This is a genomic window from Pseudarthrobacter niigatensis, assembly GCF_030812615.1.
Lineage (GTDB): Bacteria > Actinomycetota > Actinomycetes > Actinomycetales > Micrococcaceae > Arthrobacter > Arthrobacter niigatensis.
Map to the genome: position 1 here is coordinate 57,136 of NZ_JAUSTB010000014.1, position 41,104 is coordinate 98,239.

Annotated in this window: 37 protein-coding genes and 1 pseudogene; 29 read left to right on the plus strand and 9 right to left on the minus strand. The window is 66.4% G+C overall.

Going from position 1 to position 41,104, the window contains the following annotated elements; translation table 11 throughout:
* Positions 1-94 precede the first annotated feature (94 nt).
* The 21 genes from mraZ (at position 95) to dnaE (ending at position 24,781) form a co-directional block, all read left to right on the plus strand.
* On the plus strand, positions 95-523 hold the full coding sequence (gene mraZ, locus J2T23_RS17200) for a division/cell wall cluster transcriptional repressor MraZ (protein ID WP_141160859.1): 429 nt from the start codon (positions 95-97) through the stop codon (positions 521-523).
* A gap of 167 nt (positions 524-690) precedes the next feature.
* Complete coding sequence (gene rsmH / locus J2T23_RS17205) at positions 691-1,683, plus strand: 16S rRNA (cytosine(1402)-N(4))-methyltransferase RsmH (protein ID WP_307361966.1); 993 nt, start codon at positions 691-693, stop codon at positions 1,681-1,683.
* Positions 1,680-2,372 (plus strand): cell division protein FtsL, encoded by a 693-nt coding sequence (gene ftsL / locus J2T23_RS17210; RefSeq protein ID WP_141160857.1) that lies wholly within the window; start codon positions 1,680-1,682, stop codon positions 2,370-2,372. Before rsmH ends, ftsL begins: the two co-directional genes overlap by 4 nt.
* Before the next feature lie 48 nt (positions 2,373-2,420).
* Positions 2,421-4,226: a peptidoglycan D,D-transpeptidase FtsI family protein gene (locus J2T23_RS17215; RefSeq protein ID WP_307361970.1), complete on the plus strand. Its 1,806-nt coding sequence runs from the start codon at positions 2,421-2,423 to the stop codon at positions 4,224-4,226.
* Between the two features lie 96 nt (positions 4,227-4,322).
* Positions 4,323-5,954, plus strand: a complete 1,632-nt coding sequence (locus J2T23_RS17220; protein ID WP_307361972.1) for a UDP-N-acetylmuramoyl-L-alanyl-D-glutamate--2,6-diaminopimelate ligase — start codon at positions 4,323-4,325, stop codon at positions 5,952-5,954.
* Positions 5,955-5,960: 6 nt separating this feature from the next.
* Positions 5,961-7,424, plus strand: coding sequence for a UDP-N-acetylmuramoyl-tripeptide--D-alanyl-D-alanine ligase (locus tag J2T23_RS17225; RefSeq protein ID WP_307361974.1), 1,464 nt, complete (start codon positions 5,961-5,963; stop codon positions 7,422-7,424).
* Positions 7,421-8,530, plus strand: a complete 1,110-nt coding sequence (gene mraY, locus J2T23_RS17230) for a phospho-N-acetylmuramoyl-pentapeptide-transferase (RefSeq protein ID WP_141160853.1) — start codon at positions 7,421-7,423, stop codon at positions 8,528-8,530. Before J2T23_RS17225 ends, mraY begins: the two co-directional genes overlap by 4 nt.
* Complete coding sequence (murD, locus tag J2T23_RS17235) at positions 8,512-10,089, plus strand: UDP-N-acetylmuramoyl-L-alanine--D-glutamate ligase (RefSeq protein ID WP_307361978.1); 1,578 nt, start codon at positions 8,512-8,514, stop codon at positions 10,087-10,089. The genes mraY and murD overlap by 19 nt, the downstream gene beginning before the upstream one ends.
* Positions 10,090-10,091: 2 nt before the next feature.
* Complete coding sequence (ftsW, locus tag J2T23_RS17240; RefSeq protein WP_307361981.1) at positions 10,092-11,426, plus strand: putative lipid II flippase FtsW; 1,335 nt, start codon at positions 10,092-10,094, stop codon at positions 11,424-11,426.
* Positions 11,427-11,432: 6 nt separating this feature from the next.
* Positions 11,433-12,533, plus strand: coding sequence for an undecaprenyldiphospho-muramoylpentapeptide beta-N-acetylglucosaminyltransferase (murG, locus tag J2T23_RS17245; protein ID WP_307361983.1), 1,101 nt, complete (start codon positions 11,433-11,435; stop codon positions 12,531-12,533).
* Positions 12,530-13,906: a UDP-N-acetylmuramate--L-alanine ligase gene (murC, locus tag J2T23_RS17250; protein ID WP_141160849.1), complete on the plus strand. Its 1,377-nt coding sequence runs from the start codon at positions 12,530-12,532 to the stop codon at positions 13,904-13,906. The genes murG and murC overlap by 4 nt, the downstream gene beginning before the upstream one ends.
* Complete coding sequence (locus J2T23_RS17255) at positions 13,899-14,822, plus strand: cell division protein FtsQ/DivIB (protein ID WP_370871453.1); 924 nt, start codon at positions 13,899-13,901, stop codon at positions 14,820-14,822. The genes murC and J2T23_RS17255 overlap by 8 nt, the downstream gene beginning before the upstream one ends.
* A 184-nt stretch (positions 14,823-15,006) precedes the next feature.
* Positions 15,007-16,242 carry a cell division protein FtsZ gene (gene ftsZ / locus J2T23_RS17260; RefSeq protein ID WP_141160847.1) on the plus strand — a complete coding sequence of 412 codons (1,236 nt, stop codon included), beginning with the start codon at positions 15,007-15,009 and terminating at the stop codon, positions 16,240-16,242.
* Between the two features lie 8 nt (positions 16,243-16,250).
* Positions 16,251-16,940 carry a purine nucleoside phosphorylase YfiH/LACC1 family protein gene (locus J2T23_RS17265; RefSeq protein ID WP_307361986.1) on the plus strand — a complete coding sequence of 230 codons (690 nt, stop codon included), beginning with the start codon at positions 16,251-16,253 and terminating at the stop codon, positions 16,938-16,940.
* Positions 16,933-17,682: a YggS family pyridoxal phosphate-dependent enzyme gene (locus J2T23_RS17270; RefSeq protein WP_307361989.1), complete on the plus strand. Its 750-nt coding sequence runs from the start codon at positions 16,933-16,935 to the stop codon at positions 17,680-17,682. Before J2T23_RS17265 ends, J2T23_RS17270 begins: the two co-directional genes overlap by 8 nt.
* 90 nt (positions 17,683-17,772) lie before the next feature.
* Positions 17,773-18,303, plus strand: a complete 531-nt coding sequence (locus J2T23_RS17275; protein ID WP_141160844.1) for a cell division protein SepF — start codon at positions 17,773-17,775, stop codon at positions 18,301-18,303.
* A 135-nt stretch (positions 18,304-18,438) separates the two neighbouring features.
* Entirely contained in the window at positions 18,439-18,726 is a 288-nt protein-coding gene (locus tag J2T23_RS17280; protein WP_141160843.1) for a YggT family protein, read from the plus strand.
* Positions 18,727-18,901: 175 nt separating this feature from the next.
* Entirely contained in the window at positions 18,902-19,588 is a 687-nt protein-coding gene (locus tag J2T23_RS17285; protein WP_307361991.1) for a DivIVA domain-containing protein, read from the plus strand.
* 94 nt (positions 19,589-19,682) lie between these two features.
* On the plus strand, positions 19,683-20,255 hold the full coding sequence (lspA, locus tag J2T23_RS17290; protein WP_141160841.1) for a signal peptidase II: 573 nt from the start codon (positions 19,683-19,685) through the stop codon (positions 20,253-20,255).
* Positions 20,248-21,174: an RluA family pseudouridine synthase gene (locus J2T23_RS17295; protein WP_141160840.1), complete on the plus strand. Its 927-nt coding sequence runs from the start codon at positions 20,248-20,250 to the stop codon at positions 21,172-21,174. The genes lspA and J2T23_RS17295 overlap by 8 nt, the downstream gene beginning before the upstream one ends.
* A gap of 49 nt (positions 21,175-21,223) precedes the next feature.
* On the plus strand, positions 21,224-24,781 hold the full coding sequence (gene dnaE, locus J2T23_RS17300; protein WP_141181245.1) for a DNA polymerase III subunit alpha: 3,558 nt from the start codon (positions 21,224-21,226) through the stop codon (positions 24,779-24,781).
* 71 nt (positions 24,782-24,852) lie between these two features.
* On the opposite strand, the gene J2T23_RS17305 is transcribed toward dnaE, so the two are convergent.
* Positions 24,853-25,353, minus strand: coding sequence for a flavin reductase family protein (locus J2T23_RS17305; protein ID WP_141160838.1), 501 nt, complete (start codon positions 25,351-25,353; stop codon positions 24,853-24,855).
* A gap of 127 nt (positions 25,354-25,480) precedes the next feature.
* On the opposite strand from J2T23_RS17305, the gene J2T23_RS17310 reads away from it, so the two are divergent.
* The 3 genes from J2T23_RS17310 (at position 25,481) to nrdR (ending at position 28,031) form a co-directional block, all read left to right on the plus strand.
* Positions 25,481-26,014 (plus strand): hypothetical protein, encoded by a 534-nt coding sequence (locus J2T23_RS17310; RefSeq protein ID WP_307361998.1) that lies wholly within the window; start codon positions 25,481-25,483, stop codon positions 26,012-26,014.
* A gap of 4 nt (positions 26,015-26,018) precedes the next feature.
* The gene (hisD, locus tag J2T23_RS17315; protein WP_307362000.1) at positions 26,019-27,392 is read left to right on the plus strand and encodes a histidinol dehydrogenase; all 1,374 of its coding nucleotides are present in this window, start codon (positions 26,019-26,021) and stop codon (positions 27,390-27,392) included.
* A gap of 135 nt (positions 27,393-27,527) precedes the next feature.
* Positions 27,528-28,031: a transcriptional regulator NrdR gene (gene nrdR / locus J2T23_RS17320; RefSeq protein WP_141160835.1), complete on the plus strand. Its 504-nt coding sequence runs from the start codon at positions 27,528-27,530 to the stop codon at positions 28,029-28,031.
* Positions 28,032-28,083: 52 nt separating this feature from the next.
* Here the strand turns inward: nrdR and ppgK are convergent, their stop codons facing one another.
* Positions 28,084-28,887 (minus strand): polyphosphate--glucose phosphotransferase, encoded by an 804-nt coding sequence (gene ppgK / locus J2T23_RS17325; RefSeq protein ID WP_141160834.1) that lies wholly within the window; start codon positions 28,885-28,887, stop codon positions 28,084-28,086.
* A 111-nt stretch (positions 28,888-28,998) separates the two neighbouring features.
* The gene (gene map / locus J2T23_RS17330; RefSeq protein WP_307362003.1) at positions 28,999-29,877 is read right to left on the minus strand and encodes a type I methionyl aminopeptidase; all 879 of its coding nucleotides are present in this window, start codon (positions 29,875-29,877) and stop codon (positions 28,999-29,001) included.
* Between the two features lie 122 nt (positions 29,878-29,999).
* Between map and J2T23_RS17335 the strand changes: the two genes are divergently transcribed.
* The gene (locus J2T23_RS17335) at positions 30,000-30,164 is read left to right on the plus strand and encodes an SPOR domain-containing protein (protein WP_018763572.1); all 165 of its coding nucleotides are present in this window, start codon (positions 30,000-30,002) and stop codon (positions 30,162-30,164) included.
* 15 nt (positions 30,165-30,179) lie between these two features.
* On the opposite strand, the gene panB is transcribed toward J2T23_RS17335, so the two are convergent.
* The gene (gene panB / locus J2T23_RS17340) at positions 30,180-31,067 is read right to left on the minus strand and encodes a 3-methyl-2-oxobutanoate hydroxymethyltransferase (protein WP_141160831.1); all 888 of its coding nucleotides are present in this window, start codon (positions 31,065-31,067) and stop codon (positions 30,180-30,182) included.
* Between the two features lie 276 nt (positions 31,068-31,343).
* On the opposite strand from panB, the gene glnA (J2T23_RS17345) reads away from it, so the two are divergent.
* Genes glnA (J2T23_RS17345) through J2T23_RS17355 form a run of 3 tightly spaced genes read left to right on the plus strand, consistent with a single transcriptional unit; the run spans position 31,344 to position 36,231 of the window.
* On the plus strand, positions 31,344-32,684 hold the full coding sequence (gene glnA, locus J2T23_RS17345) for a type I glutamate--ammonia ligase (RefSeq protein WP_141160830.1): 1,341 nt from the start codon (positions 31,344-31,346) through the stop codon (positions 32,682-32,684).
* Between the two features lie 9 nt (positions 32,685-32,693).
* Complete coding sequence (locus J2T23_RS17350) at positions 32,694-35,705, plus strand: bifunctional [glutamine synthetase] adenylyltransferase/[glutamine synthetase]-adenylyl-L-tyrosine phosphorylase (RefSeq protein ID WP_141160829.1); 3,012 nt, start codon at positions 32,694-32,696, stop codon at positions 35,703-35,705.
* Positions 35,695-36,231, plus strand: a complete 537-nt coding sequence (locus tag J2T23_RS17355) for a GNAT family N-acetyltransferase (protein WP_307362007.1) — start codon at positions 35,695-35,697, stop codon at positions 36,229-36,231. Before J2T23_RS17350 ends, J2T23_RS17355 begins: the two co-directional genes overlap by 11 nt.
* 273 nt (positions 36,232-36,504) lie before the next feature.
* On the opposite strand, the gene glnA (J2T23_RS17360) is transcribed toward J2T23_RS17355, so the two are convergent.
* Positions 36,505-37,929: a type I glutamate--ammonia ligase gene (glnA, locus tag J2T23_RS17360; RefSeq protein WP_141160827.1), complete on the minus strand. Its 1,425-nt coding sequence runs from the start codon at positions 37,927-37,929 to the stop codon at positions 36,505-36,507.
* Between the two features lie 283 nt (positions 37,930-38,212).
* On the opposite strand from glnA (J2T23_RS17360), the gene J2T23_RS17365 reads away from it, so the two are divergent.
* Positions 38,213-38,650, plus strand: coding sequence for an RDD family protein (locus J2T23_RS17365; protein WP_141160826.1), 438 nt, complete (start codon positions 38,213-38,215; stop codon positions 38,648-38,650).
* Between the two features lie 28 nt (positions 38,651-38,678).
* Here the strand turns inward: J2T23_RS17365 and J2T23_RS17370 are convergent, their stop codons facing one another.
* From J2T23_RS17370 to J2T23_RS17385, 4 genes and pseudogenes are all read right to left on the minus strand, one after another.
* Entirely contained in the window at positions 38,679-39,662 is a 984-nt protein-coding gene (locus J2T23_RS17370) for a DMT family transporter (protein WP_307362011.1), read from the minus strand.
* A gap of 19 nt (positions 39,663-39,681) precedes the next feature.
* Entirely contained in the window at positions 39,682-40,035 is a 354-nt protein-coding gene (locus J2T23_RS17375; RefSeq protein WP_141160825.1) for a DUF3817 domain-containing protein, read from the minus strand.
* Positions 40,036-40,157: 122 nt separating this feature from the next.
* Positions 40,158-40,910 (minus strand): DUF4191 domain-containing protein, encoded by a 753-nt coding sequence (locus J2T23_RS17380; protein ID WP_141181254.1) that lies wholly within the window; start codon positions 40,908-40,910, stop codon positions 40,158-40,160.
* 88 nt (positions 40,911-40,998) lie between these two features.
* Positions 40,999-41,104, minus strand: a pseudogene (locus tag J2T23_RS17385) (lipoyl synthase); the annotation flags it as partial.

The following is a 41,104-nucleotide window of genomic DNA, read 5'->3' on the forward strand; positions in this document are numbered from 1 at the left end:
ACTGTGGTGGAAAGTGGAGTAATGTGGAGGACATAAGAGGGTGGTTGCAACATAGGGGATGTGCAGTTCCTGACGGCGGACAGGCGGTGGGCCAGTGTTTCTGGGCACTCACTCGCCGCGTCTGGATGAAAAGGGACGGATCATTCTCCCCGCTAAGTTCCGCGATGAACTTGCCAGCGGCCTGGTGCTCACGAGGGGCCAGGAACGTTGCATCTACGTCTTCAGCGAGAAGGAATTTGCGCGGGTCCACGAGCAGATGCGGGAGGCTCCAATCTCCTCCAAGCAGGCACGTGACTACATCCGCGTTTTTCTCTCTGGAGCCTCGGACGAGGTACCTGACAAGCAGGGGCGCGTGACTATTCCACCGGCGCTCCGGGAGTATGCAGGACTCGGAAGGGAACTTGCCGTCATCGGCGCCGGTTCCCGCGCCGAGATCTGGGATGCCCAGGCTTGGAATGAATACCTCGCGGAGAAGGAAACAGCCTTTTCCGAAACTGACGATCCCATCCCGGGCATTCTCTGAATCCCGGAGGGAGCGGCAGGGACGTTTCTTGGATGAGATCTCCAGCCGGCCCATCGGCTGCCAACCTGGCTCACCTTCCCCGGAGCCAGGCGGGCAGGACGGTAGGCGCGGATGGGGATCTGATCCCAGGAACAGCAGGGGACAACGACGGCGGGAAAGGACAAGGCATGACCGATCAACCCAAGCCCACGTCCGAACGCCATGTACCGGTCCTTCGCGACCGGTGCATTAATTTGTTGGCACCTGGATTCGAGGCGGCGAGACTGCGCGGCGAAACCCCCATTGCCGTCGACGCCACGCTGGGCATGGGCGGCCACTCGGAGGCCATGCTCCAGCGGTTCCCTGACCTCCACCTCATCGGCATTGACCGCGACGAGGAAGCCCTGGCACTCGCCGGGGAGCGGCTGGCACCGTGCGCAGCGCGGACTGACCTGGTCCACGCGGTGTATGACGAGATCCAGGATGTCCTGGCCGACCTCGGCGTGGCCAAGGTACATGGAATCCTCATGGATCTGGGTGTCTCCTCCCTGCAGCTTGACGAACGTGAGCGGGGATTCGCCTACTCCTTCGACGCGCCACTGGACATGCGAATGGATACCAGCCGTGGCCAAACCGCCGCGGACGTGGTCAATACCTACAGCGAAGAAGACCTGGTCCGGATCATCCGCAAATGGGGCGAGGAGAAGTTCGCCGGCCGGATCGCCAACAGGATCGTGGCGGCGCGTGCCGTGAAGGAATTCACCACCACCGGCGAACTCGTGGAACAGATCCGTTCCGTGGTGCCGGCCTCCGCTGCCAAGTCGGGTGGACATCCCGCCAAGCGGACCTTCCAGGCTTTGCGGATCGAGGTCAACGAAGAACTCGACGTCCTGGAACGGGCCGTTCCTGCCGCCGTCGAATCCCTGGCCCTGGGCGGACGCATCGTGGTCATGTCCTACCACTCGCTGGAAGACAAGATCGTCAAAGGCGTCTTCCAGTCCCGCTCCAAGTCTTCGGCTCCGCTCGGTTTTCCGGTGGAACTGGAGGAACACAAACCCGAACTCAAGACCCTGACCAAAGGCACCGAGGTGCCCACCGCCGTCGAAATCGCCGAAAACCCGCGTGCTGCCTCCGCCAGGCTTCGTGCGGCAGAACGAATCAGAGCCAGGAGAGCTGCATGAGCACCGCCGCCGTCAAGAACTTTCCCGTTGTTTCCGGTAGCTCGGCGCCCGCCACCCGGCCGGCGGGCAAACCCGGCGGGGGACAGAAGGCCCGCACACCGCTCTCCGTGGTCCGCTCGGCCCCGCGGAAGCGCCGTGCACCCTTCGTCGTGCTGTGCTTCGCCATGCTCGCAGTGGCCCTGGTGGCAGTGCTGGTCCTGAACATCTCGGTGTCCACCGCCCAGTACCAGCTGGTGGAGCTGCGCGCCAAGCAGAGCTCGCTGACAAAGACCAACCAGGACCTGACCCAGCAGGTACAGAGCTTCGAAGCTCCCCAGAACCTCGCTGCCAAGGCCACCGAGCTCGGAATGGTCGCCTCCACCGTCAAGGGCCAGATTGACCTCTCCACGCTCTCGGTAACTGGAAAAGCCACCCCCGCAGTCAAAGGGGCACCCGCGGGAGCGGTAATCCCCGCGCCGGCCGTCGCAGGGCAGCTGATCGTACCGTCCGCCAAGGACGCCGCCGCCGGCAACGCACCAGCTCCCGTTGCAGGCCGCACTTCCTCCGCCCCCGCGGCGGAAGCGGCCCAGGCGGCAGCACAGGCCCAGGCCGCTGCCCAGGCCGCAGCCGCACAGGCGGCAGCAACTCCGGCCCCTGAACTTCACGGCGGCTCGGTGCCGGCTCCCCAGCAAAAGGTCCCCGGCCAGTAGGCTGGCACGCAGGCCAGGCAGCAGCGTCGAGCAGCAAGGAAATTCACGGTGGCGAAGACGACCGGCAAAGCAGTAAAAAGCAAGGTACCCAACGCCACAAAGCGATTGCGCCTGGGACTGGGTATTATGCTCACACTCCTGCTGGTGGTGGGCGGCAAGCTCTTCCTGGTCCAGGGGTTGGATGTCGGCGGCATGGCCGAAGCTGCCCTGAACAGCCGCATGACCTCGGCCATCCTGCCCGCCGAGCGCGGCAGCATCCTGGACTCGCGGGGCACCGTCCTGGCCAACAGTGTGATCCGCTACAACATCGTGGTTGACCAGCGGGTCAACACCAAGACCGACTCCTACAAGCGGTATGAGCCGCAGGCTGACGGCCGTGACAAGCTGGTGGATGTCAGCCGGGACCAGGCCATCTCGGAGCTGGCGGGCGCGCTGGGCATGGACACAAATGCCGTCCGCGACGCGGTCACCGGAACGCAGCCGTATTACATTGTGGCCAAGGACGTGAAGCCAGACGTCGAGGACCGGATCTCCAAGCTCCAGGTTCCAGGCATCGTCGCCGAGGGCGTCAGCAAGCGCGTATACCCCAACGGCGCCGTGGCCGGAGGAGTAGTGGGATTCCTCCAGGACGGGACCACCGGGCAGGCCGGCATTGAGCAGACGCAGGATGACAAGCTGAAGGGAACGGACGGCAAGAGACTGTTCGAGATCGGCGCCGACGGGCTCCGCATCCCGGTTGGTTTGGACGAGCTGACGCCGCCCCAGAACGGCAAGGATGTCAAACTCACCCTCAACTCCGATCTCCAGTACTTTGCCCAGCAGGCCATCCAGAGCCAGGCAGACAAACTGAGCGCTGAGTGGGGCGTCATCATCGTGATGGATGCCAAGACGGGAAACCTGCTGGCCCTGGCCGACACGAACGCCCCCGACCCCAACAACCCTGGCGCTGTGGCCGCCAAGGACCGCGGAGTCCGTTCCGTGACCGCGGCATATGAGCCAGGTTCGGTTGAGAAGATGATGACGGCAGCAGCCGTGATCGATGAGGGCCTGGCCAAGCCGCTGGATACGTTCACCATTCCACCCACCTACACGGTTGACGGCCAGACGTTCAGCGACGCGTTCACCCATGGCACGGAGGAACGGACGCTGGCCGGAATCATCGGGTACTCCATGAACACCGGGACCGTGATGGCGGGCCAGCGGCTCAGCAAGGAACAGCGCTACGACTGGTTGAAGAAGTTCGGCATTGGCGAAGCCCCGGATATCGGGCTGCCCGCCACCGCATCGGGCATCCTGACACCCTCGGACCAGTGGGACGGGCGCCAGCAGTACACCGTCCTGTTTGGGCAGGGCGTTTCCCAATCCACGCTCCAGACGGTCCGCGCCTACCAAAGCATCGCCAACAACGGCGTCATGCTGCAGCCGCGGTTGATCGATTCCTACATTTCGCCGGACGGCACCGAGGAGAAAGTGCCCGCCCAGCCGTCCCGGCAGGTCGTTTCGGACAGCACGGCCCAGCAGGTCCAGGACATCCTGGAAAGTGCCGTCACCGAGGGCGAAATCAAGGATGCCGGCATTGACGGTTACCGGGTGGGGGCCAAGACCGGTACGTCCGAATCGCCCTGCGACGACGGCAAGCCCGGCTACTGCGGCTACACCGCCTCCATCGTGGGAATGGCACCAATGGATGATCCGCGGTTTATTGTGGAGGTGGTGCTCCAGCGGCCGAAGGGCAGCATTTACGGCATCACCAACGGGCCGGTGTTCCGGTCCGTGATGAGCCAGGCGCTGCGGACCTACAACGTCCAGCCTTCAACCGGCGAGCCGGCCAGGCTGCCCCAGTACGCCAAGTAGCAGCTGTTCCAGGCCGGAAGTACCAGCAGCATCCAGCGCATCACAGTGCCCGGGGAGAACCATGCCGGGCACGAACTAGCACCATCGGAGATCCCCTTGTCAGAGTTCACCACGCCCGGCAGCGACGCTGCCCGGGATGAGAAAGCAGGCCGCTTCCGCCCTGCAGCCGTAGCGCCCGTTCCGCTGGCCGCCGTCGGGCAGGCCCTCGGCGTGGCGATACCCGCTCCGGCCGCCGACATGGAGATCACCGGCATATCCCTCAACTCGCGCACCGTGGAGCCCGGGGACCTCTACGTGGCGTTGCCCGGTGCCAGCAGGCACGGGGCCGACTTTGCCACTGACGCCATCGGCGCCGGGGCTGTGGCCGTTTTGACGGACGACGCCGGAGCGCGCCTGCTCGCGCTCTCGGCGGAAACGCCGGTACCCGTGCTCGTCGTCGAGAAACCGCGCAACGTGGTGGGGCCGCTCTCGGCCATGATCTATGGGAGCCAGCCCTCAGACGGGGACCCGTTGCAGCTTTTCGGTGTCACGGGTACAAACGGCAAAACCACCACCACCTACTTCATCACCTCGCTGCTGCGCGCCCTGGGCCGGAAGGCCGGGCTGATCGGCACCATCGAGATCCTGGCCGGCGGGGAGCCGATTCCAAGCCTCCTGACTACTCCGGAGTCGACCGAGGTGCACGGCCTTATTGCCCTGATGCGCGAGCGTGGGCTCGACGCTGCAGCCATGGAAGTGTCCTCGCACGCCATTTCATACCAGCGCGTGGATGGGCTCCTCTTCGACGTCGCGGGGTTCACCAACCTCACCCAGGACCACCTGGACCTTCACAACACCATGGAGGAGTACTTCGCCACCAAGGCAGAGCTTTTCACGCCGGGCCGTGCCCGGCGGGCAGTTGTAACGGTCGACGACGAGTGGGGCCGGCGGCTGGCCGGCACCGCCCAGGTGCCGGTCACCACGCTCAGCACCACGGGATCGGGCCCGGCGGACTGGACCGTCACTGCTGCTTCGCCACGGGGCCTCGGGACCGGGTTCACGCTCAGCGGACCCGGCGGCGCCATTCTCGAGGTCCACACCGGGCTGCCCGGCAGCTTCAATGTCGCCAATGCCGCCCTGGCCGTCCTCATGGTCCTGGCCTCCGGCGTCGATACTGCTGCCCTGCAGCCTGCGCTGGACACCGCGGACCCCTTCACGGTCGCGGTGCCCGGACGGATGCAGCTGGTCTCCGACCGGCCGGCCGCCGTAGTGGATTTCGCCCACAACACCGATGCCCTGGCGCGCGCGCTGGAAGCGGTCCGCTCACCAGAACCGGATTCGCGCCTGATCGTTGTCTTCGGTGCCACAGGGCAGCGGGACCAGGGCAAACGGCCGGCCATGGGAGCCATCGCCGCCCGCCTCGCCGATACCGTGATCATCACCGATGACGACCCCCATGACGAGGATGCTGCGGCGATCCGCGCCGATGTCATGGCAGGCGCCCGTGAAGCCCTCGACAACGAGTCCCTTGGCTCCGAGCTGCAGGAGGTCTTCCCGCGTGCGGAGGCCATCCGGCACGCTGTAGCCCTTGCACGTCCACAGGACACCATCCTTGTGGCGGGCCGCGGCCACGAAGTATGGCAGGAAGTGAAGGGCGTGAATATCGCCCTGGACGACAGGGTGGAGCTGCGGACCGCCTTGACAGGCAGGGGATTCAACGTTCTCCACGACGACCGGATAGAGTCCTAGACCGAGATGATTGCATTTACTGCGGCGGAAATCGCCGAAATCACCAGCGGGCGCCTGGACGCCGATCCCGGAATTACGCCCCTCTCGGTGGTGACGGATTCACGCGAAGCCACCCAGGGTTCGCTGTACGTCGCGAAGCCGGGCGAGCATGCCGATGGCCACGATTTCATTGACGCGGCCTTCGCTGCCGGTGCGGTCCTGGCCCTGGTCGAGCGTCCCGTGGCCGGCCCCAACGGTACTGCCCGCCCGTCAATCGTGGTGGCCGACGCCGTCCTGGCGATGGGGGCCCTCGCCGCCGAAGCAGTCCGCCGCATCCGCGCCGCCCGTGCTGAAGCCGGCAGCCAGCTGACGGTCGTCGGCATTACCGGTTCGGCCGGAAAGACCACCACCAAGGACCTGCTTGCCGGCATCCTGGCGACGCAGGGCAACACCGTGGCACCCAAAGGTTCCTACAACGGCGAGGTGGGCGTCCCGCTCACGGTCTTCCGGGCAGGCACCGACACCCGCTACCTGGTTATCGAGATGGGGGCCACCGGCATCGGCCACATCCGCTATCTCGCAGAGATGGTCAAACCGGACATCGGCGTCGTCCTCGCAGTGGGTACCGCCCACGCCGGCGAGTTCGGCGGAGTGGAAAACATCGCACTGGCCAAGGGGGAAATGGTGGAGGGCCTCACGGCCGGGGGGACCGCCATCATCAACCTTGACGACGAACGCGTCGCAGCCATGCGCAGCCGCACCCATGCCACGGTCCTCGGGTTTTCCGCGGAAGGCCGCCCGGACGCACAGGTGCAGGCCCTGAACGCCGACACCAACACCGGAGGCGGCCCCGAATTCGACCTCCTGCTGCCCGACGGGGCCGCGCCCCGGCACGTCAGCAGCAGGCTCATTGGAGCGCACCACACGGGTAACCTGCTGGCAGCCGCAGCGGCCGCCTGGGCTGCGGGCGTCCCGGGAGACCACATCGCCCAGTCCCTGGGCAACCAGGCTGCCGCCAGCCGTTGGCGAATGGAACGCACCGAGCGGCCGGATGGCGTCACCATCATCAACGATGCCTACAACGCCAACCCGGAATCAATGCGCGCCGCCCTCCGCACCCTCGCCGATCTTGGCCGGGGACGCCGAACCTGGGCCGTGCTCGGCGCCATGCTGGAACTGGGCAACGACTCCATCCGCGAGCACACCGCCGTGGGAACCCAGGTAGTGCGGCTCAACATCTCGCGGCTGCTGGTGGTGGGCAGGGAAGCGCGGGCCCTCTACGTCTCCGCAGTGCAGGAGGGATCATGGGGCGACGAATGCCTCTTCGCGGAAACGCTCGATGAGGCCTACAACGTCCTTGACGCGGAACTCCAGCCAGGTGACCTGGTGCTGTTCAAGTCCTCCAACAGCGTGGGACTTCGCCACTTGGGCGATCGGATAGCATTACCCCCAGCCCCGACCCCTGCCGACGAAAGGAGCACTCTGCTGTGATTGCTCTGCTGATCGGCGCAGGCCTTGCCCTCCTCTTTGCCCTGGTGGGCACCCCGCTGTTCATCCGCTTGCTGGTGCGCCGCGGCTACGGCCAGTTCATCCGTGACGACGGCCCCACATCGCACCACACCAAGCGCGGAACGCCCACCATGGGCGGCACCGTGGTGGTGGCTGCGGTCCTGCTGAGCTATGGGCTCACCCACCTCATCATGCTGATGATGAACCCTGATTCCCCCGGTCCCTCCGCCTCGGCCCTCATCCTGCTGTTCCTCATGGTCGGCATGGGCCTAGTGGGCTTCCTGGATGATTTCATCAAGATTTCCCGGCAGCGGAGCCTTGGCCTGAACGCCAAGGCAAAGCTCATCCTCCAGGCAGCCGTCGGCATCATCTTCGCCATCCTCGCTTTGAACTTCCCCAACAACGCCGGGCTGACCCCTGCGTCAACAAAGATCTCGCTGGTCCGGGACGTGCCCTGGCTCGACCTTGCCTTTGGGGGCACCGTCCTGGGCGCGGTGCTGTTCGTGATCTGGTCCAACCTGATCGTCACCGCCGCCACCAACGGCGTCAACCTCACCGACGGACTGGACGGCCTCGCCGCCGGAGCTTCCATCATGGTGTTCGGCGCCTACACCCTCATGGGCATCTGGCAGAGCAACCAGGCCTGCGGTTCCCCCCGGGAAGCCGGCAGCGGCTGCTACCTGGTCAGGGACCCCCTGGACCTGGCCCTCCTGGCCGCCATCCTCAGCGCCGCGCTGGTGGGCTTCCTGTGGTGGAACACGTCACCGGCAAAAATCTTCATGGGCGACACCGGATCGCTGGCCATCGGCGGGGCCGTGGCCGGATTTGCCATCTTGTCCCGCACCGAACTGCTGCTTGGCATCGTGGGTGGCCTCTTCGTGCTGATCACGCTGTCCGTCATCATCCAGGTGGGCTACTTCAAGGCAACCGGCGGGAAACGCGTGTTCAAGATGGCGCCTCTGCAGCACCACTTCGAGCTGAAGGGCTGGGCCGAAGTGACCGTCGTGGTCAGGTTCTGGATTCTGGGCGGACTTTTCGTCGCTGCGGGCCTGGGCATTTTCTACGCTGAATGGGTTGTACTGCTGTGACTGTTTCCCCGCGCCTGGCAAACCTCGTTTCCTGGGACTCTGACTGGGCCGGCCTGCGCGTCGCCGTGACGGGTATCGGCGTGTCCGGATTTGCCGCCGCGGACACCCTGATCGAGCTCGGTGCCCGCGTGGTGGTGGTGGATGCCGCCACCAGCGACACAGCCCGCGCACGTGCCGACACCCTGAAGATCGTGGGCGCCGCCGATGTCCTGCTGGGTCCGGACGCGGTGGCCCACCTGCCGAGGATCGATGGCGAACTTCCGGAACTGATCGTGACCTCGCCGGGCTGGCGGCCGGACCAGGCGCTGCTTGCCGCAGCGGCACGGGCGCACATCCCGGTCTGGGGCGACGTCGAACTTGCCTGGCGGGTAAGGGTCAGGGAAGGCCGGAAGACGGCGGACTGGCTGGCCATCACCGGCACCAACGGCAAGACCACCACTGTGGGCCTCACAGAATCGATGCTGCGTGCCGCGGGCCTGAAGGCCATCGCCGTCGGCAACGTGGGCACCCCCATCCTCGATGCCCTTCGTGACCCTGTGGAGTACGACGTCTTCGCCGTCGAACTTTCCAGCTTCCAGCTGCACTGGGCTGAATCGGTCTCGCCCGTGGCCAGCGTGTGCCTCAACGTGGCCGAAGACCACGTCGACTGGCACGGATCCTACGATTCCTACCTGGCCGACAAGGCAAAGGTCTACGAGCGCACCCAGAAAGCCTGCATCTACAACGCCGAGCAGGTGGAAACCGAGCGCATGGTGGAAAACGCCGACGTCGTGGAAGGCTGCCGCGCCGTTGCCTTCACCACCCTGACGCCCGCCATCAGCATGCTCGGTGTCGTCGATGGGCTGCTGGTGGACCGGGCCTTTATCGAAGAACGCCGGGACAGGGCAGCGGAGCTTGCCTCGATGGCCGACCTCGGCCCGCTGGCCCCCCGACACATGGTGGCCAACGCCCTTGCAGCTGCCGGCCTGGTGCGCGCGTACGGCGTGGACGCCAAGGCCGTCCGCCAGGGAATCCTCGACTACGTGCCCGGCGACCACCGCATCCAGCCCGTCGCCCGGATGAACGGTGTCCTGTGGGTCAACGATTCCAAAGCGACCAACCCCCATGCCGCGTCGGCGTCCCTGTCGGCCTTCAGCAAGGTGGTCTGGATCGCCGGCGGCCTGTCGAAGGGCGTGAGCTACGACGACCTGGTCCGTGACCACGCAGCACGGCTCAAGGCGGTTGTCCTGATCGGCACCGACACCTCGCACCTTCGGGAAGCCCTGCAGCGACACGCGCCAGATGTCCCGGTGATCGAACCGGGGGCAGGTGACACTGAAGGAGTGGAGACTGCTTCGGCGCCCGGTGGCACCCCTGCCGGTACCCCCGGCAACGGCGAACAGGTAATGGCCTGGGCTGTTGCTTCAGCGGCCCGGCTCGCCGAATCCGGCGACACCGTGCTCATGGCTCCGGCAGCTGCTTCCATGGATCAGTTCTCTTCCTACGCTCACCGTGGTGGTACTTTCATCGATGCTGTCCGCGAGCTGGTGGAAGGGCAGGCCCAGACCGGCGAGGAGTAACAATGGTCAGCACGCCCACCCGGCAACAGGGTGCCACGCCGAAGGGCGGCAAACCGCGGCCCGGCTCAACCGCCGCCCGGCAGCCCGCCGCTGCCGGTGCACAGCTGCGCACCTTGTACCGCCGGTTCTGGTCTACGCTGGAGGGCACCGGCAAGTCCCGGAACGGGTCCACCTATTACCTCATTCTTGGCGCCACCCTGGCCCTGACGGCCATTGGCATCATGATGGTCCTTTCAGCCTCAAGCGTTGAATCCATCGCGGCCGGGAAGTCCCCCTATGGCGACGCCCTCAAACAGGGCGTCTTCGCCGCAATCGGCATCTTCACCATGTTCGTGCTCTCACGCATCAATGTCGTGTGGCTGAAGCGCCTCGCATGGCCCGCCGTCGGGGCAGCCGTGCTGCTCCTGGGCCTGGTCCAGGTGGTGGGTACCGAGATCAACGGCAACCGGAACTGGATCGATCTTGGCGGCATCACGTTCCAGCCTTCAGAGGCGGCCAAACTTGCCCTGGCCCTGTGGCTGGCGACGGTGCTGGCGAGGAAAGGCAAGCTGTTGAGCCGGTGGCAGCACGTGCTGGTACCCGCCATACCCATGGCGGCCATCGTCATTGTCCTGATCCTGGTGGGCAACGACCTCGGCACGGCCATGATCATCATGATGATCATGGCCGCTGCGCTGTTCTTCGCCGGCGTTCCGCTCTACCTCTTCGGCATTGCAGGCATCATCGCGGCCGCCGGCACTGCCGTCATGGCCGTCACCAGTTCCAACCGCATGTGCCGCATCACTTCCTGGTGGACCGGGCAGTCCTGTGCCGACGGCATTGACGCGAACTACCAGGCAACCAACGGCATGTACGGCCTTGCCTCCGGCGGCTGGCTGGGGGTGGGCCTGGGGCAGAGCCGGCAAAAGTACAGCTGGATCCCCGAAGCCCACAACGACTTCATCTTCGCCATCATCGGCGAGGAACTCGGCCTGGTGGGAACCGTCGTCGTCCTGGTCCTCTTCGCCATCCTTGGCGCCGCGATCTACCGTGTGGTGGTGGCACAGGAGGACATGTTCCACCGCGTCCTTGCCGGCACCATCATGGTCTGGCTGTTGGGACAGGCCACAGTGAACATGTCAGTGGTCACCGGCCTGATGCCAGTCATCGGCGTTCCGCTGCCGTTTATTTCCTATGGCGGCTCGGCACTGCTGATGTCACTGTGTGCCGTAGGCGTGGTCCTGTCCCTGGCCCGCGAGCAAATGGCGCCTGCCATGCGGCCCAAACGGATGCTGAAGTTCAGGCCCAAGCCGGGGCGGGACAACAAACAGCCCAAGAATTCCAGAAAGCGTGCCTAACCCCCTATGACTCCGACACACCCTTCCATTGTCCTGGCAGGTGGCGGCACGGCCGGCCATATCAGCCCGCTCCTCGCCATCGCCGCGGCCCTGCGCAGCGAAGCCCCGGATGCCTCGATCCTGGCGGTTGGAACGCCATCGGGAATGGAAACCCGGCTGGTCCCCGCCGCCGGGGTCCAGTTGGCCACGATCGACCGCGTGCCGTTTCCCCGCCGGCCCTCCGCCGACCTGCTCCGCCTGCCGGGGCGGCTCGCCGGGGCAGTCCGGCAGGCCGGTGCCATCCTTGACCGGGCGCAGGCCGACGTACTGGTTGGCGTCGGCGGCTATGTCTGCACCCCCTTGTACCTGGCGGCACGGAAACGCCGCATTCCCATCGTGATCCATGAAGCCAATGCCCGCCCCGGGCTGGCCAACCGCGTGGGGGCCTTCTTGAACGGCCGGGTTGCTGTGGCTTTCGAGGGCACACCGCTCCACAACGCCGTACACGTGGGCATGCCGATGCGCAAGGAAATTTCCGGCCTGGACCGGAAAGCGGCAAAGGCAGCGGCCCGCGGGGCCCTTGGGCTCGATCCCCAGCAGCCCACCCTGATCGTGACGGGCGGATCGTCAGGAGCACAGAGCATCAACCGGGCTGTTGCCGCTTCCGTCGGGCTCCTCGCGGACGCCGGCATCCAGACCCTCCACGTCACCGGCCGCGGAAAGACCGTCCTTGACCCCTCCGGCCAACCCCTGGCCGCCAAGGGCTACCGGCAGGTGGAGTACATCGACGGCATGGAACACGCCTACGCCGCGGCCGACCTCCTGCTGGCCCGGTCCGGGGCTGCCACGGTGTGCGAAGTTGCCGCGGTGGGCGTCCCGGCAGTCCTGGTGCCACTTCCCATTGGAAACGGGGAACAGGCACTGAACGCGGCGGGCCTGGTGGCCGCAGGCGGCGCGGTGCTGGTGGCCGACCGGGACTTCACGCCGGAATGGGTCGCCCGGGAACTGGTCCCGCTCGTCACCGACAAAGCCCGGCTCGCCGCCATGGAAGCGAAGTCCTACCGGCTCGGTATCCGAAACGCCGACCAGCGCATGGCTGGTCTTGTCCTGGAAGCGGTATCTGCATGAACGCCCACACCACCCCCCAACTGGCCTCCCTCGGCAGGGTGCACTTCATCGGTATCGGGGGAGTAGGAATGTCCGCCGTGGCCCGCATCATGGTGGCACGAGGCGTACCGGTCAGCGGCTCCGACGCAAAGGACCTCCCCGTAATGGCGGACCTGGCCGCGGGCGGTGCGCGCATCGCCGTGGGATACGACGCCGGCAACCTGGGCGATGCGGAGACTGTTGTGGCGGGGTCGGCCATCCGGGACGACAATCCGGAACTGGCGGCGGCGCGGCAGTCAGGGCTGCCGGTACTGCACCGTTCCCAGGCCCTGGCGGCCACCATGGGTGATGACACCGTGGTCACGATAGCCGGAACCCACGGCAAGTCGACCACCACCTCCATGGTCACAGTCCTGCTGCAGGCGGCGGGACTGGACCCGTCGTTCGCGGTGGGCGCCACGATCCCCGCGCTGGGCGTCAATGCCGCGCACGGCACGTCCGGCATCTTCGTGGCCGAGGCTGACGAATCCGACGGGTCCTTCCTGAATTACCGGCCCCGCATCGCCGTCGTGACCAATGTGGAGCCCGACCATCTTGACTACTACGGCACGGCTGAGGCCGTGTACGAGTCGTTCGACCGCTTTACTGCCCTGCTGCCGGCCGACGGCCTCCTGGTGGCCTGCGCGGACGACGCGGGGGCGCTGGCCCTGGCGGAGCGGACCAGGGCGAGGAGCAACACGCGGGTCCTGCTGTACGGCACCAACGCGGCTGCGGACATACGCCTGCACGACGACGGTCCCGGCCAGGTTGCGGTGGAGGCACACGGCGCCCGGTACGGGCTGTCACTGCAGGTTCCCGGACGCCACAACGCGCTGAACGCCGCGGCAGCGTTTGCCGTGGCCCTGGAACTTGGCGTGGAGCCTGCGGCAGCCGCCGCCGGCCTGGCACACTTCGCCGGCGCCTCACGCAGGTTCGAACTGAAGGGATCAGCGCGAGGCGTCAGGGTCTTCGATGACTACGCGCACCATCCCACGGAGGTCCGGGCGGCCCTCACCGCTGCCCGTTCGGTAGCGGGCGGCCACCGGGTCCACGTCCTGTTCCAGCCGCACCTGTTCTCCCGTACCCGGGAGTTTGCGGAGCAGTTCGCGGAGGCCCTCAACCTTGCCGATACCGCACTGGTCCTGGACATCTACCCCGCCAGGGAGGACCCCATTCCGGGCGTCACCAGCCAGCTCATCGCAGACCACCTCGCCGGAGGAGGGCGGCTCACTGCGGCGTCCGACGCCGTCGGGACCCTGGCCGAAGCCGCGGCGGACGGCGATGTGGTGCTCACCGTCGGCGCGGGTGACGTCACAGCCTACGGCCCGCTGATCGTGGAGGCGCTGCGTGCCTAGCTCCCGCCGGCCCACCTACGCCCCGCCCAAGCGGAGTGTCCGCCCCGACGCGCCGGCCGCGGACAACACGGAAACAGCGGCGCGGGCCGCCACATCCCCAAAGGGCACCTCCGGTTCTGACGTTATTACGGCATCCCGCAGCATCCCGGAGCCGTCGGCGCCCAAGCAGGCGAAGGTGGAAAAGCCCTCCGGCGCAACGGTCCTGGCCTTTCCCGAGCCCAAAGGGCGGCGCCGCAGGAAGAAAGTCCTGCTCGCCGCTGGAACAGTGCTGGCGCTGGTGGCGGGACTGCTGGCCGCCGCCATTTACTCACCGGTCCTGGCCCTGCAGACCATTGCGGTCACGGGGACGCACTACGTGGCGCCTGCCCAAGTGCAGGCGGCGCTGGAACCCCTGCGCGGCAAGCCGCTGCCCCAGATCAGCGACGACGACGTGCGGGGCCTCCTCGGGTCCCTGGTCCAGGTCAAATCCATATCAGTCGAGGCGCGGCCGCCATCCACCCTCGCCGTTGCCGTGCATGAGCGGGTGCCGGTGGCCTTGGTCAAGCAGGGGGAGCAGTACCAGCTGGTTGACGTCGACGGCGTCCAGCTGGCAACCACGGACGATCCGGCGTCGGCGTCGCTTCCGGTGATCGACGGCGGTGCCGGCGCGATCGGCCAGGACCTGTTCCGCGCCACCGCGGCAGTGCTGGGTGCGCTTCCGGCCGACATCCTGGCCAAGCTGTCCAATGCGTCGGCGCAGTCCGTGGATGCCGTGGAGCTCAAGCTGGTTGATGGCCAGACGATCGTGTGGGGCAACGCCTCGGAGAAGGAACTTAAGGCCAAGGTCCTGGCCGCCCTCCTCAAGGCTCCGGTGGACCCCAAGAACCCGGTCAGGGTCTACGATGTCAGTGTGCCCCGGCACCCCGTGACGCGCTGAGCGCTTTCTTTCCCGGTATTAATCCGACACGCGGACCCGGTTATTGAATGTCGGAACCAGAGGAAATACCGTCACAGACAAGAGTTACTTGACATAACTATAACCTTCAACTCGAAGGTTAAGGTTTCAGCCTTTAAGCTCTCCATCAGTTTTCGCAATAAGACACGAACAAGGGAAACGTAACGTGGCAGCTCCGCAGAATTACTTGGCCGTCATCAAAGTCGTCGGCATCGGCGGCGGTGGCGTGAACGCAGTCAACCGCATGATCGAGGTCGGCCTCAGGGGTGTTGAATTCATCGCCATCAACACCGACGCCCAGGCCCTGCTCATGAGCGACGCCGACGTGAAGCTCGACGTCGGACGCGAGCTGACCCGTGGCCTCGGTGCCGGTGCCAACCCCGAGGTGGGCAAGCAGGCCGCCGAGGACCACGCGGACGAGATCGAGGAAGTCCTCCGCGGCGCCGACATGGTCTTCGTTACCGCCGGCGAGGGCGGCGGCACGGGTACCGGCGGCGCACCCGTCGTAGCCCGCATCGCCCGCTCGCTGGGCGCCCTGACCATTGGTGTGGTCACCCGTCCCTTCACCTTCGAAGGCCGCCGCCGCGCCGGTTCGGCCGAGGCAGGCATCGATGCGCTGCGCGACGAAGTGGACACGCTGATCGTGATCCCCAACGACCGCCTGCTGTCCATCAGCGACCGCAACGTGTCCGTCCTTGACGCGTTCCGCTCCGCCGACCAGGTCCTGCTCTCCGGTGTCCAGGGCATCACCGACCTCATCACCACCCCGGGCCTGATCAACCTTGACTTCGCTGACGTCAAGTCGGTCATGCAGGGTGCAGGCTCGGCCCTCATGGGCATTGGCTCCGCGCGTGGCGAAGACCGCGCCGTGAAGGCCGCGGAACTCGCCATCGCCTCACCGCTGCTCGAAGCGTCCATCGATGGCGCCCATGGCGTGCTGCTGTCCATCCAGGGCGGTTCGGACCTTGGCCTGTTCGAAATCAACGAGGCCGCCCGCCTGGTGCAGGAAGTGGCCCACCCCGAGGCGAACATCATCTTCGGTGCCGTCATTGACGACGCCCTGGGTGATGAAGCACGCGTCACTGTGATCGCTGCAGGCTTCGACGACGTCAAGGCCACCTCACCCTCCATGGACCAGTCCCAGCCGCAGGCCGCGCCCCAGCGGCCCGCTGCCCCTGCTGCTGCTCCCGCCTCGGCCCACTCGAACAACGGAAACCACCAGCAGAACGTGCAGCCGATCCACGCTGGTGTTGGCGCCGCGGGACTGAGCAACTGGGGGCAGCAGCGTCCGCAGGCCGTTCCCGCTGACTCCGGCTTCGACGTGGACCTGCCCTCCGTGGTGGAGCCGGACCTGACCGGAACCCACCCGGATGACCTGGATGTTCCCGACTTCCTGAAGTAGGCAGCGGATTGTTCCATTGGCGCGCCGACATCCTTCCCGGGGTGTCGGCCGCATTCACCGACACGGGAGCGGGCAACCTTGCCCTGCACGTGGGGGATGATCCCGCCGCGGTCCGGGAGCGCCGGTCGCGACTGGAAGAGTCCATTGCCGCGGCGCCCGGCTCGTTGCGTTTCATGAACCAGGTCCACGGCAATACCGTGGCCATCATGGACGCCGGGTCACCTGCGCCCGAAGCCGACGCCATGGTGTCCCGCGGCTTGCCCCTGGCTGTCATGGTGGCGGACTGCATTCCGGTGCTGCTGGCGGGGGAGTCCGGGAACGGACCCGTCCTTGCCGCCGTGCATGCCGGCCGCCCCGGGATCGCCAACGGCGTCCTGCCGGCCGCCGTGGACAGCATGAAGTCCCTGGGCGCCGCCCGTATCCGGGCCTGGCTGGGTCCGTCGATCTGTGGGTCCTGTTACGAAGTCCCCGACGCCCTGCGCGCTGAGGTGTCAGCCCTGGTTCCGGCAACCCGGAGCACCACCGCCTGGGGCACGCCGGCGCTGGACCTGCCCGCTGGTGCCCGGGCGCAGCTGGAGGCTGCGGGGGTTCAGGTGGAATATGCGGGCGGCTGCACCCTGGAAACGGACTCGCTGTACTCGTACCGCCGGGACCGGAACACGGGCCGCTTCGCCGGATTGGTCTGGTGCCATGGTTGAGCGGCCGGACGACAGGCCGGAACACGATCCCCGCCGCGCAGAACTCGCCGACAGGCTCGCTGTGGTGCGGAAGCGGATCGCCGCAGCGGCCGGCGAAGCGGGCCGCAGTGGCAACCTCCCCTCGCTGATCGTGGTCACCAAGTTCCACCCCGCAGCTGACATCCGGCGCCTGGCCGCCCTCGGTGTCACGGATGTGGGCGAGAACCGGGACCAGGAAGCTGCCGCCAAGGCGCTGGAGCTCGCCGACCTAAAGCTGGCGTGGCACTTTGTGGGCCAGCTGCAGACAAAGAAGGCCAGGTCCGTGGCGCGCTACGCGGCCGCCGTCCATTCGGTGGACCGGCCGCAGCTGGTGGACGCCCTGGCGAAGGCCGTGCGGAACGAGATGGATTCCAGTGGGCGTGCCCAGCTGGAGTGCTTCATCCAGGTCAGCCTTGAGGACGACGACGGCGGCACGCACCGCGGCGGGGCAGCACCCGCCGACGTGCCACTCCTGGCAGAGCGGATTGCCGGTGCCGATGGCCTCAAGCTGGCAGGCGTCATGGCAGTGGCTCCGCTGGGCGCCCCGCCCGGGCCGGCGTTCGAAAAACTGGCCGCCGTTTCCGCCCTGCTGGTGGCGGCGCACCCCGGTGCCGGTGCCATCTCAGCCGGTATGAGCCAGGACCTGGAGGCTGCCATCAAGTTCGGGGCGACACACCTGCGAATCGGTTCCGATATTCTCGGTTCCCGTCCTGCCGTGGGGTAGCGTCGGTCCTATTGGAAGTGATGGGCGGGGGACTCCAGTGCTGTCAAATCATTGGGCGGCCCGCTTACGGGACACGATTAGGAGTCGACCATGGCCGGCGCTCTGCGCAAGACAATGATCTATCTTGGGCTCGCCGACGGCGATGAGCATTACGAGCCCGAGCAACAGACCACACGTAAGGATGAGGACGAACCGATGGAAGTCGACCGCGAAGAACGCCGTGCCCCGGCGCCGGTCCGCGAAGTCAGCCGCGAGGCGTCCTACGCCCCTGAAGAGGAATACCGCGCCCCTGTGACCCCCATAAAGCGTGCGGCCTCGAGCCGTGAAGAGAACACCGGCCTGCGCCAGATCACCACCATCCACCCGCGCTCCTACAACGATGCCAAGCTCATCGGCGAGAGCTTCCGGGATGGTATTCCGGTGATCATGAACGTCACGGACATGGGTGAGGCCGACGCCAAGCGCCTGGTGGACTTCTCGGCAGGACTCGTCTTCGGCCTGCGCGGAAGCATCGAACGGGTCACCAACAAGGTGTTCCTGCTCTCACCGTCCTACGTCGAAGTGATTGGTGACGACAAGAAGGCCAGCGACACGCAGGCCAGCTTCTTCAACCAAAGCTAAGCACCACAGGCTGTTCATAGATGCCAGGCAGGGACACCTGTCTGGCATCTGTGCTGAAATAGACAAGACAACAGCAGTACGACAGCGGCCGCCGCCAGGGCCGGGCCGCATGAATATGGAGATATGAAATAAGTCATGGGAATTGTTTTCGGACTTCTCTATCTCGCCCTGCTGCTGTTCTTCGTGGCCCTCATCATCCGCCTGGTGTTCGACTGGGTACAGATGTTCGCAAGGGAATGGCGGCCCCGGGGCGCTGCGCTGGTGGCAGCGCACGCCGTCTACTCCATCACGGACCCTCCACTGAAGGGCCTGCGGCGGCTGATCCCGCCGCTCCGGCTTGGCGGAGTCTCCCTGGACCTGGGCTTCCTGATCCTGTTCATCGGCGTCAGTATCGCCATGAACGTCACCAGGGGACTGGCCTGATTTTTCCGCCAGGCCCAGCAATGCAGCCTGTTCCCTCCCGGAACGGCTACTGTAAAGCGAAGAAACCTCCCGTTTGACACCGCAGTGTTGAATTAGAGTAAGCAGACCAAATTTAGGTACCTTAGTTTTGACGGCCGGAAGGCCTACTGACTAACCAGACCAGTGAGGTGACCAGATGGCTTTGACGCCAGAAGACGTTGTCAACAAGCGCTTTCAGCCCACCAAGTTCCGTGAGGGCTATGACCAGGACGAAGTTGACGACTTCCTGGACGAAATCGTCGTCGAACTCCGCCGCCTGAACCAGGAAAACGACGAGCTCCGCAAGAAGCTCTCCGAAGCAGGTTCCAGCGTTCCGGCAAGCTCTGCCGCCGCTCCCGTGGTGGAGAAGGTCCCTGCGCCGGCCAAGTCCGACAAGGACGAAGCCCGCGAGAAGGCAGAGGCAGAGGCCAAGGCAGCCGAAGCCAGCAAGAAGAAGGACGTCCAGCCGGCTGCCCCGGCTGCAGCTGCACCGGCCGCGCCCGCCGCTGTTGCCACGCCTTCTGCTGAATCCGCCGCCGGCCTGCTGGCCATGGCACAGCAGATGCATGACCGCCACGTCGCCGACGGCCAGGCCCAGAAGGACAAGATCATCGCCGAAGCGCAGATCGAAGCCAGCAGCCTCGTCAACGACGCGCAGGAAAAGTCCCGCAAGATCCTCGGTGCCCTGGAACAGCAGCGCTCCGTCCTGGAACGCAAGGTGGAGCAGCTCCGCGGCTTCGAACGCGATTACCGTTCACGCCTCAAGGCCTACATCGAAGGCCAGCTCCGCGACCTGGATGCCCGCGGCTCCGTCGCGACCCCGGAAGTCAGCGAAGCCAACTAAGGCTGGCAGCACGTATTCTGAAAGCCGGTGGCTGAGGATTCCTCGGCCACCGGCTTTTGGCATTCACACCCAAGTTCCACGAATTGAAAGCACCATGACTGACGAACTTGCCGCCGATGCGGCACGCCCTGTCCCACCTTCGCCGCGCCCCCGCCGGGCGGTGCTGCTGTCCCTCTTCGCGGGGTTCGCGGTCTTCGCCTACGTCCTGGACCAGCTGACCAAACTCTGGGTCACTTCCACCATGGTGGAAGGGGAGCGGATCCCGGTCCTGCCCCCACTGCTGCACTGGTACTTCATCCGGAACTCCGGGGCTGCCTTCTCCATCGGCGAGAACGTCACCTGGGTGTTTTCGATCATCATGGCCGGTGTCGCCATCGCCATCCTGTTCCAGGTCCGCCGGCTGGGCTCCGCCTGGTGGTCCCTGGCCCTGGGCCTGCTGCTGGGCGGGGCGCTGGGGAACCTTACCGACCGGCTCTTCCGTGAACCGTCCTTCGGCATGGGACACGTGGTGGACTTCATCCAGCTCCCCAATTTCGCGATCTTTAACATTGCCGACTCCGCCGTCGTGTCCGCCGTCGCCATCATCTGCATCCTGACCATCCGCGGGATCGCCCTGGACGGAACGCGGCTGGGGAGCGCACACAAGGACACGGCCGGCCATGACTGACCACGTGGTTATCCCCGAAGAGTACGGCGGGGCACGCGCTGATGCCGGCCTGGCAGGGATCCTGGGCGTCTCGCGGTCCGTCGCCGCCTCCCTGCTTGCCGACGGCCACGTGCTCAACCGGGGCAAGGCCCTGGGCAAGTCGGCAAAACTCGTCACCGGGGACACCCTGGAGGTCACCGTCCCGGAACGGCGGGACCCGCTTGAAGTCGTGGAGGAAGCCGTGGAAGGCCTGAATATCCTGCTCGATGACGACGATTTCGTCGTCGTCGACAAACCCGTGGGCGTGGCAGCCCATCCCTCACCGGGCTGGGTGGGGCCGACTGTGGTGGGCGGCCTTGCCGCCGCCGGGTACCGCATCTCCACCTCGGGTGCCCCGGAGCGGGCCGGAATCGTCCACCGGCTCGACGTCGGCACCTCCGGGGTGATGGTGGTGGCCAAATCCGAGCGCGCCTACACAGCCCTCAAGCGCGCCTTCAAGGAGCGCACCGTGGACAAGGTTTACCACGCCGTGGTGCAGGGCCTGCCTGATCCCTTGACCGGAACCATCGACGCCCCGATCGGCCGCCACCCCGGGCACGACTGGCGTTTCGCCGTCATCGAGGACGGGCGCCCCTCCGTGACCCATTACGAAGTCCTGGAGGCGTTCGGCAAGGCCAGCCTGGTGGAGGTCCACCTCGAAACGGGCCGCACGCACCAGATCCGTGTCCATTTCTCCGCGCTCCGGCACCCCTGCGCCGGTGACCTGACCTACGGCGCCGATCCCCGCCTGGCCGCCACCCTGGGATTGACCCGGCAGTGGCTGCACGCCCGTCAACTCGCCTTCGACCACCCTGTGACGGGGGAGCGGGTTACGGTCAGCAGCGAGTACCCGCAGGACCTGGCCTACGCATTGGAAGTGCTGGAGTCCGGCCAGGCCTGACACGGCCGGCCTGGCCGGACCGCCCGGGGGCAGCGCTTAGAATAGTGCGGTGAGTTCCAGCAATGATTCGTTTGTCCACCTGCACACCCACACCGAATATTCCATGCTGGATGGAGCTGCCCGCCTGGGGGAGCTGTTCGATGAAACCGAGCGCCTGGGAATGCCGGCCCTCGCCACCACCGACCACGGCTACCTGTTCGGCGCGTTCGATTTCTGGCGCAAGGCCACGGACAAGGGCATCAAGCCGATCATCGGCGTCGAAGCGTATGTAACGCCCGGGACTGCCCGGACGGACAAGGAACGCGTGCGCTGGGGCGATGAGTCCCAGCGCAAGGACGACGTCTCCGGCGGCGGTTCCTACACGCACATGACGCTCCTGAGCTACAACAACGTGGGCATGCGGAACCTCTTCCGGGCCTCGTCCATCGCCTCCCTCGACTCGGTCTTCGGCAAGTGGCCCAGGCTGGACCGGGAGCTGCTCAACACGTATTCAGAGGGGCTCATCGCCACCACGGGCTGCCCTTCCGGCGAGGTTCAGACCCGGCTCCGTCTCGGCCAGTACCGCGAAGCACTGGAGGCCGCGGCCGAGTTCCGCGACATCTTCGGCGCTGAGAACTACTTCTGCGAACTGATGGACCACGGGCTGGACATCGAACGGCGGGTCACCGGCGACCTGCTGCGGCTCGCCAAGGACCTGAACCTGCCCCTGGTGGCCACCAACGACCTGCACTACACCCACGAGCACGACGCCAAGGCGCACGAGGCCCTGCTGGCCATCCAGTCCGGCTCCACTTTGCTGGAACCCACCTATGACAACGGCGGCTCGAGGTTCGCGTTCTCCGGCAGCGGCTACTACCTCAAGTCCCCGCAGGAAATGCGCGAGCTCTTCCGCGACCACCCCGACGCCTGCGACAACACCCTGCTGATCGCCGAACGCTGCGAGGTGTCCTTCAACACGGATGCCAACTTCATGCCCCGGTTCCCCTGCCCGCCCGGCGAGGACGAAACCTCCTGGCTGGTCAAGGAAGTGGACAAGGGCCTGCAGTACCGCTACCCGGGAGGTATCCCGGACGAGGTCCGCAAGCAGGCTGATTACGAGCTCGGCGTTATCACGTCCATGGGGTTCCCCGGCTACTTCCTGGTGGTCGCCGACTTCATCAACTGGGCCAAGAACAACGGCATCCGCGTTGGCCCCGGCCGTGGCTCGGGTGCAGGCTCCATGGTGGCCTACGCCATGCGCATCACCGACCTCGACCCCCTGCGCCACGGCCTGATCTTCGAACGCTTCCTCAACCCGGACCGCGTCTCCATGCCCGACTTCGACGTCGACTTCGATGACCGGCGACGCTCGGAAGTCATCGACTACGTCACCCGCAAATACGGTGACGAACGCGTGGCGATGATCGTCACCTACGGCACCATCAAGACCAAGCAGGCCCTCAAGGACTCCTCTCGCGTCCTGGGCTACCCGTTCAGCATGGGCGAGACGCTGACCAAGGCGCTGCCTCCGGCAGTCATGGCCAAGGACATCCCCCTCGCGGACATCCAGAACCCGGACGCCAAGCGCTACAGCGAGGCCGGCGACTTCCGGCAGCTGATCGCCACCGACCCCGAGGCTGCCAAGGTCTTCGAGACGGCCCTCGGCATCGAGGGCCTGAAGCGGCAGTGGGGCGTGCACGCCGCCGGCGTGATCATGTCCTCGGACCCCATCATCGATGTCATCCCCATCATGCGCCGCTTCCAGGACGGCCAGGTGATCACCCAGTTCGATTACCCCACGTCCGAGGGCCTGGGCCTGATCAAGATGGACTTCCTGGGCCTGCGGAACCTGACGATCATTTCCGACGCCCTCGAGAACATCAAGATGAACCGCGGCATCGACCTGGACCTGGAAAACCTGGAGCTCGACGACGCACCGTCCTACGAGCTCCTGGCCCGCGGCGACACCCTGGGGGTGTTCCAACTCGACGGCGGACCCATGCGGTCCCTGCTCAAGCTCATGAAGCCTGACAACTTCGAAGACATCTCCGCCGTGCTGGCGCTCTACCGGCCGGGCCCCATGGGCGCCAACGCGCACACCGACTATGCGCTGCGCAAGAACGGGATCCAGGAAGTCATTCCCATCCACCCGGAGCTGGAGGAACCGCTCAAGGAGATCCTGGGCGGAACGTACGGCCTGATCGTGTACCAGGAGCAGGTGATGGCCGTAGCCCAGAAGCTGGCCGGCTACTCGCTGGGCCAGGCAGATATCCTCCGGCGCGCCATGGGCAAGAAGAAGAAGTCGGAGCTGGACAAGCAGTTTGCCGGCTTCTCGCAGGGCATGCAGGACAACGGCTACTCCATGGAAGCGGTCAAGACCCTCTGGGACATCCTCCTGCCCTTCTCCGACTACGCCTTCAACAAGGCACACTCGGCAGCGTATGGAGTCATCTCCTACTGGACCGCGTATTTGAAGGCGCACTACGCACCCGAGTACATGGCAGCGCTGCTGACGTCGGTCGGTGACGACAAGGACAAGTCCGCCATCTACCTGAACGAGTGCCGCCGCATGGGCATCACGGTGCTTCCCCCGGATGTCAACGAGTCCGCCCTGAACTTCACCCCTGTGGGCAATGACATCCGCTTCGGCATGGGCGCCATCCGCAACGTCGGTGCCAATGCCGTCGAGGCCATGGTCACGGCACGCGAGAGCGAAGGCGCCTACACGTCCTTCAAGGACTACCTGATGAAGGTGCCGGCGGTGGTCTGCAACAAGAGGACCATCGAATCCCTGATCAAGTCCGGGGCGTTCGACTCCCTGGGCCACCACCGGCGCGCGCTTGCAATGATCCACGAAGAGGCCATCGACTCCGTCATCACCTTGAAACGGAACGAGGCGATCGGCCAGTTCGACCTCTTTGCCGGCTTCGAGGAGGCCGAGTCGGAGGCGTCCCTCAGCATCGAGATTCCGGACCTGCCTGAGTGGGAGAAGAAGGACAAGCTCTCCTTCGAACGCGACATGCTGGGCCTGTACGTCTCCGACCACCCGCTGCAGGGGCTCGAAGGCCTCCTGGCCCAGCACGCCGAGATGAGCATCACCACGATCCTGGGCGAGGACGGCCCGCAGGACGGGGCCATCATCACCATCGCGGGCATGATCACCTCCCTGAGCCGCCGCATCGCGAAAGCCAGCGGCAACGCCTACGCCCGTGCGGAAATTGAGGACTTGGGCGGTTCGATTGAAGTCATGTTCTTCGGCCAGGTCTACGGACCCATCGCCTCCGTGCTTGCCGAGGACCTGATCGTGGTGGTCAAAGGCAGGCTCCAGAAGCGCGACGACGGCGCCATCACCCTGAACTGCATGGAGCTTTCCGTTCCGGACCTCAGCGAAGGGCTGCACGGGCCCCTGGTGATCACCATGCCCACGCACAAGGCCACTGAGGCCGTGGTCACGGAGCTTGGGGACGTGCTGCGCACCCATCGGGGCAACTCGGAGGTCCGGCTGCACCTGCAAGGTGACACCCGGACCGAGATCATGGGCCTCCCCGTCCACCTTCGGGTGAACCCCAGCCCGTCGCTGTTCGGTGACCTCAAGGTCCTGCTGGGCCCGGCCTGCCTGGACGCCTGACAAACAGGCGGCCGACGCCGGGAATCACCTCCCGTCGTCGGCCGCCCCTTTGTGCCGTTCCACCGAAGCTGTCAGATCTCGTAGTCCAGCGGCACCGGCTGCCCATAGGCGCCCCCGTGGTACAGCAGCGGCGATCCTTCGCCGCCCACCTGGCCGTCCACCACCTGGACCACCACGACGGCGTTGTTCTCGAAGGAAAGGCGCATCTGGATCTCGCCGATCAGCCACCCGGCGACATCCTTGAGGATGGGCACCCCGTGCGGACCAATTTCCCAGTGGTTGCCTTCAAAGCGGTTCCCGGGGCGGGCGAAGCGGGCAGCAAGTTCCTGGTTGTCCAGGCCCAGCATGTGCACTCCCAAGTACTGCGTGTTGGCCACGGCGGGCCAGGACCTGGAACTGCGCGCCATGTTGAAGGTGAAGCGCGGCGGCTTTGCCGACAGGGAAGCCACCGACGTGGCGGTAAAGCCATAGGGCTCGTCCTGGTAATTCACGGTGATGATGGCGACGCCCGCGGCATGGCGGCGGAACATCTCCCTGAACGTCTGCTCGAACGGCTCGCTGTTGTCGGTCACCGGAACTCCTGGACTAGGTGGCGTAACTCTTTCCCCAAGCGTATTGGCCCGCGGTCATGGCCGGAAAACAGGCGGCGGGAGGACCGGCTCGAATGACCTTGCAGGAACCTTTGTTAAGGTGTGTTGCATGACGAACTTCGCCCGCCCCGCCAGGCGGCGGCTGCCCTGGTCCCTGCTGCTGGTCCCGGCGGCGGCTGGCATTCCGGCGGGACTCCTATGGTGGATCCTGGCGCCGGGCGGGTTGAACCTGATTACCCGGGACCCCGCCCTGGCAGCCGGAACGGCGCCCCTGGTGTGGCTTCCCCGCGACCTCACCCTCGCAGGCATCCTGGTTGTGGCCGGCTGCCTGCTGGCCGTGTTCCTGGCCGACGGCAAGCGTTCCGACACGCAGGTGGCCCTGCTGGCCGGGCTGGCCGGGGCGCTGGCGGGCAGCGCCGTGGCCTGGGGGACAGGGGTCCTGGCCGGACGGCTGTGGGGCCCTGCCGTGGACACCGGAGCGAATGCCAGCATCGCCTTCTCCCTGCGGGCATGGCCGGTCCTCCTGCTCTGGCCCGCCGCGACCGCCGTGTCGGTCTTCATCCTTGAACTGGTTACAGCGGCCGGCAGGCAGCCCGACGAAGCCGGGATGGAAACGGCGGGGGCGAACAGCCCCGTAAAATAGAGCGGTGACCACATCCCCGGATTTCCCCGCCCCCGTGACAGCCGCCGTCGACTTCCGCACCATTGACCTTCGGGGCCGCAACCTGACCCTGCCGGCTCTTCGGGCCGCGGTGCCGCGTGCCAAGGGCCAGACCGTGGCGGACGCCGAGGAGAAGGTCCTGCAGATCATTTCCGCCGTCCGGCAGGGCGGCTTCGCGGCGCTGGCAGAACTTGCTGAACGGTTCGACGGCGTGGAGCAGCAGCACCCGCTGGTTCCCGGGGAGGCAATCGCCGCAGCACTGGACCAGCTTGACCCGGCCGTGCGGGCCGCACTCGAGGAATCCATCAGCCGCGCGCGGAAGTTCGCGGACGGGCAGCGTCCCCGCAATGTCGACATCGAGCTCGGCGACGGCGCCGTGGTGAGCCAGACCTGGGTGCCTGTGGCCCGCGTGGGACTGTACGTTCCCGGCGGCCTCGCCGTGTACCCGTCGTCGGTGATCATGAACGTCGTGCCCGCCCTGGCGGCCGGCGTGGAATCCATTGCCTTGGCCTCGCCCCCGCAAAAGGAATTCGGCGGCCTGCCGCACCCCACCATCCTGGCGGCGGCAGCGCTGCTGGGCATCACCGAGGTTTACGCCATTGGCGGAGCCCAGGCCATCGCCGCGTTCGCCTATGGCATCGAAGCCGCTGAGGCTGGTCCGGCACTGGAACCGGTGGATGTGGTGACAGGTCCCGGCAATATTTTCGTCGCCACGGCCAAGCGCCTGGTCAAGGGCGTGGTGGGCATCGACTCCGAGGCGGGAACCACGGAGATTGCGATCCTCGCCGACGATTCCGCCCAGCCCGCCCTGGTGGCCGCCGATCTTCTCAGCCAGGCCGAGCACGATCCCAAGGCCGCGTCAGTGCTCATCACCGACTCCGAAGACCTGGCCGCCGCCGTGCGTGCTGAACTGGCGCTGCAGGCCGCCGCTACCAAGCACTCGGCCAGGGTGCAGGAGGCGCTGTCCGGCCCGCAGTCGGGCGTGGTGCTGGTTGACGGCCTGGAACAAGGGATCGCTGCCTGTGACGCCTATGCCGCGGAACACCTGGAAATCATGACCCGGAACGCCCCCGCCGTGGCCGCCCGCATCCGCAATGCCGGCGCCATCTTCGTGGGAGATTACAGTCCGGTCAGCCTTGGCGACTACTGCGCCGGCTCCAACCATGTGCTGCCCACCAGCGGGACGGCCGCTTTTTCCTCCGGCCTGAACGTGACCACCTTCCTGCGGGCCATCCAGGTCATCAACTACAGCCGGGACGCCCTGGCTGAGGTCAGCGGGCACATCGTAAGCCTGTCCCGGGCCGAGGACCTTCCGGCCCACGGGGACGCCGTCACGGCACGGTTCCCGGGCGACCAGTGACCACTACATGTAGTAATTACAGGATTGTTATTACCCCACATCTGCCCGTAAACTGGGTCATGCCACGGCACCGCCCCCCGGCGGTGCTGCTGGCTTCCACACCGTTGCACACCACGAGCGAAAAGGGGGAACGCCATGTACTGCCCGTTCTGCCGAAACCCTGATTCCCGCGTGGTGGACAGCCGGATGACGGACGACGGCTCGGCCATCCGCAGGCGCCGTCAGTGCCCCGAATGCGGCCGCCGCTTCACCACGGTGGAAACCACCAGCCTGTCCGTCATCAAGCGCTCCGGCGTCGGTGAACCGTTCAGCCGCAGCAAGGTGATCAACGGTGTGCGCAAGGCCTGCCAGGGCCGGCCCGTGAGCGAGGACGACCTCGCCATGCTGGCCCAGGAAGTCGAAGAGCAGATCCGTGCATCCGGGGCCGCTGAAATCGAAGCCCATGAAGTGGGACTGGTCATCCTTGGACCGCTGCAGAAACTCGATGAGGTGGCCTACCTCCGCTTTGCCAGCGTGTACCAGGCCTTTGATTCCCTCGAGGACTTCGAGACTGCCATTGCACTGCTCCGCCACGAGGCCGGCGAAGGCGCCAAGGGCGCAGCCGGTGCCGCAAAGAGCTCCGAGAAGAGCCCCCTCTAAAACTCCGGTGGCGGCAGCGGAGGGGAAGCCGCAGCCGCCACCGGCACCACTCCTACTTTGCCAGCTTGTGCTGGAGTGCGATCTCCAGGGCTGCGCCCACAATGCCTGCCTCGTTCCGCAGGACAGCCGGGACAATCGGGGTGCGGAGCTTGAGGTTGGGAAGGTACTCGTCGGCGCGCTTGGAAATGCCGCCGCCCACGATGAACAGTTCCGGTGAGAACAGGAACTCCACATGCGAGAAGTAGCGCTGCAGGAGCACGCTGTACTCGTCCCATGACAGGCCGTCCCGTTCGCGGGCAACGGCGGACGCCTTCGATTCGGCGTCGTGGCCGTCAATTTCAAGGTGACCCAGCTCTGCGTTGGGCACGAGCTTTCCATCGAAGATGAAGGCTGAACCGATGCCGGTACCGAGCGTGATCACCAGGACCGTGCCGGAGACTCCGGCGCCGGCACCGTACCGCGCCTCCGCCAGCCCTGCGGCGTCGGCGTCGTTGATGACTTCCACCGGACGGCCAAGCCGGGCGGTGAGGAGGGCGTCGATGTCCGTGTCCAGCCAGCTCTTGTCCACGTTGGCGGCGGAGTGGACCACGCCGTGCTGGATGATTCCCGGGAAGGTCACGCCCACGGGGGAACCGGCCTCCGGAGCTTCCGGGCGGGCCGAGAGTTCGGCCACCACCAGGGCTACGGCCTCGGCGACTGCTTCAGGCGTGGCGGGCTGCGGGGTCGGCACCCGGAAGCGTTCGCCCAGGAGCTTGCCCTTCTTCAGGTCGACAATGCCGCCCTTGATGCCCGTACCACCGATGTCGATACCGATCAGCGGTGCGTTCTTGTGCGACTTCTCGTCCTTCTTGGCCAATGGGATTCCGTTCTTGACAGGGGCGGGCAGGATAGTGGGCTGCTGGGGTGCGGCCCGTGGCAGGCGGCCGGGTGGCACCTGCAACATGCCCGGTAGCGGGCATGGGCGGGGCTACGGCAGGGTGAGGATTTCGGCGCCGGTCTCGGTGACCAGCAGGGTGTGCTCGAACTGGGCGGTGCGCTTGCGGTCCCGGGTGACCACGGTCCAGTCGTCGCTCCACATGTCCCAATCCACCGTGCCCAGGGTGAGCATCGGCTCGATGGTGAACACCATGCCCGGCTCGATCACGGTGTTGTAGGCGGGGGCGGCGTCGTAGTGGGGGATGATCAGTCCAGTGTGGAAGGCTTCCCCGACGCCGTGGCCGGTGAAGTCGCGGACCACGCCGTAGCCAAAACGTTTGGCGTAGGACTGGATGGTCCTGCCAATCACGTTGATTTCACGCCCGGGCGCCACGGCTTTGATGGCGCGGTTCAGTGACTCCTGGGTTCGCTCCACCAACAGCCGCGATTCTTCGTCCACGTCCCCCACCAGGAACGTGTAGTTGGTGTCTCCGTGGACACCGTTGAGGTATGCGGTGATGTCTATGTTCAGGATGTCGCCGTCCTGGACCACTGTGCTGTCCGGAATGCCGTGGCAGATGACCTCGTTCAGGGAGGAGCACAGGGACTTGGGGAATCCACGGTACCCGAGCGTGGAGGGGTACGCGTGGTGGTCCAGCAGGAATTCGTGGCCCACCCTGTCCAGCTCATCGGTGGTGACACCGGGCTGGATGTGCTTGCCGACCTCCACGATGGCCTGGGCCGCGATCCGCCCGGCGACGCGGATCTTCTCGATCGTTTCGGCGGACTTGACCTCCGAACCCGTGAATTTGGCCGGGGCAGGCTTGCCGACGTACTCCGGACGGGGGATGGACGCCGGGACGGAACGCTGCGGGCCTACGGTACCCGGGGTGAGGGTTCCGGTGGGTGCAGTAGAGGCAAGGGAAGGCATAGATTGATCATATAAGGCACCGCAGAACGCCTAACAACCGACAAGCGGCGGAGGGCACACGTAAGTGTTTGTGTTACGTGGATCACCCCGCGGCTTTCCTGTCGCCGGAACGAGGAGCAACGATGACTGAGTACTGGTTCAACGTCAACACCCACGAAGTGGAAGAAGACCGGCTCTCCGACTGGAGCCAGCTCATTGGGCCCTACAAGACCCGGGAAGAAGCCGAACACGCCATCGAGAAGGTCAAGGCGCGCAACGAGGCCTGGGAAAAGGGCGACGACGACTGACCGGCCGCTTCCTGCCTAGAAGGAGTGCTCCGGGCCGGGGAACGTACCGGAGCGGACATCGTCCCCGTAGGCGGTGGCGGCGTCGTGCAGGGTGCTGCGCAGGTCCGCGTACTGCTTGACGAATTTGGCCATCCGGCCGCCGCGAAGCCCCGCCATGTCCTGCCACACAAGGACCTGGCCCGTGGTGGCCTTCCCCGCACCGATACCCACGGTGGGGACGGTCAGCGCCGCGTCGACCGCCGCGGCCGTCTCCGCGGGAACCATTTCCATCAGCACGCAGAACGCTCCGGCCTCTTCAAGTGCGCGTGCGTCCTCGATCAGCCGTTGGGCGTCATCGCCGCGGCCCTGGACGCGGTAGCCGCCGAGGACGTGCTCGCTCTGCGGCGTGAAGCCGATATGGGCCATCACCGGGATGCCGGCCTGCACCATGGCGCGGACCGTGGGGGCGTAGTATTTTCCGCCCTCGATCTTCACCGCGTGGGCCAGCCCTTCCTTCAGGAACCTGACGCCGGCGGCGACAGCCTGTTCCGCGCTGACCTCGTAGCTGCCGAACGGCAGGTCTGCCACCACCAGGGCGCGCTTTGCGGACCTCGCCACCGCCCGGCAGAGGGGGAGCAGCTCGTCTACGGTCACCGGCAGGCTGGTTTCATTGCCAAAGACGTTGTTGGACGCCGAGTCACCGACCAGGAGCACTTCAATGCCCGCAGCGTCAAAGATCCCGGCTGTGTACTGTTCGTACGCCGTAAGCATGGCGAACCTGGTGCCGTCCCGCTTGGCCTGCTGAAGGTGGTGGATACGGACCTTGGCGGGCTTCCGTTCGGCAGGAACCGGCACGCCGGGGCCGTTGCCGTACGGGGCGGGTACTTCTGCGGACGCGCTGGAGCCGGAGCTGTTGGAAGCCATGGGATGAGCGTAGTGCGGTACCGGCCGTCCTAGCTACCGCGGGCATCCCCGCCAAAAGGTGATAAGCGCCATAGCTGCGTCCCTGATCAGGCCCGCATACCGCCGCCGGCGCCGGTACGGAGGCCCGATTGGGCAACCGCCAGGTTAATGGTGTGTTACGCACGGCGCAGGCTCAAGCATCGGCGCCGAATGATTAGTACAGTGATGGTGAACTGCTGCCGGCTTTCCCCTTTGCGCGGACCCGGAGCATGGACGTTGACCGGAGAAGAGGCCATCATGGACCGCCAGCAAGAGTTTGTCCTGCGCACAATTGAAGAGCGCGACGTACGTTTCGTGCGCCTGTGGTTCACCGACGTCGTGGGTTCGCTGAAGTCCGTGGCGCTGGCACCGGCGGAAGTGGAAGGTGCGTTCGAGGAAGGCCTCGGATTCGACGGCTCCTCCATTGAGGGACTGGCCCGTGTTTTCGAGTCCGACATGCTGGCCCAGCCGGACCCCGCCACCTTCCAGATCCTGCCATGGCGCGGCGAGACCGAGCAGACCTCCAGGATGTTCTGCGACATCCTTACCCCTGACGGCGAGCCCTCCGCGGCCGATCCGCGCAACGTGCTCAAGCGCACCCTGGCCAAGGCTGCGGACATGGGCTTCACCTGCTACACGCACCCCGAAATCGAGTTCTACCTGCTCAAGTCGCACGAACCGGGTCCGAACGGCGCTCCGGTACCCGTTGATGAGGGCGGCTACTTCGACCACGTGCCGGGCGGCGTGGCCCAGGACTTCCGCCGCACCGCGGTGACCATGCTGGAATCCGTGGGCATCTCGGTTGAATTCAGCCACCACGAGGCCGGCCCGGGCCAGAACGAGATCGACCTTCGCTACGCGGACGCCCTGCAGACGGCCGACAACATCATGACGTTCCGCACCGTCATCAAGGAAGTGGCGCTGCAGCAGGGCACGTATGCCACCTTCATGCCCAAGCCGTTCACCGACCACCCCGGGTCCGGCATGCACACGCACTTCTCGCTCTTCGAAGGCGACAGCAACGCGTTCTTCGAGGCAGGAGCGGAGTTCCAGCTGTCCAAGACGGCCCGCCAGTTCATCGCCGGCATCCTCAAGCACGCCCCGGAGTTCACCGCGGTCACCAACCAGTTCGTCAACTCCTACAAGCGCCTGTGGGGCGGCGGCGAGGCCCCCAGCTACCTCAGCTGGGGCCACAACAACCGCTCCGCCCTGGTCCGCGTGCCGCTGTACAAGCCCGGCAAGGGCCAGTCCGCCCGGATCGAGTACCGGGGCATCGACTCCGCCGCCAACCCGTACCTCGCCTACGCTGTCCTGCTCGGCGCGGGCCTGAAGGGCATCGAGGAAGGCTATGACCTCCCCGCCGCAGCCGAGGACGACGTCTGGTCGCTGAGCTCGGCCGAACGCCGCGCCATGGGCCATGATCCGCTCCCGGCCAGCCTGCACGACGCCATCCGCTCCATGGAGGACTCCGAGCTGATGCCGCAGATCCTTGGCGAACAGGTCTACGAGCACTTCCTGCGCAACAAGCGGGCCGAGTGGCAGGACTACCGGCTGCAGGTGACGCCCTACGAGCTGCAGCGCAACCTCGGCATCCTCTAGGTGCCCGGCGTGAGCCTGGCACGCCGCCTCATTGCGGCCGGATTCAGCGACCTGGAAAAGGGCGAACGGTTCCTTGCCGCGCGCGAACTCGAAGGCCTGGACCAGGACAGGCTCTTCGCCGGACTGCAGCTTGCCGCCAGCCCCGATACCGCCCTGCAGTCCCTGGTCCGGCTGATTGAAAAGCACCCGCAACTCCGGAACCTGGCAGCTGCCGACCTGGAGGAAAGCGAGCCCATGTACCGGGTCCTGGGCGCCTCCGAGGCCCTGGGGGAGTTCCTCATCAGGCACCCGGAGCACCTGGACGCGTTCGAGGTCCGGGCCAGCCCCGAGCCGCTGCCAGCCGATCCCGGACGGCTGCGTGCCACCCTCCTGCAGTCCGTGGGCGCCGACCCACGTGCCGCCCGGCCCGTTGCTGCCGCCACGGGAACGGACGCCTACGCCGCCCTGCGCACCGCCTACCGGCGCGGGCTGGTGGACCTCGCCGTGAAAGACCTCTGCGCCGCGGACCCGCTGGACTTCCTGCCATCGGTGGGCGGCGAACTGGCGGACCTGGCCGCTGCCGCCATCGAGGCCGCGCTGGCGGTCTCCCGCGCCGAAGCCGCGGAGCAGCACAGCGCAGCCGACATCGCCGACGTCGGCCTCGCCGTCATTGGCATGGGCAAATGCGGAGCCCGGGAGCTGAACTACATCTCCGACGTCGACGTCATCTACGTGGTGGACGCCGGAAGCCTGGAGGACGCGCAGGCCAACACCATCGGCACGGCCCTGGCCAGCGGCATCTCGCGGGCCATATCGTCCGTGGCGCGGGAACCGGGTCTGTGGGAGGTTGACGCCAACCTGCGGCCGGAGGGCAAGTCGGGGCCGCTGGTGCGCACCCTCGCCTCGCACGAGACGTACTACGCCAGGTGGGCCGAGAGCTGGGAATTCCAGGCGCTGCTCAAGGCCCGTGCCATCGCCGGCGATGCCGCACTGGGCCGGGCCTACGAAGAAGCCGTGGCCCCGCTGATCTGGAGTTCGGCCGGGCGGGACGGCTTCGTGGAATCGGTGCAGGCGATGCGCCGCCGGGTCACCGAGAACATTCCGGCCGCCGAGGAGCAGCGCCAGATCAAGCTGGGCCGCGGCGGGCTGCGCGACGTCGAGTTCACCGTCCAGCTGCTCCAACTGGTGCACGGCAAGGCAGATGAGACATTACGACGGCGGGACACCACTTCGGCGATCGCCGCACTGTCAGCGGGCGGTTACATTGGCCGCTCCGACGCCGCCGCCTTTGACAACGCCTACCGGTACCTGCGCCTCCTGGAACACAGGATCCAGCTGTTCCAGCTCCGCCGCACCCACCTCATGCCGGTTGCGGAGCCGGCGCTGCGCTCCCTGGCCAAAGCGGTGCTGGGGCCGTTTTCCAACGAACGGCCCAGCCCGGACACCCTGCTGTCCGCGTGGCAGCGCACCAAGCGCTCGGTCCGCGAACTGCATGAGCGCATCTTCTACCGGCCGCTGCTCAACACGGCGGCCAAGCTCAGCAGCGAGGACGCCAGGCTCACCCCTGAGGCGGCGCAGGGACGGCTTGCGGCGCTGGGCTACCAGGACCCGCGGGGCGCGATGCGGCACATTGAGGCGCTGACGGCAGGGGTGAGCCGCAGGGCAGCCCTGCAACGCCAGCTCCTGCCGATCCTGCTCGATTGGCTCGCCGAGGGGGTGGACCCGGACGCCGGCCTGCTTGCCTTCCGCCGCGTCAGCGAGGCGCTGGGCACCACGCACTGGTACCTTGGGCTGCTCCGGGACTCCAACGCCGCTGCCGAACGGCTGTGCCACATGTTGTCCAATTCCCGGTTGATAGCCGACCTGCTGGAGGTTTCGCCGGAGTCCGTGGCGTGGCTGGGCCAGGACAAGGACCTGGTTCCGGTGGGCTTCGAAGCCCAGTGGCAGGAAATCACCGCCAAGATGTCGCGGCACGAGGACCCCGAGAGCGCCATGCGCCTGATCCGGCTGATCCGGCGCCGGGAAATCCTCCGCATCGCGATCGCCGATTCCGCCGGCCTCCTGGACCAGGACCACGTGGGCAGGGCCCTCGCCGACACCGACCGCGCCGCAGTCCTGGGCGCCTTGCGGGTGGCCGAAGGGATTGTCTCCGCCGGCGGACCGCTCAAGACCACCGTGCTGGTGGTGGCCATGGGCCGCCAGGGCGGCAGGGAGATCGGCTACGGGTCCGACGCGGATGTCATGTACGTCCACCGTGCCCTGCCGGGTTTCTCCGAAGCGGAGGCGCAGGAACAGGCCGCCCGCATCGTGGCGAAGGTGTCCAGCCTGCTCACCCAGCCACTGAAGCCGGCCATCATGGCGGAACGCGTCCTGCAGATGGACGCCGACCTTCGTCCCGAGGGCAAGAACGGGGCCATGGTGCGTTCCCTGGACTCCTTCGCCGAGTACTACCGCCGCTGGTCCCTCATCTGGGAGGCGCAGGCCCTTCTGCGGGCGAGGCCCATGGCCGGCGATGATGCCCTGGCCGCTGATTTCCTCAAGCTGATCGATCCCATCCGGTACCCGGAAGCCATAGCGGAACAGGACGTACGCGAGATCCGGCGCATCAAGGCCCGGGTGGAATCGGAGCGGCTGCCGCGCGGCGCCGACCCTGCCCGGCACCTCAAACTGGGCCGCGGCGGCCTGAGCGACGTCGAGTGGCTGGTGCAGTTGCTGCAGCTCCAGCAGGCCGGGAAACACCCGGAACTCCGGACCACCTCCACGCTCGAGGCCCTTGGAGCCGCAGCGGATCTTGGCCTGCTGGACGCTGCAGACGCCGGCCTGCTTGCAGAGGCCTGGCGGCTGGCCAGCCGCATCCGGTCGGCCAACGTCATCTGGAGCGGCAAGGCCTCCGACCTCCTGCCGTCCTCGCGCCGCGACCTCGAGGCCGTGGCGCGCTGGTGCGGCTACGAGCCGGGCCATGCCGCTGCGCTGGAGGAGGACTACCTGCGGGTGAGCCGGCGGGCCCGGGCCGTCTTTGAGCGTGTCTTCTATGGGCACTGACTGGGTCTGGCTCATTCCGCTCCGTGACCTGGACGCCGACGCCCGGGCCATCCAGCTCGGCGCGATCGCGGACATGTCGCTGCTGCCCGGCCAGGAGCGGTTCGTGGGCGACCCCCTGCGCATGGTCCTGGCAGGGCTCGCGGAAGTGTCACGGCACCCCTACGTCGTAGAGTCCGGCGGAAACGCAGCCGGTGTCCTGACCCTCCAGGCGGGGGCGGCAGGCCTTGCAGGGTGGCCCGACGACAACTCAGCCTGGCTGCTGCGGGGCTTCCTCATCGACAGCCGGCACCAGGGGAAGGGGCTGGGCACCCTGGCGGCTACCGCCGCTGTGGAGGCCGCACGCAAGCTCACCGCCCGGCACCAAAGCTGCGAGTCCGGCGTCGTACTTTCTGTCAATGAGGAGAACCCTGCAGGTTTCTCCGCGTACAGCCGCGCCGGTTTCGTCGACACAGGGCGGTACCTCGGCGGTTCGGCGGGGCCACAGCGGACCATGTTCCGCAGCTTCGCAGGCGCCGCGCCGGCGTAACGCGCCGGACCGGCATTGCGCTTAGCAAGCGTTTGCCCGATCATGTGGGTGGCGGTGTTCTCCAACCTTGTTGGGGGGAAGGCTGGACAGTCTTCGTCTCGGGGGGCATTCGTCAGGGGGTCCGGCTCCCGGTCTCAGCACGTCTGGAGGCGGGCCCCCACCTTAACGGTCTCAGTCCGTGGCATCGCGGCCCGGACAACGCGAAAGGCGGCCACCGGTTGAACCGGTGGCCGCCTTTCGCTGCTTCAACGCTCCTGCGGGGCAGGCCGCAGACTAGACGCCGTAGTAGAGCTCGAACTCGTAGGGGTTCGGGCGCAGGGACAGCGGACGGATCTCGTTCTCGTACTTGTACTCGATCCAGGTGTCGATCAGGTCCTGGGTGAAGACGCCGCCGGCCTGCAGGAACTCGTTGTCCTCGCGGAGGGCCTCCAGGGCTTCCTCGAGGGTGCCCGGAGCCTTGGGGATGTCCTTGGCTTCCTCGGCGGGGAGCTCGTAGAGGTCCTTGTCGATGGGAGCCGGGGGCTCGATGCGGTTGCGGATGCCGTCAATGCCGGCCATCAGCTGGGCAGCGAAGGCCAGGTACGGGTTGGAGGAGGGGTCCGGTGCGCGGAATTCGATGCGCTTGGCCTTGGGGTTGGAACCCGTGATGGGGATACGGATACCGGCGGAGCGGTTGCCCTGCGAGTAGACCATGTTGACCGGGGCCTCGAAGCCCTTGACCAGGCGGCGGTAGGAGTTCACCGTCGGGTTGGTGAAGGCCAGGACGGCGGAGGAGTGCTTGAGCAGGCCACCGATGTACCAGCGCGCGGTGTCGGACAGGCCGGCGTAGCCCTTCTCGTCGTAGAACAGCGGCTCGCCACCATTCCACAGCGACTGGTGGCAGTGCATACCCGAGCCGTTGTCACCGAAGACCGGCTTCGGCATGAAGGTCACGGACTTGCCCCAGGCGTCAGCGGTGTTCTTGATGACGTACTTGAACTTCTGCAGGTCATCGGCAGCGTGGGTCAGCGTGGTGAACTTGTAGTTGATCTCGGCCTGGCCGGCGGATCCAACTTCGTGGTGGCTGCGCTCGACCTCGAGGCCGGCTTCGTCAAGGGCAACGCACATGGCGTCGCGCAGGTCAGCCTGCTTGTCGGTGGGGGAAACCGGGAAGTAGCCGCCCTTGACCGGGGTCTTGTAGCCCAGGTTGCCGCCCTCTTCCTCGCGGCCGGTGTTCCAGTGGGCTTCTTCGGAGTCGATCTTGTAGAAGCTGCCCTCGGGGGAGGACTGGTACTGGACGTTGTCGAACACGAAGAATTCGGCTTCGGGAGCGAAGAACGCGGTGTCGGCGATGCCGGTGGAGGCCAGGTAGGCCTCGGCCTTTTCGGCTACGCCGCGGGGGTCGCGGTGGTACGGGTCGCCGGTGCGCGGGTTGACGATCGAGAAGTTCAGCGCGAGGGTCTTCTCCATGCGGAAGGTGTCCAGGAACGCGGTGGTGACGTCCGGGATCAGCTGCATGTCAGATTCGGCGATGCCCTGGAATCCGCGGATGGAGGAACCGTCGAAGAGCTGTCCGTTGACGAAGAAATCAGCGTCGACACTCTTCGCCGGGACGTTGAAGTGCTGCTGGACACCCGGAAGGTCGGTGAAGCGGATATCGACGAACTTTACATCTTCGTCCTTGATGAACTTGAGGACTTCGTCCGCAGTCTTGAACATCTATGCTCCTAACGCATATGTAAATATGGCATGCACGCCACGTGATCCAGCGCAATCCAAAATCAGGGAGAACGCCTGTTGTCCCTGTCGCGTGTACCTGCCGGGGGGATTGCTTGAAACTTCTAACAGACTATGGATCCGGGATTTCCCGTCCGTGTCCGCATTGTTTCGGGCAGGTTACAGAATGCCCTGCTATGACCACGGTATCGTCCGTCCACACTGTGGTCGAGCCCGATCCACAGTATGGGCGCGCCGCCGGCGCGCGGATCGGTAAACTTGGACAGTGGTAGATCGCAAAGACATAGGCTCCTGGCTCACCGGACCGGACACTTCCGGCATCTCCAAATATCCGGGGGAGCGCCTGGGCCTGCCGGAGTCAGGTCCAGGGTCCATCGCCCGGGCAGGGCGGAGGATCGTTGCGATCATGATCGACTGGGGTATCGCCCTGCTCATCAGCAACTTTGCCTTTGGTGGCGATTCCTGGGCCACCCTGGCCGTCTTCGCCATCGAACAGACCCTGCTGGTGGGAACCCTCGGATACAGCATCGGCCACCGCATCATGGGCATAGCCGTGATCAAGCCGGGCGGCGGCACCCCCGGGCCGTTGGCCGGCCTGGTGAGGGCAGTGCTCCTCTGCCTGGTCATCCCCGCCGTCATTTTCGACCCGGACCAGCGCGGCCTGCACGACAAGGCCATGAATACGCTCCTCATCCGGCGCTGATCCCCAGCCGCCGGCAGGTATCGGCGTTCTAGCGGCGGGGCAGTTGCCTCCCGCGTTGCTGCCGCCGGAATGCCGGCGCGTTCGTGAGGACCACACCGCCAACCACAATGGCGCCACCCACAAACTGCGCGGCCGTATGCACGGACCCGGCGAGCATGGTCAGGACGGCGGTGAAGACCGTGATCAGGTTGAGGAACACCCCTGCTCCTCCCGCCGGCAGGACCGTCAGTGCGCGGTTCCACAGCACGTAGGACAGCACCGACGGAAAGAACGCGATGAAGAGCAAGGACGCCAATCCACTGTCTGTGGCGGGGAGGGCCAGGCCGCCCCTGGCGAGGTGGACGGGCGCCAGCAGGGCCACAGCCACGGCTGCCTGGACGGCCGTGGCCGTAATCGGCGGGACCTTCGGTGCCAGGCGGCCGACCACCGTGTAGGCCGTCCACACCACCACTGCACCCACCATCAAGACTTCCCCGGTGCCAAAACCGGCAGTGGCCAGCCGGCCCACGTCCCCTCCGCTGATGACGATGAGGACGCCCGCCAGCGCCGTCACGACGCCGGCCACAGCCAGGGGCGTGAGCCGTTCGCGCAGGAACACCGCCGCCGCCAGCGTGATCAGTGCCGGGTTGAAGGCGTTGATCAGTGAGGCGTTGAACGCATCGGTATGTTCCAGGGCGAAGTACAGGAGGAGGTTGTAGCCGAGCAGCCCGCACACGCTGAGCGCCAGCAGCCACGGCCACGCAGCCAGAACCGCCCGCCACGACGGCCGCTCCACCAGCTGGGCGATCAGCAGCAGCGGCACCAGCGCAATGGCCCACCGCAGGAAGACCAGGCTGAGGGGGTCGATGCTGTGGACGGCGTCCGCACCCACCACATAATTGCCGGCCCAGAACAGCGTTGCTCCCAGCAGGGAGAGAACGGCCACCGTACGCTTGCGCCGCGGGTGACCGGCGGCCCGCACCTCCGCCGCGTCGGACGGCTGTGCCGTCAGTCCCTGCTCAACGGATTCCACAGCGGTGTCCCCTTCTTCGTTAGGCGCGGCTTGATTCGAGGGCCGTGGCGGCGTCCGCTGCTTCGACTGCGGTGAGGTACCTGCGGCGCCCGGCCCAGCGTTCGAACAACAGGGTGGCGAACGGAAAAATTGCCGAGAACCCGGCCAGCGCTGCCACCCGGAACGGCCAGCGCTGCACGCGCCACAGCATGAGCGCGGCAACCCCGTAGCCGATGAAGAGGGCGCCGTGGATGGGGCCCGCCACCTGGACGCCGAGTTCCGTGGTGCCGGCAATCCATTTGAAGTACATGCCGGCAAGGAGTGCTGCCCAGCTGCAGGCCTCGGCCACGGCGAGGATGCGGAAGGCGCGGATCATCGTTGTCCTGAGGGGCATGGTCATGTCCTGTCGTGGTGTGATCAGCGGAGGCGCAGAAAGCGGAAGCCCTGCGCGCGGCGGGGAGGGCGCAAAAAAACGCCCCGGCCACCGGCAGGGCCGGTACCGGGGCGTTCTACCAGCTAGCGTCCGCGGTTGGGACGGGCTTTGTACGGGTCAATGCCTTTGGGAATGGGAAGCCTGGTACCCATGGACGCGATGCGCTTGGAGACCGTGCTCACTTCGAGCTTGGTCAGTTCGTTCTTCATCTTGCCCATCTGCTTGGCCACCTGGCTCAGCGGTACCTGGCCTTCGCCGCGGCCGGTCTGGATGGTGTGGACCGGAACGTTGGGGAGGATGCGGGCAAGGCGCTTGCGCTCGGCATCGAGCAGGGGCTTCACCCGGTGGGTGGGGCCTTCGCTGACAAGGACGACGCCGGGACGGCCTACGGCGCGGAACACGGCATCCTGCGTGCGCGGGTTAACGGCAACGGGCTGGTCTTCGGTGATCCAGCCGCGGCGCAGCGTCCCCAGGGCAGCGCCCGAAGCGCCGGGCTGGTTTTCGATCTGCGCGAACGCAGCACGCTCGGCCCGGCGGGACAGGATGAACGTAGCGGCCAGCAGGCCGAGCGGGATCCCGATGATCAAGCCCGTGATCCAGTTGTCCAGCCAGAAACCCACCAGGAAGCTCACGGCCACGACGCCGAGGAACACCAAAAGCATCAGCCACGGAACCATGGGATCGTGGCGGCGGGTCATGGTGAAGACCTCGCCGATCTGCTTGAGCCTGCTGGGCTTCTTGGCCTTCGCTTCCTTGGGCTTGCGCGTGAACAGGCCGCGCTTCACCGCGCTGGAGCCCGCCGGGGTGGAGTTGCTGGAGTCAGGGGATTTCGCCATAGTGCCTCAATTCTACGTGACTTAAACCAAAGGGCCGGACGCTGGATTCTTCCAGAGCCCGGCCCTATGCCACTTCATAAAGGGGAGGTCACGAGTGTGCGGCGAGGAGGGTGGCGGCTTCCTGGCGGGTGGTGCCGGAGTCCTGGATGCCTTCTGCGATGTGGGCGAGTTCGGCGGGGATGTCGCGGCCTTTT

Bases quoted from the DNA above. Each gene is read 5' to 3' on its own strand.
- glnA (WP_141160830.1), top strand. From the start codon at position 31,344: ATGGACCGCCAGCAAGAGTTTGTCCTGCGCACAATTGAAGAGCGCGAC.
- lspA (WP_141160841.1), top strand. From the start codon at position 19,683: ATGACTGACGAACTTGCCGCCGATGCGGCACGCCCTGTCCCACCTTCG.
- J2T23_RS17270 (WP_307361989.1), top strand. From the start codon at position 16,933: ATGGTTGAGCGGCCGGACGACAGGCCGGAACACGATCCCCGCCGCGCA.
- panB (WP_141160831.1), bottom strand. From the start codon at position 31,067: ATGGCTTCCAACAGCTCCGGCTCCAGCGCGTCCGCAGAAGTACCCGCC.
- nrdR (WP_141160835.1), top strand. From the start codon at position 27,528: ATGTACTGCCCGTTCTGCCGAAACCCTGATTCCCGCGTGGTGGACAGC.
- J2T23_RS17310 (WP_307361998.1), top strand. From the start codon at position 25,481: ATGACGAACTTCGCCCGCCCCGCCAGGCGGCGGCTGCCCTGGTCCCTG.
- J2T23_RS17335 (WP_018763572.1), top strand. From the start codon at position 30,000: ATGACTGAGTACTGGTTCAACGTCAACACCCACGAAGTGGAAGAAGAC.
- glnA (WP_141160827.1), bottom strand. From the start codon at position 37,929: ATGTTCAAGACTGCGGACGAAGTCCTCAAGTTCATCAAGGACGAAGAT.
- ftsL (WP_141160857.1), top strand. From the start codon at position 1,680: ATGAGCACCGCCGCCGTCAAGAACTTTCCCGTTGTTTCCGGTAGCTCG.
- murC (WP_141160849.1), top strand. From the start codon at position 12,530: ATGAACGCCCACACCACCCCCCAACTGGCCTCCCTCGGCAGGGTGCAC.
- J2T23_RS17375 (WP_141160825.1), bottom strand. From the start codon at position 40,035: ATGCCCCTCAGGACAACGATGATCCGCGCCTTCCGCATCCTCGCCGTG.
- J2T23_RS17380 (WP_141181254.1), bottom strand. From the start codon at position 40,910: ATGGCGAAATCCCCTGACTCCAGCAACTCCACCCCGGCGGGCTCCAGC.
- J2T23_RS17280 (WP_141160843.1), top strand. From the start codon at position 18,439: ATGGGAATTGTTTTCGGACTTCTCTATCTCGCCCTGCTGCTGTTCTTC.
- murD (WP_307361978.1), top strand. From the start codon at position 8,512: ATGGGTTGTACTGCTGTGACTGTTTCCCCGCGCCTGGCAAACCTCGTT.
- murG (WP_307361983.1), top strand. From the start codon at position 11,433: ATGACTCCGACACACCCTTCCATTGTCCTGGCAGGTGGCGGCACGGCC.
- ftsW (WP_307361981.1), top strand. From the start codon at position 10,092: ATGGTCAGCACGCCCACCCGGCAACAGGGTGCCACGCCGAAGGGCGGC.
- map (WP_307362003.1), bottom strand. From the start codon at position 29,877: ATGCCTTCCCTTGCCTCTACTGCACCCACCGGAACCCTCACCCCGGGT.
- J2T23_RS17225 (WP_307361974.1), top strand. From the start codon at position 5,961: ATGATTGCATTTACTGCGGCGGAAATCGCCGAAATCACCAGCGGGCGC.
- rsmH (WP_307361966.1), top strand. From the start codon at position 691: ATGACCGATCAACCCAAGCCCACGTCCGAACGCCATGTACCGGTCCTT.
- J2T23_RS17295 (WP_141160840.1), top strand. From the start codon at position 20,248: ATGACTGACCACGTGGTTATCCCCGAAGAGTACGGCGGGGCACGCGCT.
- J2T23_RS17285 (WP_307361991.1), top strand. From the start codon at position 18,902: ATGGCTTTGACGCCAGAAGACGTTGTCAACAAGCGCTTTCAGCCCACC.
- J2T23_RS17275 (WP_141160844.1), top strand. From the start codon at position 17,773: ATGGCCGGCGCTCTGCGCAAGACAATGATCTATCTTGGGCTCGCCGAC.
- J2T23_RS17355 (WP_307362007.1), top strand. From the start codon at position 35,695: ATGGGCACTGACTGGGTCTGGCTCATTCCGCTCCGTGACCTGGACGCC.